Source organism: Caballeronia sordidicola (genome assembly GCF_000729995.1).
Taxonomy (GTDB): Bacteria; Pseudomonadota; Gammaproteobacteria; order Burkholderiales; family Burkholderiaceae; genus Caballeronia; species Caballeronia sordidicola_A.
The window spans coordinates 1-57,671 of the sequence record NZ_JNFG01000200.1 but is presented as its reverse complement, the minus strand read 5'-3'; the positions used below and the strand labels follow the sequence as shown (position 1 = coordinate 57,671).

At 59.4% G+C, this 57,671-nt stretch carries 53 protein-coding genes, 3 tRNA genes and 1 pseudogene (1 of these 57 running past the window's edge); 41 read left to right on the top strand and 16 right to left on the bottom strand.

Annotation, left to right across the window (positions count from 1 at the left end; translation table 11 throughout):
- Positions 1-638 carry the end of an alpha,alpha-trehalose-phosphate synthase (UDP-forming) gene (gene otsA / locus FH08_RS0138340; protein WP_031363419.1) on the top strand. It extends 742 nt beyond the left edge of the window, so 638 of the gene's 1,380 nt are visible here — the last part of the coding sequence; its start codon lies beyond the left edge, outside the window; its stop codon occupies positions 636-638.
- 56 nt (positions 639-694) lie between these two features.
- On the opposite strand, the gene FH08_RS0138335 is transcribed toward otsA, so the two are convergent.
- Complete coding sequence (locus FH08_RS0138335; RefSeq protein WP_051888863.1) at positions 695-2,533, bottom strand: ABC transporter ATP-binding protein; 1,839 nt, start codon at positions 2,531-2,533, stop codon at positions 695-697.
- 919 nt (positions 2,534-3,452) lie between these two features.
- Here FH08_RS0138335 and FH08_RS0138330 point away from each other — a divergent pair.
- The 12 genes from FH08_RS0138330 to FH08_RS0138275 all read left to right on the top strand — a co-directional run bounded on the left by FH08_RS0138330 (position 3,453) and on the right by FH08_RS0138275 (position 14,486).
- The gene (locus tag FH08_RS0138330) at positions 3,453-4,517 is read left to right on the top strand and encodes a glycosyltransferase family 4 protein (protein WP_031363417.1); all 1,065 of its coding nucleotides are present in this window, start codon (positions 3,453-3,455) and stop codon (positions 4,515-4,517) included.
- Between the two features lie 337 nt (positions 4,518-4,854).
- Entirely contained in the window at positions 4,855-5,685 is an 831-nt protein-coding gene (locus tag FH08_RS0138325) for a hypothetical protein (RefSeq protein ID WP_031363416.1), read from the top strand.
- Positions 5,686-5,971: 286 nt separating this feature from the next.
- Entirely contained in the window at positions 5,972-6,700 is a 729-nt protein-coding gene (locus FH08_RS0138320; RefSeq protein WP_031363415.1) for an IclR family transcriptional regulator, read from the top strand.
- 67 nt (positions 6,701-6,767) lie between these two features.
- A complete protein-coding gene (locus FH08_RS0138315) occupies positions 6,768-8,393 on the top strand; it encodes an OPT/YSL family transporter (protein ID WP_031363414.1) in 1,626 nt (541 codons plus the stop codon).
- Positions 8,394-8,432: 39 nt separating this feature from the next.
- Positions 8,433-9,617, top strand: coding sequence for an aminotransferase class V-fold PLP-dependent enzyme (locus FH08_RS0138310; protein ID WP_031363413.1), 1,185 nt, complete (start codon positions 8,433-8,435; stop codon positions 9,615-9,617).
- A gap of 34 nt (positions 9,618-9,651) precedes the next feature.
- Positions 9,652-10,407: a dipeptidase PepE gene (gene pepE / locus FH08_RS0138305; RefSeq protein ID WP_031363412.1), complete on the top strand. Its 756-nt coding sequence runs from the start codon at positions 9,652-9,654 to the stop codon at positions 10,405-10,407.
- 93 nt (positions 10,408-10,500) lie between these two features.
- Entirely contained in the window at positions 10,501-11,646 is a 1,146-nt protein-coding gene (locus FH08_RS0138300; RefSeq protein WP_031363411.1) for a porin, read from the top strand.
- Positions 11,647-11,716: 70 nt separating this feature from the next.
- On the top strand, positions 11,717-12,700 hold the full coding sequence (locus FH08_RS0138295) for a DUF1177 domain-containing protein (RefSeq protein WP_031363410.1): 984 nt from the start codon (positions 11,717-11,719) through the stop codon (positions 12,698-12,700).
- Positions 12,701-12,972: 272 nt separating this feature from the next.
- A complete protein-coding gene (locus FH08_RS0138290; protein WP_031363409.1) occupies positions 12,973-13,290 on the top strand; it encodes a type II toxin-antitoxin system RelB/DinJ family antitoxin in 318 nt (105 codons plus the stop codon).
- Entirely contained in the window at positions 13,229-13,531 is a 303-nt protein-coding gene (locus tag FH08_RS0138285) for a type II toxin-antitoxin system YafQ family toxin (protein ID WP_031363408.1), read from the top strand. The genes FH08_RS0138290 and FH08_RS0138285 overlap by 62 nt, the downstream gene beginning before the upstream one ends.
- Before the next feature lie 411 nt (positions 13,532-13,942).
- A complete protein-coding gene (locus FH08_RS54520; RefSeq protein ID WP_063177218.1) occupies positions 13,943-14,263 on the top strand; it encodes a type II toxin-antitoxin system Phd/YefM family antitoxin in 321 nt (106 codons plus the stop codon).
- Positions 14,214-14,486, top strand: coding sequence for a type II toxin-antitoxin system RelE family toxin (locus FH08_RS0138275; RefSeq protein ID WP_031363406.1), 273 nt, complete (start codon positions 14,214-14,216; stop codon positions 14,484-14,486). The genes FH08_RS54520 and FH08_RS0138275 overlap by 50 nt, the downstream gene beginning before the upstream one ends.
- Before the next feature lie 191 nt (positions 14,487-14,677).
- Here the strand turns inward: FH08_RS0138275 and FH08_RS0138270 are convergent.
- The 4 genes from FH08_RS0138270 to FH08_RS0138255 all read right to left on the bottom strand — a co-directional run bounded on the left by FH08_RS0138270 (position 14,678) and on the right by FH08_RS0138255 (position 16,904).
- Positions 14,678-14,752 (bottom strand) — tRNA-Val (locus FH08_RS0138270).
- Between the two features lie 99 nt (positions 14,753-14,851).
- Complete coding sequence (gene dnaQ, locus FH08_RS0138265; protein ID WP_031363405.1) at positions 14,852-15,589, bottom strand: DNA polymerase III subunit epsilon; 738 nt, start codon at positions 15,587-15,589, stop codon at positions 14,852-14,854.
- Between the two features lie 11 nt (positions 15,590-15,600).
- Complete coding sequence (rnhA, locus tag FH08_RS0138260; protein WP_031363404.1) at positions 15,601-16,059, bottom strand: ribonuclease HI; 459 nt, start codon at positions 16,057-16,059, stop codon at positions 15,601-15,603.
- Positions 16,059-16,904, bottom strand: coding sequence for a class I SAM-dependent methyltransferase (locus tag FH08_RS0138255; protein WP_031363403.1), 846 nt, complete (start codon positions 16,902-16,904; stop codon positions 16,059-16,061). Before FH08_RS0138255 ends, rnhA begins: the two co-directional genes overlap by 1 nt.
- A gap of 18 nt (positions 16,905-16,922) precedes the next feature.
- On the opposite strand from FH08_RS0138255, the gene gloB reads away from it, so the two are divergent.
- The 7 genes from gloB (at position 16,923) to FH08_RS0138220 (ending at position 26,849) form a co-directional block, all read left to right on the top strand.
- Complete coding sequence (gloB, locus tag FH08_RS0138250; protein WP_031363402.1) at positions 16,923-17,726, top strand: hydroxyacylglutathione hydrolase; 804 nt, start codon at positions 16,923-16,925, stop codon at positions 17,724-17,726.
- Positions 17,727-17,884: 158 nt separating this feature from the next.
- Positions 17,885-19,534, top strand: coding sequence for a transglycosylase SLT domain-containing protein (locus tag FH08_RS0138245; protein WP_031363401.1), 1,650 nt, complete (start codon positions 17,885-17,887; stop codon positions 19,532-19,534).
- Positions 19,535-19,638: 104 nt separating this feature from the next.
- On the top strand, positions 19,639-20,874 hold the full coding sequence (locus FH08_RS0138240; protein WP_031363400.1) for an MFS transporter: 1,236 nt from the start codon (positions 19,639-19,641) through the stop codon (positions 20,872-20,874).
- Between the two features lie 361 nt (positions 20,875-21,235).
- The gene (carA, locus tag FH08_RS0138235; RefSeq protein ID WP_031363399.1) at positions 21,236-22,375 is read left to right on the top strand and encodes a glutamine-hydrolyzing carbamoyl-phosphate synthase small subunit; all 1,140 of its coding nucleotides are present in this window, start codon (positions 21,236-21,238) and stop codon (positions 22,373-22,375) included.
- 68 nt (positions 22,376-22,443) lie between these two features.
- Positions 22,444-25,698: a carbamoyl-phosphate synthase large subunit gene (gene carB, locus FH08_RS0138230; RefSeq protein ID WP_031363398.1), complete on the top strand. Its 3,255-nt coding sequence runs from the start codon at positions 22,444-22,446 to the stop codon at positions 25,696-25,698.
- Between the two features lie 153 nt (positions 25,699-25,851).
- Positions 25,852-26,328 carry a transcription elongation factor GreA gene (greA, locus tag FH08_RS0138225; RefSeq protein ID WP_031363397.1) on the top strand — a complete coding sequence of 159 codons (477 nt, stop codon included), beginning with the start codon at positions 25,852-25,854 and terminating at the stop codon, positions 26,326-26,328.
- Positions 26,328-26,849, top strand: coding sequence for a DUF4149 domain-containing protein (locus FH08_RS0138220; protein ID WP_031363396.1), 522 nt, complete (start codon positions 26,328-26,330; stop codon positions 26,847-26,849). Before greA ends, FH08_RS0138220 begins: the two co-directional genes overlap by 1 nt.
- A gap of 69 nt (positions 26,850-26,918) precedes the next feature.
- On the opposite strand, the gene FH08_RS0138215 is transcribed toward FH08_RS0138220, so the two are convergent.
- Positions 26,919-27,476, bottom strand: coding sequence for a YhbY family RNA-binding protein (locus tag FH08_RS0138215; RefSeq protein WP_031363395.1), 558 nt, complete (start codon positions 27,474-27,476; stop codon positions 26,919-26,921).
- 420 nt (positions 27,477-27,896) lie between these two features.
- Between FH08_RS0138215 and FH08_RS0138210 the strand changes: the two genes are divergently transcribed.
- From FH08_RS0138210 to phoR, 11 genes are all read left to right on the top strand, one after another.
- A complete protein-coding gene (locus tag FH08_RS0138210) occupies positions 27,897-28,559 on the top strand; it encodes an RlmE family RNA methyltransferase (RefSeq protein ID WP_031363394.1) in 663 nt (220 codons plus the stop codon).
- Between the two features lie 197 nt (positions 28,560-28,756).
- Positions 28,757-30,652, top strand: a complete 1,896-nt coding sequence (gene ftsH / locus FH08_RS0138205; protein ID WP_031363393.1) for an ATP-dependent zinc metalloprotease FtsH — start codon at positions 28,757-28,759, stop codon at positions 30,650-30,652.
- Between the two features lie 338 nt (positions 30,653-30,990).
- The gene (folP, locus tag FH08_RS0138200) at positions 30,991-31,806 is read left to right on the top strand and encodes a dihydropteroate synthase (protein WP_031363392.1); all 816 of its coding nucleotides are present in this window, start codon (positions 30,991-30,993) and stop codon (positions 31,804-31,806) included.
- Positions 31,807-31,908: 102 nt separating this feature from the next.
- Complete coding sequence (gene glmM / locus FH08_RS0138195) at positions 31,909-33,267, top strand: phosphoglucosamine mutase (protein ID WP_031363391.1); 1,359 nt, start codon at positions 31,909-31,911, stop codon at positions 33,265-33,267.
- A gap of 364 nt (positions 33,268-33,631) precedes the next feature.
- Positions 33,632-34,663 carry a phosphate ABC transporter substrate-binding protein PstS gene (gene pstS / locus FH08_RS0138190; protein ID WP_031363390.1) on the top strand — a complete coding sequence of 344 codons (1,032 nt, stop codon included), beginning with the start codon at positions 33,632-33,634 and terminating at the stop codon, positions 34,661-34,663.
- 92 nt (positions 34,664-34,755) lie between these two features.
- Positions 34,756-35,739 carry a phosphate ABC transporter permease PstC gene (gene pstC / locus FH08_RS0138185; protein WP_031363389.1) on the top strand — a complete coding sequence of 328 codons (984 nt, stop codon included), beginning with the start codon at positions 34,756-34,758 and terminating at the stop codon, positions 35,737-35,739.
- A complete protein-coding gene (pstA, locus tag FH08_RS0138180; RefSeq protein WP_031363388.1) occupies positions 35,736-36,632 on the top strand; it encodes a phosphate ABC transporter permease PstA in 897 nt (298 codons plus the stop codon). Before pstC ends, pstA begins: the two co-directional genes overlap by 4 nt.
- Positions 36,633-36,788: 156 nt before the next feature.
- A complete protein-coding gene (gene pstB, locus FH08_RS0138175) occupies positions 36,789-37,544 on the top strand; it encodes a phosphate ABC transporter ATP-binding protein PstB (protein WP_031363387.1) in 756 nt (251 codons plus the stop codon).
- A 78-nt stretch (positions 37,545-37,622) separates the two neighbouring features.
- On the top strand, positions 37,623-38,327 hold the full coding sequence (gene phoU, locus FH08_RS0138170; protein ID WP_031363386.1) for a phosphate signaling complex protein PhoU: 705 nt from the start codon (positions 37,623-37,625) through the stop codon (positions 38,325-38,327).
- 60 nt (positions 38,328-38,387) lie between these two features.
- Positions 38,388-39,098 carry a phosphate regulon transcriptional regulator PhoB gene (gene phoB, locus FH08_RS0138165; protein ID WP_031363385.1) on the top strand — a complete coding sequence of 237 codons (711 nt, stop codon included), beginning with the start codon at positions 38,388-38,390 and terminating at the stop codon, positions 39,096-39,098.
- Positions 39,099-39,173: 75 nt separating this feature from the next.
- Entirely contained in the window at positions 39,174-40,487 is a 1,314-nt protein-coding gene (phoR, locus tag FH08_RS0138160; RefSeq protein WP_031363384.1) for a phosphate regulon sensor histidine kinase PhoR, read from the top strand.
- 45 nt (positions 40,488-40,532) lie between these two features.
- Here phoR and ppk1 read toward each other — a convergent pair whose 3' ends face one another.
- Entirely contained in the window at positions 40,533-42,596 is a 2,064-nt protein-coding gene (gene ppk1 / locus FH08_RS0138155) for a polyphosphate kinase 1 (protein ID WP_031363383.1), read from the bottom strand.
- A 334-nt stretch (positions 42,597-42,930) separates the two neighbouring features.
- On the opposite strand from ppk1, the gene ppx reads away from it, so the two are divergent.
- Complete coding sequence (gene ppx / locus FH08_RS0138150; RefSeq protein ID WP_031363382.1) at positions 42,931-44,448, top strand: exopolyphosphatase; 1,518 nt, start codon at positions 42,931-42,933, stop codon at positions 44,446-44,448.
- Between the two features lie 178 nt (positions 44,449-44,626).
- On the opposite strand, the gene FH08_RS0138145 is transcribed toward ppx, so the two are convergent.
- Together FH08_RS0138145 and sixA are read right to left on the bottom strand one after the other, a co-directional pair.
- Positions 44,627-45,460, bottom strand: coding sequence for a GNAT family N-acetyltransferase (locus tag FH08_RS0138145; RefSeq protein ID WP_081889715.1), 834 nt, complete (start codon positions 45,458-45,460; stop codon positions 44,627-44,629).
- A gap of 162 nt (positions 45,461-45,622) precedes the next feature.
- Positions 45,623-46,081, bottom strand: coding sequence for a phosphohistidine phosphatase SixA (gene sixA, locus FH08_RS0138140; RefSeq protein WP_031363380.1), 459 nt, complete (start codon positions 46,079-46,081; stop codon positions 45,623-45,625).
- Positions 46,082-46,230: 149 nt separating this feature from the next.
- Between sixA and FH08_RS0138135 the strand changes: the two genes are divergently transcribed.
- The 4 genes from FH08_RS0138135 (at position 46,231) to FH08_RS52250 (ending at position 47,946) form a co-directional block, all read left to right on the top strand.
- Positions 46,231-46,307 (top strand) — tRNA-Pro (locus FH08_RS0138135).
- Positions 46,308-46,491: 184 nt separating this feature from the next.
- The gene (locus FH08_RS53065) at positions 46,492-46,665 is read left to right on the top strand and encodes a hypothetical protein (RefSeq protein ID WP_200878853.1); all 174 of its coding nucleotides are present in this window, start codon (positions 46,492-46,494) and stop codon (positions 46,663-46,665) included.
- A gap of 56 nt (positions 46,666-46,721) precedes the next feature.
- Entirely contained in the window at positions 46,722-47,255 is a 534-nt protein-coding gene (locus tag FH08_RS0138125) for a Fur family transcriptional regulator (RefSeq protein ID WP_035568419.1), read from the top strand.
- A gap of 457 nt (positions 47,256-47,712) precedes the next feature.
- Complete coding sequence (locus tag FH08_RS52250) at positions 47,713-47,946, top strand: hypothetical protein (protein ID WP_152603027.1); 234 nt, start codon at positions 47,713-47,715, stop codon at positions 47,944-47,946.
- Here the strand turns inward: FH08_RS52250 and FH08_RS0138120 are convergent.
- The 3 genes from FH08_RS0138120 to FH08_RS0138110 all read right to left on the bottom strand — a co-directional run bounded on the left by FH08_RS0138120 (position 47,909) and on the right by FH08_RS0138110 (position 50,108).
- A complete protein-coding gene (locus FH08_RS0138120; RefSeq protein WP_152603030.1) occupies positions 47,909-48,193 on the bottom strand; it encodes a hypothetical protein in 285 nt (94 codons plus the stop codon). The two genes, FH08_RS52250 and FH08_RS0138120, sit on opposite strands and share 38 nt — an antisense overlap.
- 127 nt (positions 48,194-48,320) lie before the next feature.
- Complete coding sequence (locus FH08_RS0138115; protein ID WP_031363377.1) at positions 48,321-49,019, bottom strand: peptidoglycan DD-metalloendopeptidase family protein; 699 nt, start codon at positions 49,017-49,019, stop codon at positions 48,321-48,323.
- Positions 49,020-49,202: 183 nt separating this feature from the next.
- On the bottom strand, positions 49,203-50,108 hold the full coding sequence (locus FH08_RS0138110; RefSeq protein ID WP_031363376.1) for an aldose epimerase: 906 nt from the start codon (positions 50,106-50,108) through the stop codon (positions 49,203-49,205).
- Between the two features lie 578 nt (positions 50,109-50,686).
- On the opposite strand from FH08_RS0138110, the gene FH08_RS0138100 reads away from it, so the two are divergent.
- On the top strand, positions 50,687-51,517 hold the full coding sequence (locus FH08_RS0138100) for an undecaprenyl-diphosphate phosphatase (protein ID WP_031363375.1): 831 nt from the start codon (positions 50,687-50,689) through the stop codon (positions 51,515-51,517).
- An 87-nt stretch (positions 51,518-51,604) separates the two neighbouring features.
- Positions 51,605-51,681 (top strand) — tRNA-Arg (locus FH08_RS0138095).
- A gap of 85 nt (positions 51,682-51,766) precedes the next feature.
- Here the strand turns inward: FH08_RS0138095 and FH08_RS0138090 are convergent.
- Positions 51,767-52,753 carry a sulfonate ABC transporter substrate-binding protein gene (locus tag FH08_RS0138090; RefSeq protein ID WP_051888861.1) on the bottom strand — a complete coding sequence of 329 codons (987 nt, stop codon included), beginning with the start codon at positions 52,751-52,753 and terminating at the stop codon, positions 51,767-51,769.
- Positions 52,754-52,927: 174 nt separating this feature from the next.
- The gene (locus FH08_RS0138085; protein WP_031363373.1) at positions 52,928-53,212 is read right to left on the bottom strand and encodes a hypothetical protein; all 285 of its coding nucleotides are present in this window, start codon (positions 53,210-53,212) and stop codon (positions 52,928-52,930) included.
- A gap of 299 nt (positions 53,213-53,511) precedes the next feature.
- On the opposite strand from FH08_RS0138085, the gene FH08_RS0138080 reads away from it, so the two are divergent.
- Positions 53,512-53,919 (top strand): RT0821/Lpp0805 family surface protein, encoded by a 408-nt coding sequence (locus FH08_RS0138080; RefSeq protein WP_031363372.1) that lies wholly within the window; start codon positions 53,512-53,514, stop codon positions 53,917-53,919.
- A 62-nt stretch (positions 53,920-53,981) separates the two neighbouring features.
- Positions 53,982-54,434: an NUDIX domain-containing protein gene (locus FH08_RS0138075; RefSeq protein ID WP_031363371.1), complete on the top strand. Its 453-nt coding sequence runs from the start codon at positions 53,982-53,984 to the stop codon at positions 54,432-54,434.
- Positions 54,435-54,454: 20 nt separating this feature from the next.
- Here the strand turns inward: FH08_RS0138075 and FH08_RS0138070 are convergent, their stop codons facing one another.
- Positions 54,455-55,390, bottom strand: a complete 936-nt coding sequence (locus tag FH08_RS0138070; protein WP_075583436.1) for a transporter substrate-binding domain-containing protein — start codon at positions 55,388-55,390, stop codon at positions 54,455-54,457.
- A gap of 50 nt (positions 55,391-55,440) precedes the next feature.
- Positions 55,441-57,150: a glutamine--tRNA ligase/YqeY domain fusion protein gene (locus FH08_RS0138065; protein WP_031363369.1), complete on the bottom strand. Its 1,710-nt coding sequence runs from the start codon at positions 57,148-57,150 to the stop codon at positions 55,441-55,443.
- 398 nt (positions 57,151-57,548) lie between these two features.
- Here FH08_RS0138065 and FH08_RS54515 point away from each other — a divergent pair.
- Positions 57,549-57,671: pseudogene (locus FH08_RS54515) on the top strand (ornithine acetyltransferase); the annotation flags it as partial.

Sequence of the window (57,671 nt, the reverse complement as noted above, 5' to 3'; positions counted from 1 at the left end):
GACGCGAAGTGCAGACCGTCAAGACGACGCTGCACAACCGCAAGCTGATCATGAGCGTCGATCGGCTTGATTATTCGAAGGGTCTCGTCGAACGCTTTCGCGCGTTCGAAAAGCTGCTGGAACATCAGCCGGCGCAGCGCAACAACGTCTCGTTCATACAAATCGCGCCGCCTACTCGCGCCGATATGGACACGTATCGCGACATCCGCCTTGCATTGGAAGCGGAATCCGGGCGCATCAACGGGCGCTACGCGGAGCTTGACTGGACGCCGATCCGCTATATCCATCGGCAATATGAGCGGCCGGTGCTTGCCGCGTTGTTTCGCGCGTCGCATGTGGGGTTCGTCACGCCGTTGCGCGACGGCATGAACCTGGTCGCCAAGGAATACGTAGCGGCGCAGGATCCCGACGATCCCGGCGTGCTGGTCCTGTCGCAATTCGCGGGCGCGGCGCAGGAATTGAACGGCGCGCTGATCGTGAATCCACTCGATATCGACGGCATGGCGGACGCACTGGCTACGGCCCTCGCGATGCCGCTGAACGAGCGGCAGGCCCGCTACGCCGACATGTTCGCCCAGCTCCGCGAGAACAACGTCTCCGTCTGGCGCGACAACTTCATGCGCGATCTGCAAGCGTAAAAAAGCCGCTTCGGTCTGATGAATCCGAAGCGGCTTTTATCGATGGTGATGCAAACTCAGGTTGATTCAGCCTTCGCGGCCAGTTGTTGCGAGGGCATGGTCGCCGGCGGCAATTTGCCGTGCTGCTTGGACAGCAGTTCCCGATACAAGCCCGGCCGATTGCGCAATTGATCCGGCGAACCGTCGTCGATCACCTTGCCTGAACTCATCACGATAATCCGGTCGAAGCCTTGCAGCGTCGACAACCTGTGCGCAATCGCAATCACCGTACGGCCGACCATCAGCCGGTCGAGCGCCTGCTGAATCGCTTCTTCCGACGAACTATCGAGCGCCGACGTCGCTTCGTCCAACAGCAGGATGGGCGCGTTTTTCAGGATCGCGCGCGCGATGGCAATGCGCTGACGCTGTCCGCCCGACAACTTCACGCCGCGGTCGCCGACGATTGTGTCGAACCCTTCCGGCATTGCGTCGATGAAATCCGAACAGCGCGCCTCGCGGGCGGCGGCGAGCACTTCTTCGCGCGACGCGTCCGGGCGACCATACGCAATGTTCTCGTACACAGTTCGGTGGAACAGCGAAATGTCCTGCGGCACGAGCGCAATCGACATCCGCAGGCTGTCCTGCGTGATCAGCGAGATATCCTGTCCATCGACCTTGATGGCGCCGCCCTGCGGTTCGTAGAAGCGTTGCAACAGCGCTAGCACCGTGGATTTCCCGGCGCCCGATTTGCCGATCAGGCCAACACGCTGACCCGGCTCGATGTGCAGGTTGAATTTATCGAGGATCGGCCGGCGGCGCGGATACGCGAACGTGACCTCCTCAAAATCCACCCGCCCGCCTTGCGGCACGAGCTCCGTTGCGTCGGACCGGTCGGGCATGCCGTGCGGTTCCAGCAGCGTTTGCACCGCTTCCGCCAGACGCGCGACGTGCTGCGTCACATCCACGAGGGCGACCGCCAGATCGCGGGTGCCGTGGAGAATCGTGAAGCCGAGCGAGCTGACCAGCACGATATCGCCGGACGTGGCGCGCCCCTTCGACCACAGCCACAGCGCCCAGCCGAGCAATCCGGCCGAGAGAATCGCGGTCACGACGGCGTGGAACAGCCGCAGCTTCTCGAGGTACAGCAAGCTTTGCTGACGCGCGACCATTTCGGCCTTGACCGTCGAGCCGAAGCGCTTTTGCTCGCGAAACGTCATACCGAATGCACGCACGAGCGCCATGTTGCCGATCACGTCGACCAGCTCGCCGTCAACAGACGCCGCTTTCGTGGCAAACGTGTGATGCCTTGCGGAGCCGCGTCCGGCGAGCCGGTACAGCACAAACGCGAGAATGGCTGAAGCCAGCATCAGGCAGCAGGCCATGAGCGGATTCACCGCAACGATCATCACGATCGCACCGATCACCGCGATGCACGGCGGCAACACGTTCCACGCCATGGTGTTTTCGGCGGTATAGATTGCGTTCGACGTCGCCGTGATCCGGCTGGCGAGCATGCCGGGCTGTTTCTCGGAGAAGTAGGTGGGGGAATGGCCGCTGAGGTAGGAGAACAGGTCGCGCCGCAAGTCGCCCGTCACGACGACGAACGTATGCGCGCCGACCCAGCCGCCGACCCGCCACAGCATGTTGTCGGCGGCGATCAGGCCGACCAGGATCATGAAGGCGGACCAGAGCGGACCGGGATGGCCGCGGCCCTGGCCGAGTACGTCGATCAGATGTTTGATCGCGTATTGCGACGCGAGCGCGCAGCCGACCGCAGCCAGCACGCTGGAAAGCACGGTAGCGTGCGCGACCGGATGCCGGCGGATGTAACGGAACAGGAAGGCCAGCGGGCGATTTGCATAGCTCGCTAGCTTCGCGTTGTGCACGTTACGCTGAGAGACGGTGAGTTGGTCCAATGGTTGTTTTCGGTCGAGTAGAGCGGTTGAGCGCGATGCTTCGCCGTGGCCACATGTGCGGCGCGTCTGGCCAGCGAGGCAATGGCGTGCCAGTGGCGTGCAGCACCGATTGCTGAATTGTAGCGAGTGTAGCGAGCCAAATCGTCTCGCATAATGCTTTCCGTGGTGCGTATCCATCAGCCTAAGCTGATTTTCGGCAAAAGTGTGTCGCCTGAACCGGGCAATCAATGTCCATTGGCGATGCGTCCTGCACTTTTCACGGTCAGCCCGGTGCTGCTCGCGGTACCCCGACATGCGCTGGCTTGAATTGCAAATGACGCCCTTGGCAGGGTGAGAGCACGTCGCGGTCCCGCTACCTGAAGCGGCGCTAAATGGCAAATCCGGTGCCTGGCCGGTGCGTCGTGGCGTGGCCGGGATTTGAAGGACGTCGCAGCGTCTTGCCCTCTGGAGCGTGGCTGCGACGGGTTTGGTTCATGTCGTTCAGCGTAGAACAGCCTTGTTAAACAAGGGCTTGCAGAGTGTATCGACGATGTAACAACGTAAATAAGTTGAAATGTAAGATTGGAAACCTTGCAAAAACCGGGATACTTGCCTCCGGGTTTCCCCTTAGGTGTTTTGACAGGTTGTTGTAGGTTCCGGTCAACGGCTCCGCAGGTTGTGCGTTTATGGCTGGGTGCGTTGCTTTTACGAGATGGAATCGATCTTGCTCTGCCTGATCACGCTCTGAAACAGACGCCCGACACCCACAGCAGCAGCAACACCCAAGCAAACAGCGAAGCATCGCGATTTTTTCTCGTGCTATCGGCCATACCGCTGGAGACACCAGCACCGTGCCGAGTCCGGGTAGGGCGATTCGCTTGATTTAACGACCGATGCCAAGCGCATCAATTTTGCCTGACATTATTAGGAGTTTCCGAACATGCGAATCGCTCAAATCGCGCCTCTTCACGAAGCCGTTCCCCCCAAGTTCTATGGCGGCACGGAGCGCGTGGTGTCCTATCTGACCGAAGCGCTGGTTGAGGCCGGTCATGACGTCACGTTGTTCGCGAGCGGTGATTCGCAAACGTCGGCGAAGCTCGAAGCCTTCTGGCCGCAGGCGCTGCGCCTCGACCCGACCATCCGCGACACGATGGCGCCGCACATGCTGCTGCTCGAAGAAGTCCGCCGCCGCGCCGACGAGTTCGATGTTCTGCATTTTCACATCGACTACTATCCGTTCTCGCTGTTCTCGCGCCAACCGGTGCCGTTCCTGACGACCATGCACGGCCGTCTCGACCTGCCGGAATTGCAGCCCATTTTCAGCACGTTCAACGACGCGCCGGTCGTGTCGATCTCCGACAACCAACGTCAGCCGTTGCCGCAAGCCAACTGGCTCTCGACCGTGTATCACGGCCTGCCGGAAAACCTGCTCAAGCCGATCCCCAACGTGGAACCGGGCTACCTCGCGTTCCTCGGCCGTATTTCGCCGGAAAAGCGTGTCGACCGGGCCATCCGCATTGCAGGCGCAGCGGGCATGAAGATCAAGATCGCGGCGAAAATCGATAACGCCGATCGCGCGTATTACGAAGAGCAGATCAAGCCGTTGTTCGCGCTGCCGCATGTTGAGTACATCGGCGAGATCAACGAGCAGCAGAAGACCGAATTCCTCGGCAACGCGCACGCGCTGCTGTTCCCGATCGACTGGCCGGAGCCGTTTGGCCTGGTGATGATCGAAGCCATGGCTTGCGGCACGCCTGTCATCGCGTTCAACCGTGGATCGGTGCCGGAAGTGATCGAAAACGGCGTGTCGGGTTTTGTCGTGGAAGACGAACTGAGCGCGATCGCCGCCGTGAAGCGCCTTGACACGCTGCCGCGCGCCAAGGTGCGTCAAGCGTTCGAAACGCGTTTCTCGTCGAAGGTCATGGCCGCGCGTTATGTTCATACCTACGAAGAACTGCTGCGCGCCAAGCGCCGCACCGTTCTGCGCGAAGTTAATGCAGGCTGATTTTTACGTTCGATAGTGATCCTGGCCAACGCCGCCTGATCGCTGACTTGCCGCCCGCTTGCTGATTAAGCGGAAACAACGCCCCGTGCGCCGTCAGGCGCACGGGGCGTTGTTGTTTTGACACACTGCAGAGGCAAGCTTCACGCGTTATCGTCGGGTTGAGCATGCCGGGCCGCTGCCGTTTTCGACATTCTCCCTATAATATGCGGGCCTCGCGAAATGCAGCGCAGCATTAAATCGAACGTTTGAATAGGTGTGGAAGTCTCTTGAAAATCGCATCGGGCGACGGGAGGAACTTACCGCCCGAACAAGGAAAGTCGTGAACAGGAGCGAAGTTTTGGCGAGAACGAAGCAGAGTAGCGCGAGCCCGGCACCCGGTGCTGGCACTGTGTTCGCGCTGCGGGCGATCGGACTCGTGCTGGCCGCGCGCTGGTTGTTCTCGATGTCGCAAATGGGCTACCTCTCTTCAATGCGCGCGATGACTTCATCGCCGTGGGCCTGCGTCACGCTCGTGCTTTTGTTCTTGCTGCTGTTTCTTCCTGGAGCCCGGGCGCGCGCCGATCGGCCGCTGCATCCGTTGCCGCAGTGGCTGCGGCAAGCGTTGCGGCTGCTCGCGCTGCTGAGTTTTCTATTCGCGCTATGGTCGGTCGGGTTCTTTACGTGGACGGCGGGGTGGAAAAACGCCGCGCATGCCCTGGCTGAAACTAATGGCTGGCTGCTCGTTGCGCCTGCGCTTTATGGTGTGGTGCTGTGGATTTGCCGGCCGCGCGCGTTGTGGCGCACGAATATCGCGGCGCGCCGGTTTGCTATCGGCCGTTATGCCATCTCCATCGATACCACTACCCGCACCGCCGTCGTCTGGGCCGAAAGCCGCAAACTCGGTCAGTACGATGCGCGGGAGTTATCGGTGAAATGGCCTGAGGGGATGGGGGAGACTGTCAGTTCCTCCGGCTTGGATAGCACCGCTGTCGCTGCCGTCGTGCCCAAGAAGCGCGGTTTGTTCGGCCGCGATGCGCGTCCCAAGATGGAACTGCTGTGGGATTCGCCCGCTGCCGCCGGACACAATCGCAAAACTGTCTTCCGAGCGGCTCTGGCGAGCGAGGGCGACCGCAAGACGGCGCGGGCGCTCGACATGTCGTTGCGTCAGAGCGTAAGCATCGCGACTTGAACCTGGACGCGTAGGCCGAACACTTAGGAGCGCTTGCATACAAGGCCCTCAGGTATTTGCCTGCGGGCTTTTTTTATGGGCCTCGATCTCGCGTTCACCAGAGTCTGACACCAGCATTTTTCATCTTTACCCGCGCCATATTTAATCCGTATTCCTGACTATATTCAGCCTTCCACGCAACTAATGGGTATTTACCCTTCGTTGACACTGACGGCAGCCTCCGTTTATTCTGGTTTGCATACAGAGACACTGTCTCTCATAGAGAGACGCCTACAAAAGATACGACATGCTAAAGACATTGGATAGCGCGTTGGCGCTGCTGACTCGATTCACGCTTGAAGAGCCGACGTGGGGTGTGCGCGAACTGGCGAAAGAAACAGACGTCCACCATTCGATTGTTCATCGTGTGCTTGCGACGTTCGCGGCGAACGGCTTCTTGATTCAGGACAGCGCCGGACGTTATTCGCTTGGCCTGCGGCTTTTTGAACTCGGACAGATTGCGCACCGGACGTTTGCACCGTCGGAAATCGTGCAACCCGCTCTGGATGCCCTCGCGCATGACAGCGGCGAAACGGTCTTTTTGTCGTTGCTCGACGGCATGCAGGGCGTGTGCACCGACATCGCCCAGAGCCAGCAGCAACTGCGCTTTTCAATCGAAGTGGGACAGCGCTTCCGGCTCATCGCCGGCGCTCACGCCAAGGCCATCCTTGCATTCCAGCCGGACGAATTTCGCGCGGCGGTGTATCAGGAAGCGCATCTCTCCGATGGTTCCGCGATTGATGCGCGCCTCGATCAAGTCCGCGCCGATGGCTGGAGCCACACCCGCGAAGAAGCGGCTGCCACGGTCGCCGGGCTGGCCGTGCCGCTGTGGTCGCGCGATCGGCGTCGCGTGATCGGCTCGTTATCGATTGCAGGGCCGGTCCAGCGGCTAGATGGCGAAGCGGTGCCACGGCTCATCGAAGCGCTGAAGAAGACGCGCGAAACGATCGAACCCGTTGTCGGCCTTCTTCGCTGAACGCTACTACCGCCGTCCACTCACAAAAACCCGCCGGGCTTCGTTAAGCCGGCAGAGATCCGACCTCATGAAAGCATCGATCGACGCGCCTGACGCCCAGGCAGTGCCCCTGGATCAGGACGCCACCTCTCGTCCACGCGTCTCCTTTTTCGAGCCAGTCCTGCTGCTGGTATCAATTTGCCTGTCCGTGCTTGGCGCGATCATCGGCATGCAATTGATCGTGACACTTGGCATCTCCGCCAATACGTCGATCATCGGTGCGCTGATGGCCATCGTATTCTCGCGGATTCCGTTGGCCGTGACGCGGCGTTTTCGCGTTCTTGAGCGCCAGAATCTTATGCAGACGGCGATTTCATCGGCAACATTCGGTGCGGCCAATTCGCTCATGATCCCGCTCGGCGTCCCGTTCGCGATGGGCATGCCCGAGCTCGTCACGCCGATGCTCATTGGCGCCATTGCCGCGATGCTGGTCGATGGCGCCATGCTCTACAACCTCTTCGGCAGCCGGATATTTCCGGCGACCGGCTCGTGGCCGGCTGGTGTCGCCACGGCGGAAGCCATTTGGGCAGGCGACCGCGGTGGCCGCAAAGCAGCATTTCTCGGGTTGGGCGTGGCGGCCGGCATTGGCGGCGCGCTGATGGGCGTGCCCATGTCCGCGTTCGGCGCGGCCTTTCTCGGCAACCTGGCGGCGTTGACCATGTTCGGCATCGGCTTACTGGTGCGCGGTTACTCCATCCCGGTGTTTCACGTCGATATTGCCGCCGCCTACATTCCGCATGGCTTGATGATCGGCGCCGGAATCGTCGCGCTGTTCCAGGTTGCTCGCGAGATTCATCGCTCGCGGGCCGGCGCCGCCACCGATCCCCGCAATCTCGAGATGACGAGCGCTCGGGCCAAGCGAGTGTTATCGGGCGGATTCGTGGCCTACATGCTCGTCGCGTTGCTGATCTCCGTGCTGGCCGGCCATATCACCGAACTGTCGCCGGCCATGCTGATCGGCTTTGTCCTCTATGCCGCGTTCGCGGCCTACGCCCACGAGTTGATCGTCGGCATCGCGGCCATGCATTCAGGCTGGTTCCCGGCGTTCGCCGTCGCGCTCATCACCTTGACGATCGGCATCGTGATCGGCTTCCCGCCGTCCGCGCTGGCCGTGCTCGCCGGTTTCTCAGCCGCAACCGGACCCGCGTTCGCGGACATGGGTTACGACCTGAAAACCGGCTATCTGCTGCGAGGCGAGGGCCGCGACATGGCAGCCGAACTGGCTGGCCGTCGCCAGCAGCTGTTCGCGGGCATGGCAGGTTTCGTAGTCGCGGCGATTGTCGTCATCATCTTCCACGATCACTTCTTTTCGCGCGGCATGCTGCCACCGGTCGACCGCGTTTATGCCGCTTCGATCAAAGCGGGGTCATCGATGGAAATTACCCGCAACCTCGCCATCTGGGCCATTCCCGGCGCGTTGCTCCAATGGCTTGGCGGGTCGAAACGTCAACTTGGCATCCTGCTTTCAACCGGGATGCTGATCGCGTCGCCGCTCGCGGGATGGGCCGTGCTTGCCGGACTCGCTATCCGCTTTGTCGTGACAAAGTTGCGAGGCGATCGCCATACCGCAGAAATGAGTGCCTTCGCGGGCGGCGTGATCGCCGGGGATGCACTGTTCAGCTTCACAAGTTCCGTCACGCGCCTGCATAAGTGATTGACCTTTTCCCCCGCTTACCCGATTAGAGACGCAACCATGGATATGCAAGCCATCCGCGCAGCCACTCCGCTGACCGCGACCACTGTTTATATGGACACGGCCGCCGCGTCGATTCCGCCTGATGTCGTATTGGAGGAGGCACGCCGCTATCTTCTCGATACCGGTCATATCGGCATCTACTTGCCGTCGTTTCGCAAGGAGACGTACGCACGGGTTGAAGGCGTGCGTGCGCAGCTTGCCGCTTTCCTCGGCGCACAACCGCACGAGATTGCTTTTACGAAGAACGGCACGGAAGCGATCTCGCTGGTTGCACGGGGTATCGACTGGAAGGCCGGCGATGAAATCCTCGTCGCCGATACGGAAATGCTCAGCAATTTGTTGCCGTGGCGCAGGCTGGAGCAGACTCATCAGGTAATCGTGAAAATGATCGCGGCGGATGCGGCCGGCGTTCTTTCCCCGGACGCGTTCGCGGCCGCCATCACCGCGCGTACGCGGCTCGCCACGTTCTCGCACGTGCCCAATTCAACCGGTGCTGTTCAGCCCGCCGCACAGATCTGCAAGGTCGCGCGCGAGCGCGGTGTCTTGTCCCTGGTCAACGCGGCGCAGAGTGTCGGTATGTTGCGGGTGGACGTGGAGGAGCTCGGCTGTGATTTCCTGGCAGGCTGCGGCCGCAAGGCGCTGCGCGCAACTGAAGGGTCAGGCTTCTTGTATGTGCGCGAGACGCATATCGACACGCTCGAACCCGCGCTTGCCGGTTGGTGGAACGGTGTGTTCGATCGCGCTACCGGAGCCCTGTCGTTCGTGCCGGGCGCGCGACGCTTCGAGGCGGGTTGCCCGATCGTGCCAGCCATTCTTGCGCTCGGCGCAGCGATTAGTTATGCAGAACAGATCGGGATTGAGGCGATTGCCAATCGGGTACGCGAGCTGACTGCGTATGCTGTGAAGCAATTTTCTTCGCTGCCTGGATTCGAGCTGTATGGGCCGCATGAGATCACGCAGCGCATCGGTATCGTGCCGTTCAACTTGCGCGGTGTCGATCCAGCCATGCTCGTCTCGGCGCTTGAAGCGCAACAGTGCATTATTGAAGCTGGCAGTTTCATGGCGGACGCTATTCTCGCGCGATACGGCGTGAGCACGATGGCGCGCGTGTCCCTGCATTATTTCAATACTCACGAGGAGATCGACCGCGTCGCGCGCATCATTCGCACGACTGTGGCTTGAATCCAGTTTTATCGACTACCAAGAGGGTTATGCCATGACACAACGCATTCTTTTGATGAGCAGTTCACGCAAGGATCAACTCGGTTATCTCGAACATGCAGGCGAGCAGATTCACGCGCTGTTGAAACACGAGCCACGCAAGGTGTTGTTCGTGCCATTCGCGGCCGTCACTTTCAGTTTCGATAGTTACGAAGATCTGGTCAAACCCGTATTCGATCGCCTTGGGTATCCGCTCGAATCGATTCATCGAAGCGAGAACCCGCTCGCGGCGATAGAGCAGGCGGACGCTATCGCAATCGGAGGCGGCAACACTTTTGCGCTTCTCAAGCGGATGTATGACGCCGGTATTGTCGATGCGATTCGCGCGAAAGTCCTGGCCGGAACGCCGTACGTGGGATGGAGCGCGGGTAGCAACGTAGCGTGCCCGACGATCCGTACCACTAACGACATGCCTGTCGTCCAGCCGCCGACGCTGCGCGCGCTCGGGCTCGTTCCGTTCCAGGTCAATCCGCACTTCATCAGCGGTAAACCTGTCGGCCATAACGGCGAAAGCCGGGAAGAGCGCCTTGCGGAGTTTCTCGCAATCAATGCGCCGGAACAGGTCTTCGCGTTGCCTGAAGGATCGGCTCTGTATTCGGACGGTACGCACGGCACAGTCCTTGGCGAGCGTCATGCTCTGCATTTCCTCGGTGATGGGCGAATCGAGACCTTGCGTGAAAACGAGACCTTTGCGTTGTCCCGCATAACCGGTCCCGCCGATATAAACAATTGGCCCGAATTCATCCGCTAACCGCCTAAGTTCCATCCGCCACCTCTTCACGCCTGTGCGCTTGCGCGCAGGCGTTGGTGACGCTCGTCCCACGTTTCCAGAGACCGCTGAATCATGACGTCTTATCGCTGGCTGCCAGCATTGGCACTTACTTTTCCCTGCGCCGTGTGGGCGCAATCCAGCGTCACGCTATACGGCATTATCGATGCCGCGCTGACCTATCAGACGCATGCGAATTCCGCAGGGAACAGCGTCGTCGGACTTCAACAAGGCAACGAAGGTTTCATATCCGGCAGCCGTTTCGGCTTGCGAGGCAGTGAGGATCTGGGTGGCGGTGCGAAAGCAGGCTTCACGCTTGAAAACGGCTTCCTTGCCAACAGCGGCCGTCTCGACCAGCAAGGCCAGTTGTTCGGCCGCCAGGCGTTTGTGAAGATCGGCAACCAGTACGGTGACCTCGCGTTGGGGCGTCAATACACGACGGCGAACACAATGTTGTATTACGTCGATCCGCTCGGCATTGGCGCGGCCCCGTCGAATTCCTGGATGGTATTTCTCACCGGCCAGCGGTACGACAATTCGGTCAGCTACACCGGCAACTTCGGCCCCGTCACGGCGATGGCGCAATACGCGCTTGGCGGCACGCCCGGCAGCACTCTGTCGATGTCGTCCACCTCGCTCGGCCTGAAATATTCGAGCAATGCGATCACGCTAATCGGCGATGCACAAACTACTCACGACAGCGCCAGCCGCGCCGCGCGTATCTATATCGCAGGCGTGAAGGCATCCGTAGGTCCCGCCAAGCTGTTCGCAAACTATATCTACAGTCGTCGCGATGCCGGTTTCGACTCCTCGCAGGGCGGCACCGATACCGCCTCGATCACGAGCATGACGACCGCTGCCACGCCGTTGAATTCCGCCGCGATCGGTTCTGTTTTCTCCTCCACGCGCCGCGACGATTTCTTTACCGTCGGCGCGAGTTACCTCGCGACGCCTGCGCTTACGCTCACCGCCAGCGCGATGCTTGACCGCACGCGTGCGGACGGTTTCAACGGCACTCGCGCGACCACCTATGGCGTAGCCGATTACGCGTTCAGCAAACGCACCGATGTATACGTTGCGCTCGCGTACGACTGGGTCCATGGCGACTGGTCAGGTCTCTTTGGCAACAGCACGACCAGTTACACGGGCGGGAGCGACAAGCCGCTGAACGGCCGCAACAACCAGACCACGGCAATGTTGGGACTGCGGCACGCATTTTGATTTGTTGTTTTCGTTTTGTACTCCAAAGCGAAATTTTGTTATTGTTTTTTGCATCATGGAGCATCTCAGCATGTCATTGCAGACCACGCTTGTTGCGTATGAAGCGCTCGATAGCGCAACCGTCAATGGGCAGAGCATCGTCAAGATGTTTGCGCCGTTTTCCGAGTTCAATGTCACCGTGAAGGTGACAACCGTTAATAATGAGCCGCCGGAAGATCCCACCAAAACCGTTGACTTCGTGTCGATCCTGATTCCAGGGACGAAAGGTAAATCCATCGGTGGGACTGCGCGGACGTTGGGCGTGATCGGCCGCAACGGGGCTATCGGCGCGCGACCGGTTCGGATCGGCATGGTGTCGGACGCGGATGGTCCGATCGGTGCGATCGCGACCGCGCTCAAGCTCGCGCACATGAAGCGCGCAGGCGACCATCTTCCGGGTGACGTGATTGTCACCACGCATATCGCGACGAATGTATCGATGAGCTTCAACGACGGCGTGGCCTTCATGGGCATGCCGGTGTCGTCGGAGACCATGAACACCTATGAAGTGTCGGACGCGATGGACGCGATTCTTTCGATCGATGCGTCCAAGGGAAACAGCATCATCAAGCAACGCGGGTTCGCCCTCACGCCGACGGCCATGCAGGGCCACATCCTGCGGATGTCGCCGGATCTGGTCAAGGTCATGGAGTCCACGACGGGCAGGGCGGCTGTCACGCTGCCGATCAGCCAGCAGGACATCACGCCTTACGACAATGGGCTTTATCACTTCAACAGCATCATGCAGCCGCATATTGCGACTGAGGCGCCGGTTGTAGGGGTTGCGGTGACGGCGCAGTCGGTGGTGGGCGGCAGCGATTCAAGCGCCAACCATGAGGTCGATATTGCGGAGGTCGTGCGTTTTTGTGTCGAGGTCGCCAAGCGGTTCACGGTTGCATCGACGGATCAGCCGTGCGAGTTCTACAACGCGGCGGAGTGGTCGAAGATTCGGGGGATGTACCCGGATTTGTCCGTGTTTCAGACATCAGGCGGGGTGGCCGGCGGGCGTGTCTAAAGCGTACCTTTGGGTTACTGAGCCGATGCAACGGCGGTTCGAGCAGGCAACCGCTTCGTGGCTCGCACGATTCGGATGAACCGCGTCTTAGGGTAAAGCCGCCGTTCGGTGCAGAGTCCGGGCAACTCGATTTGCGGCGTGTTTGCTCTGTAGCGTCATTGTAGCTACAATGACGCTACGACGCCCGATATCCAAATGAGGACCTTACTCTCCGTGCGTCATGGACGTTGCCGCGTTGAGCGTCCATAACTAACGCTACGAGGTTCAAGCCAATGGCACCTGTCACCCTAAAATCTGCTGATGTGCGTACGCGCATCGAGCCTGAATTGAAAAAAAGCGCCGAAACGGTGTTGGCCGAAAATGGGCTGACCATATCTGACGCCATTCGTATGTTCCTTCGCCAGGTGGTTGTCTATGGCGGCTTGCCGTTTGACGTCCGCATCTCCAACGAAACCACTTTGCAGGCGCTTCACGAGTCACGGTCGATGAAGGGAAAAGCGCGCTTCGACTCCCCAGCGGACCTATTTAATGAACTCGAAGCAAAAAAGGGCAAAGCTGCCCCGAAAAAGCGATCGCACGAAGCAGTTTGAGAAGGATTGGGTGAGTCTCTCGCATTCGGGTCGATACGACATGCGAGCGCTCAAGAACACGATGCAGTTGCTGACCGCCAACGATGAACCGCTGCCGCCCGAGTACAAGGATCATGAGCTAAACGGTGACTGGGCTGATCATCGCGAATGCCACGTTGGGGGAGATTTCTTGTTGATCTACCGCGCCGACGACAAGGAGGTCGTTTTTGTTCGCGCCGGGACGCATTCGGAACTGTTCTAAGAGAAAGATGATCAGAATACAGAGCTCGGGTAGCCAGTGTGAACCATGCCGTCAGTCACCCACCGCAATCAACCAAATCAAAGGTTTTATTTGTCGGGCGTGATGGTGTCCTGGCGTGCCGCTCCTGGGGAAGGCCACGGCCTTTTCCAGTGAGGCTATGCGGGCAGCTCGCGTACATTTGGTCCGCAGTTGGAAAAAAAGGCCAAAATGATCACTTTGAGCTATTTTGTCTACGGTGGTACACTTTGGTCGCTTCGGTGGGTGTTAGTGCTTGTCGCTCAAAGCCTCACACGCTCAAAATCGCAAGCTTAAACTCTGACTCCAAGCTATCCACTGAACCCGTGAACCTTTAGATCCAAGAATCCATAAATTCAAGCTCAGCAAACGCAAATTCAAAAAGGAAGGTATGAAATGCCGCAAACCCTCACATTTAGTGCGAGGGACGCGAAGACTCGATTTGGCGAGGTTTTGGACGAAGCGCTCGGTCAGCCAGTGGCTATCACTAGGCATGACCGGCTTACAGCGTATGTGGTGTCGAAGCGTGATTTCGAGGCACTCACTAACAAGGTTCAAGAACTTGAAGATCAGCTTTGGTTGGCTAAGGCTGACGCTGCTCGCAACGAAGGTTTTGCGAGCTCCAAAGAGGTCGACGCGCTCCTAGCAGAACATAGGAACGTTGGTGATGAACTTAGCAATGACAAAGCAGGCCCTAAAGGCCGCAAAAAAGCTTGATGCCAAGCAGTTCCGTCAGGTGGTAACTGCCGTTCTGAATCTCTTGGATGACCCCGAGCCTCACGACAGTCAGCTTTTGAAGGGGGCGAGTCGTGGCGAGCGAAGGATAGATGTTGGGGAGTACCGGGTGATCTATGCGGTGGGCGACGACCTTGTGGAAGTGCTGGTCATTGGTCAAAGGAACGACGATGACGTGTACAAAATCTGGGAACGGATGAAGTAGCAGCACGAGCCCGCTTAGGCGGGCTTTTCTTTGGCCAAAAGTGTCGGGCGGCCGCTGCGCGCTGGGGAGCCGCCCGTTCTCTCGACCAAGACCGGGCGCGCCACGTCCCTCATCTTTCCGTACGCAGGCCGCCAGTAAAGAAAAAGGCTCACGTCATTAGACGCAAGCCTTTAATTTGCCGCTCAATAATCTGGTGGGTGGTACAGGGATTGAACCTGTGACCCCTGCCGTGTGAAGGCAGTGCTCTACCGCTGAGCTAACCACCCGAAGAGCTTTGGATTATGTCAGAGCTTGGCCGTTTCGTAAAGCGAATCTTTGAGCACTTCAATAATCGCGTTGCCTGGATCAACCCGGATCGACCCCGATCAGGAACCCGCCGCTACCTCAACCGCGACAACCGTTTCGATCCGCCACACGCTCGTCCCCTTGACCGCTTTGTCGAGATCATCGAGCACGGCGAGATGCGCGCTCAATTCTTCTTCCGATGCCACCAGCACCGGCAACTGCAGGTCATCGAGCGAGATACGTGGCGCGTGACCTTCGCCCGTTGCCGGCATCTCGCCGAGCATATCGATCACCAGGCTTTCCTGGCCACGCGTCATTGCCAGATAAACTTCTGCCAGCAATTCCGAGTCGAGCAGGGCGCCATGCAACGTCCGGTGTGCGTTGCTAATACCAAACCGGTCACACAAGGCATCAAGCGAATTGCGCTTGCCGGGGAACATCTGCTTCGCCTGCACGAGCGTGTCGATCACCCCACCGCACACTTCCTTCACACCAGACATGCCGACTAAACCGAACTCCACGTCCATGAAACCGACGTCGAACGGCGCGTTGTGAATGATCAACTCCGCGCCTGCGACGAAGTCGCGCAACTCGGCGGCGATATCGGCGAACTTGGGTTTGTCGCTGAGAAATTCCGTGGTCAGGCCGTGCACCGCGAGCGCGCCCGGATCGCTGTCGCGTCCCGGATTCACGTAGAAGTGCAGGTTGTTGCCGGTGAGCCGTCGATTCACAAGCTCGACGCAGCCAATTTCAATAATACGGTCGCCCGTGCGGGCGTTGAGGCCGGTGGTTTCGGTATCGAGTACGAGTTGGCGCATAGAGATAAGAATTAACCTTCGGCGAGTGAAGTGACGCCGCGATTCGCGAGCGCGTCGGCGCGTTCGTTTTCCGGATGGCCCGAATGGCCTTTCACCCAGCGCCATTCAATTTGATGCTGGACCACCAGCGCATCGAGCCGCTTCCAGAGATCCGCGTTCTTGACGGGCGTTTTCGCCGCCGTTATCCAGTTCTTCTTTTTCCAGCCATGAATCCACTCGCTGATGCCCTTTTGCACATATTGCGAGTCGGTGTGAATGACCACGCGACACGGCCGCTTCAGCGCCTCGAGCGCCGAAATCACGCCCATGAGCTCCATGCGGTTGTTGGTCGTCGGCGTTTCGCCGCCGAACAATTCCTTTTCCTGATCGCCGAAACGCAGGAGTGCGCCCCAGCCGCCGGGGCCAGGATTGCCTTTGCAGGCGCCGTCGGTATAAATGTCGATTACTTTGTCTGTGGTATCTAAGGTCATCAATGCTCGTTGCGTGTATGCGGCGTGGCGACTGGTGCGAGGCCCGGTGCGAGGGCAGGTTTCTTAAGCTTGCGCGGCCCGATCAAACGCATGCCGCGCACGCGTTTGATGGCCGTAATCATGTAGGCGGCGCCGAAAATGGGCCACCACCGGTCGCCGGCGGCTTCCATGAACTGATAGCGCGCCAGCCACTGTTCGGTCAGGAGAGGCGGACGATAGCAGCCGAAGCGCCCGCGTTCAAGGTCGAATCCGAGCAGCTTGATCCAGTCCTTGATCCGCGTGAACGCGATCATTTCGTGTGCGGACGGGACAAACGGCTTGCCCGCAACCTTGCCAAGCGATTGCCGCGCGCCCCACAGGCTGAGTGAATTGAAGCCCAGGATGATCAACTGTCCTTCAGGCACCAGCACGCGCTCGGCTTCTCTGAGCAACCGATGCGGGTCGCTGGTGAATTCCAGCGTATGCGGCATGACCAGCAGGTCGACGCTCTGCGCCTCGAACGGCAAATCGAGCAAGTCGCACCACACGGCACTGCGTCCTTCCGGCGCGTACAGGCCGCGGCTGGCTGACGGCAGCGACGTCACGCCCGGCCGCACGTCGGCTGAAATTGACGGGGGCAGCGTGAAAGGCGCGCTGGCGGCGCTGGCGGTATCGAGCACGAGTCCACGATACGGCATGCGGTTCTCGCGCAACGCGTCGAGCCCGGGCAGGCCGAGTTGCAGCGCGTGATAGCCGAAAATATCCGACACCACGCGGTCGAGCTGCGCCTGTTCCCATTCGAGCACATAGCGGCCGGGCGCAGAAAGTGTCCAGGCGGGCCAGTCTATAATTGTTCGCTCTGACATGTTCGGGTGAGTCGCCTTATGAAAACGCTTGAGTACGTGCCGGTTCCGGCGTTCGAAGACAACTACATCTGGTTGGTGTCGGACGGTCACAATGCCGTCGTGGTCGATCCCGGCGACGCCGCGCCCGTTGAAGCCTATTTGACGAAACGTGGTTGGCGGCTAACCGCTATTTTACTCACGCACCACCATCACGACCACGTCGGCGGCGTCGCAAAACTGCTCGTTAGCCAATCGGCCGATGGAGAAATTCCGGTGATCGGCCCGGCTGGCGAGGCTATCGAGCATTTGACGCGGCGCGTGAAACAGGGCGATCACGTCAGTATCGCGAGTCCGGCAATGGAATGCTCGGTTATCGACGTACCCGGACATACTGCCGGACACATAGCCTACTTCCAGCCGGGCGACCCGCAAGGGACACCGCATCTCTTCTGCGGCGACACCTTATTCGCAAGCGGCTGCGGCCGTCTGTTCGAAGGTACGCCGCAACAAATGCTGAACTCACTCGACGCGCTCGCGGCGCTCCCCGACGCCACGCTGGTTCACTGCGCCCACGAATATACGCTGTCAAATATCCGTTTCGCCCTCGCGGCTGAGCCGGACAACGCGGCGCTGGCCGAATGGCAGAGGGAAGCGGAGGGCTTGCGCGCACGCAACCAGCCGACCATTCCGACCACGCTCCTGCACGAACGAAACGCAAACCCTTTCTTGCGTGTCGGCGAAAAAAACGTGCAAGCCACCCTTGCCACCCAGTTCGAGCGCCCGGTGCGCGACCGGCTTGACGCGTTCACACTGATGCGCGGCTGGAAGGACAAATTTCGCTAACCCGTTGCCGCCTGCGGTTATCTTCATCTGAAACGTGGAAAACCATTGCAGGCCTCGGATTTTGCTGTGTTTTTTGCATTTATATTGACGTGGTGAGTGCGCTTCCGTACTATCGGGCCAAATTTCCAAGCACATTTTTTTTGGAATCCGAGACGTTCATGCGATTGATTTTAAGCGCGCTCCTCGTCCTGACATTGGCTGCTTGTGCCAGCCAGGGACCGACAGCGACCAACTCCCTTTCTTCACTACCTTCCGCTCAGAATCAGCAAGCCGTAGCAGACGCCATCCGCAAGACCGCGGCCGCCAAGGAAACGATCAACGTCGACAAGACGTCCCTCGATTCGCTTAGCGGACCTGACGGTGATTTGTGGGGCCGTATCCGCCGTGGTTTTCAGATTCCCGATTTGCAAAGCGACCTCGTCGACATGCAGGTCAACTGGTACGCGCAGCGCCCGGATTACGTCGAGCGCATGACGGGCCGCTCGCAAAAATACCTGTATCACATCGTCGAGGAACTCGAGCAGCGGCATATGCCGACCGAACTCGCGTTGCTGCCGTTTATCGAATCGGCCTATAACCCGCAGGCGCTGTCGGTTGCGAAGGCCGCGGGCATGTGGCAGTTCGTGCCGGGCACGGGCCGCGACTACAACTTGAAGCAGAACATGTTTCAGGATGAGCGGCGCGACGTGCTGGCGTCGACCAGCGCGGCGCTCGACTATCTTTCGCGCCTCCACGATATGTTCGGCGACTGGAATCTGGCGCTCGCCGCATACAACTGGGGCGAGGGCAATGTGCAGAAGGCGATCGCGAAAAACGAGGCGATGGGCCTGCCGACGGACTATCAAAGTCTGCGGATGCCGAACGAGACCCGCAACTACGTGCCGAAGCTGCAGGCGGTGAAGAACATCGTCGCCAATCCGCAAATGTATGGGCTCACGCTTCCGGACATTCCAAATCACCCGTATTTCGTGACGGTCACCACGTCGCGCGACATGGACGTAACGATGGCCGCCAAGTTGGCGGGCATGACGGTGGAGGAGTTCCGCTCGCTCAATCCGTCGTTTGCGAAGCCGGTGATTCTCGGTGCAACGAGTCCGCAGATTTTGCTTCCCTTCGATAACGCCAGCGCTTTCCAAAAGAATCTGAAGTCGTATTCGGGCCAGTTGTCGTCGTGGACGACTTACACGGTGAGCGAACGGGCAACACCTGCGGTCATTGCGATGAAAATTGGCGTGGACGCGGATACGCTGATGTCGGTGAACCGCATTCCCGCAGGCATGCGGCTGAAAGCGGGCTCGACCATCGTGGTGCCGCGTAACGATGACGACGACGAAGACATCAGCGCCGATGTCGCCGAAAGCGCCATGCTGGCCGTCGAGCCGGACGTTCCCGATACGCGCAAGATGTTGATCCGCGTTCGCCGTGCGCAATCCATGTCGACGTTCGCCGATCGCTACAACGTGTCGATCTCGCAGGTTAAAAGCTGGAACCGTACTCACCGCGATTCCGTTATGCCCGGTCAGTTGATCGTGTTGCACGTGCCGGTCGGGCGTGCTGTTCCGGCCGAACCGGGTCCGGTGCGCGTGGAAACGGTGGCTGTGTCGAGCCGTAACAGGGGCGGCGTGACGAAAATCGGCACGCACGTGCCTGAATCGAAGAGCACGGCACGTGGCGGCAAAGCAAGCGCTCCGGCCAAGGTGACGCGCGTATCTGAAAAATTCAATGCGCCGTCCAAAGCGGTCAAATTGGAGACGGTTTCCAAAACCGCGAAATCGACCAAGACGACAGATAAAAAGAAGAAGCAATAACCTGTCTGTGCGGTCAAGAATCCACGCCGTCACCAAGGTGACGGCGTTTTCAATGGCACGTGCGCGTTAAACTGCCGCTTCATATCAAAACCCCTGCGCTGCACATGACGTCTTCCGTTCGGCTTCGCGTCTTTTTTCTGTTTTCCGCCGGATATTTCGTCTCGTACGTATTCCGCGGGGTGAATCTCGGCTTCGCGCCCTATATCACGCACGACCTGGGTTTATCGGGGGCGGATCTCGGTCTGCTCACGTCGCTGTATTTCCTTGGTTTTGCGGCAGCACAAATTCCCGTGGGCATGTTGCTCGATCGCTTTGGTCCGCGCCGGGTCACCGCGGGCATGCTGTTGTTCGCGGCGCTCGGGATCGGCGTGTTCGGTGAGGCGCACGGCATTGGCGCCATGATGCTGGGGCGGCTGCTGATTGGCGTGGGCGTGTCCGTCTGCATGAGCGCGGCTTTCAAGGCGCTCGCGCAGATCCTGCCCGTGGCACAGCTTCCGATGGTCAACGGCCTCGTGATGGCGGTGGGCGGCCTCGGCGGCGTGGTGGTCGGTTCGCCGCTCGCTATCCTGCTCGGCGTGACCGACTGGCGCAACGTCTGTTTCGGTCTCATGGCAATGACCCTTGCGGTCGCGGCAGCTATCTTTCTGTTTGCGCCGGAACATCGCGATGGCGTGCATCGAAAAGCCGACATGCTCACTCAGTTCAAGGGCACGTGGCACATCCTGGGTAGTGGCGTGTTCTGGAAGATCGCGTCGTTTTCCGTCGTCACGCAAGGCGTTTTCTACGCAATGCAGTCACTATGGATCAGGCCCTATCTCCTCGATGTCATGGGCCTGAGCGCTCAATATGCCGCGGTGCTGGTATCGGTGCTCGGCATCGCGATGATGATTGGCTGCGTTGGTTTCGGCGTGGCGGCGCGGGGCCTGCAAAAACGCGGCGTCACCGTGTATGCGTTCTGCGGCTTTGGCATGGGGCTGTTCGTGCTTGTGCAGGTGGCAATGCTTGTGCGTGCGCCCATAGCGCCGGCGCTGCTGATTGCGTGTTATGGCGTGTTCGGTGGAACCGGCATCCTGAGCTATGCGGTCATGGCCGAGTATTTCCCGACCCACATGATTGGCCGCGCGCATAGCACACTGACGCTTGTCCTGTTCATCCTGATCTTCGCTTTGCAGGTGGGCATAGGCGCAATGCTGTCCCGCTGGCCGGCTCAAAGCGGCCACTATCCCGTGGCGGCGCATCTGAGTGTTTGGGGCGTGCTAATCGCACTGCAAATTGCCAGCGCAATCTGGTATGTCCTGCCGAGCAGTGTTCTCGAAAAGCGCCGCGGCGTCGCGTCATGATCGCCGCACGCCCGCTGGATAAGGCCCGCAGCGACTAACCTGGAACGCGTCTTGCGTGTGATACGTCTCAATTTGGAGAGAAGGGCGTTTTCGGGCTATAATTCGAAGGTTTGAGCAAATCAACCTACACCCTAGCGCCTACCTCCCACTCACCGTTCATCCGCCGCGCCTTGCAACACGCGCGCATTCCGCCAAACGCCTGATACGCGCGTCCAGTCATTGGAGCCCAATCGGCAAAAACCGGCGAGTTTTGCGCCCGACGCAATCGAACGCGATGCGGTCTGCGCGCGCCACTTTGGCCGCGCGCGACCCCACGGTCGGATGACAGGTCGGCAAACAGGGTGTTCCAAAGGAGCCTCCCGTGTTGCCGTCATTCTCTCCCGCAATCCTCGCACTCGCCGACGGCACGGTCTTTCGTGGTCACTCGATCGGCGCGTCCGGTCACACGATCGGCGAAGTGGTGTTCAACACCGCTATCACCGGTTATCAGGAAATCCTGACGGACCCAAGCTACGCCCAGCAAATTGTCACCCTGACGTATCCGCACATCGGCAATGTCGGTGTGAACGCTGAAGACGTCGAATCCACCAAAGTCCATGCCGCCGGCCTGATCATTCGAGATCTGCCGGTACTCGCCTCGAATTTTCGCTCCGAACAATCCCTTGCCGACTATCTGAAAGCGGAAAACGTCGTCGCTATTTCGAACATCGATACACGCAAACTCACGCGAATCCTGCGCGACAAGGGTGCGCAAAACGGCTGCATTCTCGCTGGCGACGATGAAGCCAAAGCTCTGGAACTCGCGCGCTCATTTCCGGGTTTGTCGGGGATGGATCTCGCCAAGGTCGTATCGACCAAAGAAAAGTACGAATGGACGCAATCCGAATGGCGTCTGGAAAGCGGCTACGGCGAGCAGAAGGCGCCGCAGTATCGCGTGGTCGCGTTCGACTATGGCGTGAAGTACAACATCCTGCGAATGCTGGCCGAGCGCGGTTGCCACGTCACGGTGTTGCCGGCTGAGTCCACCGCCGCCGACGCCCTCGCGCTGAACCCCGACGGCATCTTCCTCTCGAACGGCCCCGGCGATCCGGAGCCGTGCGACTACGCGATCCGTGCGACGCGTGAGTTCATCGAACGCGGCATTCCGACGTTCGGGATTTGCCTCGGTCACCAGATCATGGGTCTGGCCGTAGGAGCCAAGACCATGAAGATGAAAACGGGCCATCACGGCGCGAATCATCCGGTGAAGGATCTCGAGAATGGCCGCGTGGTGATCACGTCGCAGAACCACGGTTTCGCCGTCGATGCCGCCACGCTGCCCGCCAACGCAAAGATCACGCATACGTCGCTGTTCGACGGCACGCTGCAAGGCTTTGCGCTCACCGACAAACCCGCGTTCTGCTTCCAGGGACACCCTGAAGCGTCACCGGGACCGAACGATATTGCGTACTTGTTCGATCGATTTGTCGGGCTGATGGAAGCGCAAAGGGTCGCAGCTTAGTCGCAGCTTAAATAGACACGCCAGACACGCAAAGACCGAACACAGCAACACAATCATTGAGAGCAGTTATGCCGAAGCGGACAGACATCAAGAGCATCCTCATCATCGGCGCGGGACCGATCATCATCGGTCAGGCGTGCGAGTTCGATTATTCGGGCGCGCAGGCGTGCAAGGCGCTGCGCGAGGAAGGCTACAAGGTCATTCTCGTCAACAGCAATCCGGCGACGATCATGACCGACCCGAACACGGCCGACGTCACGTACATCGAGCCGATCACGTGGGAAGTCGTCGAGCGGATCATCGATAAAGAACGCCCCGACGCCATCCTGCCGACCATGGGCGGACAGACCGCGCTGAACTGCGCGCTGGATTTGTTCCATCACGGCGTGCTGGAAAAGTACAAGGTCGAGTTGATCGGCGCGTCGCCGGAAGCCATCGATAAAGCCGAAGACCGCCAGAAGTTCAAGGAAGCGATGACGAAGATAGGCCTCGGTTCGGCCAAGTCGGGCATCGCGCATTCCATGGAAGAAGCGCTGCAGGTGCAGGCGGAGATCGCCGCGCTGACGGGCAGCGGCGGGTATCCGACCGTCATTCGTCCTTCGTTCACGCTGGGCGGATCGGGCGGCGGGATTGCGTACAACAAGGAAGAATTCGAAGAGATTTGCAAGCGCGGACTGGATTTGTCGCCAACGCGCGAATTGCTGATCGAAGAGTCGTTGCTTGGCTGGAAAGAGTTCGAGATGGAAGTGGTCCGCGATACCAAGGACAACTGCATCATCGTCTGCTCGATCGAGAACCTGGACCCGATGGGCGTGCATACCGGCGACTCCATCACGGTCGCGCCGGCTCAAACGCTCACTGACAAGGAATACCAGATCCTGCGTAACGCGTCGCTCGCGGTGCTGCGCGAGATTGGCGTGGATACGGGCGGCTCGAACGTTCAGTTCGCGATCAACCCGAAGGACGGCCGCATGGTCGTCATCGAGATGAATCCGCGTGTGTCGCGTTCGTCGGCGCTGGCGTCGAAGGCGACGGGTTTCCCGATCGCCAAGGTCGCTGCAAAACTGGCCGTCGGCTACACGCTCGATGAGTTGAAGAACGAGATCACCGGTGGTCAGACGCCGGCTTCGTTCGAACCGACCATCGACTATGTGGTCACGAAGATTCCGCGCTTTGCGTTCGAAAAATTCCGCGAAGCCGATGCACGCCTGACGACGCAAATGAAGTCGGTCGGCGAAGTGATGGCCATTGGCCGGACGTTCCAGGAATCATTCCAGAAGGCGTTGCGCGGACTGGAAGTCGGTGTCGATGGTCTCGATGAAAAGACCACCAGCCGCGACGAAGTGATTCGCGAAATCGGCGAGCCGGGCCCGGACCGTATCTGGTTCCTCGGCGACGCGTTCCGCCTCGGCCTGACCGCGGAAGAAATCTTCGAAGAAACGGCGATTGACCCGTGGTTCCTCGCGCAGATCGAACAGATCATCCAGAAGGAAAAGGCGCTCAGCGGCCGTACGATCGAGAGCCTGACCAAAGAGGAAATGCTGTATCTGAAGCAGAGCGGTTTCTCGGATCGACGCCTCGCGAAGTTGCTCGGCTCGGATCAAACGGCTGTGCGCAAGCATCGTCACGCATTGAAGGTTCGTCCGGTTTATAAGCGCGTGGACACGTGCGCGGCTGAATTCGCAACGAAGACTGCGTACATGTACTCGACCTACGAGGAAGAGTGCGAAGCAAATCCGACCGATAAAAAGAAGATCATGGTGCTGGGCGGCGGCCCGAACCGGATCGGGCAAGGCATCGAGTTCGACTATTGCTGCGTGCACGCAGCGCTCGCGATGCGCGAAGACGGCTATGAAACCATCATGGTCAACTGCAACCCCGAGACCGTTTCCACCGACTACGACACGTCTGACCGTCTGTACTTCGAATCGGTGACTTTGGAGGACGTGCTCGAGATCGTCGATCTGGAAAAGCCGGTTGGCGTGATCGTGCAGTATGGTGGTCAGACACCGTTGAAGCTTGCGCTGGACCTGGAGGCGAACGGCGTGCCGATCGTCGGAACGTCACCGGACATGATCGATGCCGCAGAAGACCGCGAGCGTTTCCAGAAGCTGTTGCAGGACCTGGACCTGCGTCAACCGCCGAACCGCACGGCGCGCGCCGAAGACGAAGCGCTGCGTTTAGCCGAAGAGATCGGTTATCCGCTGGTTGTGCGTCCGTCGTACGTGCTGGGTGGCCGCGCGATGGAAATCGTCCACGAACCGCGCGATCTCGAACGCTACATGCGCGAAGCGGTGAAGGTGTCGCACGATTCGCCGGTCCTGCTCGACCGCTTCCTGAACGACGCAATCGAATGCGATGTGGATTGTATTTCGGATGGCGAGGCGGTGTTTATCGGCGGCGTGATGGAGCACATCGAACAAGCGGGCGTGCATTCCGGCGACTCCGCCTGTTCGTTGCCGCCGTATTCGCTGTCGCAGGAAACCATCGACGAACTCAAGCGCCAGACCGGCGCCATGGCGCGCGCGCTGAACGTGATCGGCTTGATGAACGTGCAGTTCGCGATCCAGCAAGCGGTCCAGGAAGACGGGTCGAGGAAGGATGTGATCTACGTTCTCGAAGTCAATCCGCGTGCTTCGCGGACGGTGCCGTATGTATCGAAGGCGACGAGTTTGCCTTTGGCCAAGATCGCCGCCCGCGCAATGGTCGGCCAGAAGTTGGCCGATCAAGGCATCACGGAGGAAGTGATCCCGCCGTATTTCAGCGTCAAGGAAGCGGTGTTCCCGTTCGTGAAATTCCCGGCTGTCGATCCGGTGCTCGGACCTGAAATGCGCTCGACCGGCGAAGTGATGGGCGTGGGCCGCACGTTCGGCGAAGCGCTGTTCAAATCGCAACTCGCGGCCGGTTCGCGCTTGCCGGAAAGCGGTACGGTTCTCCTCACCGTGATGGACGCGGACAAGCCGAAGGCCGTGGAAGTCGCGACCATGCTGCACGAGCTTGGCTACCCGATCGTGGCGACCAAAGGCACGGCGTCGGCCATCCAGGCCGCAGGCGTGCCGGTGAAGGTTGTCAACAAGGTGAAGGACGGCCGGCCGCATATTGTGGACATGATCAAGAACGGCGAAATCGCGCTGGTTTTCACCACTGTCGACGAAACCCGCGCCGCGATTGCCGATTCCCGCTCGATCCGCATGAGCGCGCAAGCCAACAAGGTCACGTATTACACGACCATGTCGGGTGCCCGCGCAGCGGTCGAAGGGCTGCGATATCTGAAGGACCTGGAAGTCTATGATTTACAAGGACTCCATGCTCGCCTAAACTAAGGCTTCTGATTCGAGTCTCAGCAGTATCAGCAGTCTCCTAACGAAGTCTAAGTTTCAAGGGCCGCGGTTAAGCGGCGTCTCCCATTTTTACCGGGAGATGCACTTAACCGCGGTAATTTTTTTACGTCTGCATTTTTGCGTAATGAGTTGTTTATGAGCACAGTTCCTTTGACTAAACGCGGCGCAGCGTTGCTGCGCGACGAATTGCAACGCCTCAAATCCGTGGAGCGTCCGGCGGTCGTGAATTCGATCTCGGAGGCCCGCGCGCAGGGCGACCTCTCGGAAAACTCCGAATACGACGCGGCCAAGGAGAAGCAGGGCTTTATCGAAGGCCGGATTGCCGAGATCGAGTCGAAGCTGGCCGGCGCGCAAGTGATTGATCCGACTACCGTGGAGGCCGACGGCCGCGTGATCTTCGGTGCAACGGTCGAGCTGGAAGAGACGGCCACGGGCCACACGGTGACTTACCAGATCGTCGGCGACGACGAAGCGGATATCGACCATGGACTCGTGTCCATCAGCTCGCCCATCGCCCGTGCGCTGATCGGCAAGAGCGAGGGTGACGTGGCGTCGGTGCAGGCTCCGAGCGGCGCGCGCGAGTACGAAGTCATCGCGGTCAAGTACGTCTGATGGCCCATCGATTCTTTCGAATCATCGCCATGATCTGGGTCGGCAGCGTGCTGACGCTCGGATACGTGGCGGCGCCGGTGCTGTTCAATATGCTTGACCGGACATCGGCGGGATCGGTGGCGGCGCAACTGTTTCGCATCGAGGGATTCCTCGGCGTGGTCTGCGCGCTGCTGCTGCTGGTATTGGCTAACCGGCTCGTGCGAACGGGTTTCGCCGAATACAAGCGGACCCGCTGGGTCATCGTGGGCATGCTGCTGTGTGTGCTGATCGGCTATTTCGCGCTGCAGCCGTTCATGAGCGCGCTGCGGGTCGCAGCCCAGGAAGGCGGAATGGAACTCGCGCAGTCGCCCTATGCAAGCCGATTCGGCATGCTGCACGGGGTGTCGAGCGCGTTTTACCTAGTGGAGAGCGTGCTGGGACTGGTGTTGTTCTGGCGCCTGCCGCCTGGACGGTTTCCGACGCAATCGGTCATTCCGAAGGGAAAGACGGCCAGCGTCGCGGCACGTCGCGCGCGCGGTTAAAAAAGCCGGCCATGCCCGAGCGTATCGGGCGTGGCCGGCTTTCTGCTTTCCGGATGAGCCCGGAAAAGCTTATTTCGACGATTGATGGTGACGCTTGGCGCTGGGCAGACGTTTCTTTGCGCGCTTGACGTTGCCGCCAGCGGTCACCCGTTCGTTGCCGCGAACCAACAGCTTTTGCTTCTTCGGCTTGCGGACCACTGGCGCGTCACGCGTAATCTTGACGACCTTGACCACGCGCGGCGCACGTCCCTTCGACGAAGTTTCGGCAGCGGCTTCGCCGGCGCTCGGCGGTGCTATGCGGTTCGCGCCGCGGACACCGGCAGCACGCGAAGGCCTGGCAGCTGCTTCGTCGCTTTCCGGCCGCCACACCACCAGCAACTTGCCGATTTGCTGGATGGGAGCCGCGTCCAGCCGGTCGCAGATGTCGGCGTAGGCTGCTACGCGGGCTTCGCGGTCGTCACCGAACACGCGGATCTTGATGAGCTGGTGTGCAGCAAGGTGCACCTCGATCTCGGCCAGCACGGCCTCGGTCAGCCCTTCGCCGCCAACGAGTACGACGGGCTTGAGCGCGTGAGCCTGGGAGCGCAGGTCGGCGCGTTGGGCGGGAGAAAGTTTGAGAGCTGGCATGAGAAGTAACGGACTCGACTAAAATGAGAGGCGCCGTAGCGTAAAAGCGGCTAAACGGTCGCAATTTGCAAAACAAAGACGGGCAGGGCGGAACGCCTTGCTCAAGAAAACGACGGACGGCGCGAGGCGGTGCGGCGAGCAACGGGCTTGATTTTAACGAATCTTTAATCGCCGTAGCTCGGACGCCGCCCCTTGCCAGATAAACCCGAAGCACAGTACCAGCCTCGGGCCTCCGGCAAACGTCGCTGGCAAGCAACGCTGGCAAGCACAGGGCGCAACGGCACCGGAATTGGCTGTCCACATCGACGAAGGCTGCTTCGTAAGCAGGCAAGCAAGTTGCCCAGCAAATGAGCAGCAGCCCGAATTTGACGCGTATTATCCGCTAAAAGCACAGCTTCACGCAGCAAGAGTTCATTCTTAATGGCAAAAAACCGCTTCAATTACTCGTGGCTGCACGACCACATCAACGACCCATACGTGAAACTCGCGCAGCGCGAGGGTTATCGGGCGCGCGCGGCATACAAGCTGAAGGAGATCGACGAGCAGGACAAGTTGATCAAACCGGGCCAGATCATTGTCGACCTGGGCTCGACTCCAGGGAGCTGGAGCCAGTACGCGCGTAACCAGTTGGCTAAAGGGTCCAAGCGCGGTGAAACGCGCGAAGGCGGCATTGATGGCAAGATCATCGCGCTCGACCTGCTCCCCATGGAGCCGATTGCCGACGTGATCTTCATTCAGGGCGACTTCCGAGAAGACTCGGTACTGGACCAACTGAAGGAAATCGTCGGGGATCATCAAGTTGATCTTGTAATTTCCGACATGGCCCCCAACCTCTCAGGAGTTGCCAGCGCTGATGCAGCGCGAATGGAACATCTGTGCGATCTGGCGCTCGACTTCTCGCAGAACCATCTGAAGCCGGAAGGCGCCTTATTGGTCAAATGTTTTCATGGCAGCGGCTATAGTCAAATAGTGGAGAAGTTCAAGCAGCAATTTAAAATCGTCGCGCCGCGCAAGCCGAAGGCGTCGCGCGATAAATCGTCCGAAACGTTTATTTTGGGCAGGCAACTCAAGCGTCGGGATTGAGAGTTGCGGGTGGAAACGGCGCCGGGGACCGGGTGTCTCGGCAGGCGTTCTACCGGATATGTCCAAACAATCGGGTCCTGACCGCTATCTTCGCGCTAGTTAATGGCTATAGCAGGGGTTTGCGGTCTGGATTAGAATGCTTTGGTGGTGCCGCAAGGCGAATGTAGGCGCCCGTCTATGAGTGAAGGAGTGGTGCTTTGAACAACAATATGTTCTCTAAGGCAGCGGTGTGGCTGGTTATCGCACTGGTGCTGTTCACGGTGTTCAAGCAGTTCGACAAGCCCCGCGTCCAGGAAGGTGTTTCGTATTCGCAATTCATGGACGACGCGAAGACCGGTAAGGTCAAGACAGTTACCGTTCAGGGTCGTAATCTCACCGTTACTCCCGCAGACGGTCAGAAATATCAAATCGTGTCGCCTGGCGATATCTGGATGGTCGGCGACTTGATGAAGTACGGCGTGCAGGTCAGCGGCAAGGCCGACGACGAACCGAACGCGCTTGTTTCCGCGCTGTATTACCTCGGACCGACGATCCTGATCATCGGTTTCTGGTTCTTCATGATGCGGCAAATGCAGGGCGGCGGGAAAGGCGGAGCATTTTCGTTCGGCAAGTCGCGAGCGCGGCTGATCGACGAGAACAACAACGCGATCAATTTTACCGATGTGGCTGGTTGTGACGAAGCGAAGGAGGAGGTTTCCGAGCTAGTCGACTTCCTGCGTGATCCGCAGAAATTCCAGAAGCTGGGCGGACGCATTCCCCGCGGCGTGCTGTTGGTAGGCCCTCCGGGTACGGGTAAGACGTTGCTGGCGCGGGCCATTGCCGGCGAAGCGAAAGTACCGTTCTTCAGCATCTCGGGTTCGGACTTCGTTGAAATGTTCGTAGGTGTGGGCGCGGCTCGGGTGCGCGACATGTTCGAGCAGGCCAAGAAGCACGCGCCGTGTATCGTGTTTATCGATGAAATCGATGCTGTGGGCCGTCATCGCGGCGCCGGCATGGGCGGCGGTAACGACGAACGCGAACAGACGTTGAATCAGATGCTCGTGGAAATGGACGGCTTCGAGGCGAACTCCGGCGTGATCGTGATCGCCGCGACCAACCGCTCCGACGTGCTGGACAAAGCGTTGCTGCGTCCGGGCCGTTTCGACCGCCAGGTGTACGTGGGCTTGCCGGATATCCGCGGTCGCGAACACATCATGAAGGTCCACCTGCGAAAGGTGCCTATTTCGAACGACGTCGACGCTTCGGTGATCGCACGCGGTACGCCGGGCTTTTCCGGTGCTGACCTCGCGAACCTTGTGAACGAAGCTGCGCTGTTCGCAGCCCGTCGCGGCAAGCGGATCGTCGAGATGGCGGACTTCGAAGACGCGAAAGACAAGATCTTCATGGGTCCGGAACGCAAGTCAGCCGTGATGCGGGAAGAAGAACGTCGGAACACGGCTTATCATGAGTCGGGTCATGCGGTAGTGGCCAAGTTGCTGCCTCACGCAGATCCGGTTCACAAAGTCTCCATCATGCCGCGTGGCTGGGCGCTGGGCATCACGTGGCAGTTGCCGGAGCATGATCGCGTGAATCTGTATCGCGACAAGATGCTTGAGGAAATAGCCATCCTGTTCGGCGGCCGCGCAGCGGAGGAAGTGTTCCTGAACTCCATGTCAACGGGTGCTTCGAACGACTTCGAGCGTGCGACAAAGATGGCACGTGACATGGTGACGCGTTACGGTATGTCGGATGTGCTCGGCACGATGGTGTATGTCGATACCGAGCAGGACGGCATGTTTGGCAAGATGGCGTCGAAAACGGTATCCGAAGCCACGCAGCAAAAGGTTGATGCTGAAATTCGCCGGATTCTCGACGATCAATATGGCCTCGCCCGCAAGTTGCTGGAAGACAACCGCGACAAGGTCGAAGCCATGACGAAGGCGCTGCTGGAGTGGGAAACCATCGACGCAGAGCAGATCAGCGACATCATGGGCGGTCGCCCGCCGCGTCCGCCGAAGAATCTGCCGCCGCCGTCAAGTGATCCGTCGTCGGGTGGTGGAAACGCCGGCGCGGAAGTCAAACCGGGTAACGCCACGGCTCCTGCTTCAGCCTGACGCGATCCTGAGGCAAATCAGAAGGGGCTGGTGTGACTCACACCAGCCCCTTTTCCGTTGGAGCCCACTTTTTTGAGATCGCTCTAAGCAGGGTGATTGGTTCGGGGTGATGGGTTACCCGCTGTGACGGCTGCCCAATACCAAGCCGAGTTACCCGCCCCACCGCATGCGCTTCGAATGGCGGACCGATCAGCGTCTACAAATCGTCAAACGTTGCTAACCCATCATCGCCTGGCTGGACCACTATCTTGTCTTCACCTCTTCCGAACAGGCCTCAGGTTGTTGCTCAACCGCTTCAATGCGGCCGGTTCACGCTGACCTTTGAGCGCCCGTTGATCATGGGCATTCTCAATGTCACGCCGGATTCGTTTTCAGATGGCGGCCGTTTCGTCGCGCGCGACGCGGCGCTCGTACAGGCCGCCGACATGATTCGCGACGGTGCCGACATGATCGATATTGGCGGTGAGTCGACCCGCCCGGGCGCGCCGCCCGTCCCCCTCGACGAAGAGCTCGAGCGCGTGATCCCGGTCATCGAAGCGTTGCGGTCGGTGGGTGTGCCGCTTTCCATCGACACCTACAAACCTGCGGTCATGCGCGCTGCGCTGAACGCTGGCGCGGATATGGTCAACGACATCTGGGGCTTGCGTCGCGAAGGCGCGCTCGATGCGGTCAGGGGCAGCACGTGCGGACTCTGCGTCATGCACATGCTTGGCGAGCCGCAAACCATGCAGATGCATGAGCCTGTGTACCGCGATGTCGTGGCGGAGGTGCGGCAGTTTTTCGAGGAACGGCTCCGTACGCTGACGGCGGAGGGAATTAGCGCGGAGCGGATTTGCCTCGATCCCGGGTTTGGGTTCGGCAAGTCCGTGATCGATCATAATTACGCTTTGCTGGCGCATTTCGCCGCGACACGGCCCGCGAATTCGCGAGTCCCGTTACTGGCTGGAATGTCGCGCAAGTCGATGCTTGGCGCGGTGACCGGGCGAACGCAACCGGTCGAGCGCGTGGCGGCGAGCGTCGCGGCCGCGGTGTGCGCGGCCGAGCGGGGCGCGGCCATTGTGCGCGTGCACGATGTCGCGGCGACTGCCGATGCATTGAAGGTATGGCAGGCGGTGCGTGCTGCCGGTAACACGACTCAACGCACGACTCAATGAGCGAATGAGCGACGTTTTGACGGCATAGGCATTGCGGGTGTGTCGAGAGTATTGGAATTCACGGTTCGCGCTTAATTTTTGCGCAAGGATAGAAACGAAACAATGGCACGTCGATATTTTGGAACAGATGGTATTCGCGGCAAGGTCGGCGAGGCTCCGATCACGCCTGATTTCGTGCTGCGGCTGGGCTATGCAGCCGGGAAAGTGCTGGCCGGAGCGGATCGATGGGCGCAGCGCGGTAACCGCCCAACCGTACTGATCGGCAAGGACACACGGGTCTCCGGGTACATGCTGGAAGCGGCGCTGGAGTCGGGTTTTTCGGCGGCGGGCGTCGATGTCATGCTGGCCGGCCCGATACCGACCCCAGGCGTCGCCTACCTGACGCGGGCCCTGCGCCTGGCGGCGGGCGTGGTGATCAGCGCATCGCATAACCCGTATTACGACAACGGCATCAAGTTTTTCTCCGCCGATGGCAACAAGCTCCCGGACGAAGTCGAGTTGCAGATCGAGGCGCAACTTGAACAACCCATGTCCTGTGCGCCGTCCGAACTGCTGGGCAAGGCTCGCCGGCTGGACGACGCTCGCGGCCGCTACATCGAATTCTGCAAGAGTACGTTCCCGGCCAGCTTCGACCTGCATGGTTTCAAACTGGTGGTCGACTGCGCCCATGGCGCGGCATACGACGTCGCGCCGCAGGTATTCCACGAGCTTGGCGCGGAAGTGGTGACGATCGGCGTGTCGCCGAACGGCTTCAATATCAACGACGGCGTTGGCGCCACTGCTCCCGACGCGTTGGTGCGCGCGGTGAAAGAGCATCGTGCGGATATCGGCATTGCGCTGGATGGTGATGCGGATCGCCTGCAGGTTGTCGACGCTGCAGGCCGGCTCTACAACGGCGACGAATTGCTGTACGTGCTGGTGAAGGATCGCATTACGACGGATGGGCATGTGGATGGCGCTGTCGGCACGTTGATGACGAACATGGCCGTAGAAGTTGCGCTGAAGCAGGCGGGCGTGCAGTTCGTGCGCGCGGCTGTGGGCGACCGCTACGTGCTCGAGAAGCTGCGTGAGAACAACTGGATGCTGGGCGCGGAAGGGTCGGGGCATATCCTGTCGCTTGACCGGCATTCCACGGGCGACGGCATTGTCTCGGCGCTGCTCGTGCTGGCGGCAATAAAACGTGGCGACAAACCCTTGGCCGACCTGCTCGATGGCATCACGCTGTTCCCACAGAAGCTGATCAACGTGCGCATGAGTCCGGACGCCGACTGGAAGAGCAGCGACGCCATCAAGCAGGCGATCGCAGGCGCCGAGCGCGCGCTGGAATCACATGGCCGGGTGCTGATTCGCGCGTCGGGAACGGAGCCTGTGCTGCGCGTGATGGTGGAAGCCGCGTCGGAAGCGGATGCGATCGGGCATGCCGAGCGTATTGCGAAAGTCGTGAAGGACGCGACGACTTGAACGTAGCGAAAGCTTCGGGACTAAAAACGCCACGGTATGCGCCGTGGCGTTTTCACATGAGCGCCACAGCAGCCGTCAATTAAAAGTATTGAAGTATTTAAAACGAGTGGTTATTCCAAAAAATCGATTCATCTGGATCGTGACATTAGATGGCATTACCCAGCCACGGAAATGATTGAAAGGAACATCGCCGGATCGCCTCAATCGCTGTGCCATCAAGCATCAGACCGCAAACCCCTGCATCATAAACTTTCGTAATCGTAAGCCCGCTGTCACGCTGTCTTCATCATTCGTCATCGGACTGTCACATTGAGCCCCTATCCTTCGCGGTGTCGAGCCACTTGCTCACAACCCTGGAGATCACATGAAATTGATGCACACCGCGCTCGCAGGCATCGTCGGCGCAATGTTTGCGATGTCGGCTCAAGCTGCGGACATCACCGGCGCGGGCAGTACCTTTGCTGCACCGATTTACACGAAATGGGCCGATACGTACCAGAAGTCGGGCGGCGGCAAGGTTAACTACCAAGGTATCGGCTCCTCGGGCGGCATCAAGCAAATCATCGCGAAGACGGTGGATTTCGCTGGCTCGGACGCACCCCTGAAAGACGACGAACTGGCCAAGCAGGGGCTTTTCCAGTTTCCGACAGTGGTTGGCGGCGTGGTTCCGGCGATCAACGTGCCGGGCGTCAAGGCGGGCGAGATGACGCTGTCGGGTGAAGTTCTCGGCGACATCTACCTCGGCAAGATCAAGAAGTGGAATGACCCGGCTATCGTCGCGCTGAATCCGAAGCTGAAGCTGCCGGATGACGACATTGCTGTCGTGCGCCGCGCAGACGGATCGGGCACGAGCTTCATCTGGACGAACTACCTGTCCAAGGTGAACGCCGAGTGGAAAGCCAAGGTGGGTGAAGGTTCGACGGTCAATTGGCCGACGGGCACAGGCGGCAAGGGCAACGACGGCGTCGCCGCGTTCGTTCAGCGTCTGCCGGGTGCTATCGGTTACGTGGAATGGGCGTACGCTAAACAAAACAAGATGACCTACGTCGACCTGAAAAATTCGTCGGGCAACGTGGTCGAGCCGAAGACGGAAACGTTCAAGGCAGCGGCAGCGGGCGCAGACTGGTCGAAGTCGTTCTACCAGATCCTGACGAACGAGCCTGGCAAGGACGCATGGCCGATCGTGGGCGCCACCTTCGTGCTGTTGCACACGACGCAGGACAAGGAAGCGCAAGGAGCGGAAACGCTGAAGTTCTTCGGCTGGGCGTTCAAGAACGGTACGCAAGCAGCAAACGACCTTGACTACATTGCGTTGCCTGATTCGGTAGTCGCCGAAATCGAAACGCAATGGAAAGCGAAGGTGAAGGACGCGGCGGGCAAGGCAGTCGCGCAATAAGCCGCATTTTTTAAGCGGTAAGCAACAAGCTTCTGGCTTTTTTGTCCGTATTACCGCGCGGCATCCGCCGCGCGGCCCTTCCGAAGGTTCCCATGTCGGACATCAACCTCTCATCGGCTCCACCCGCCAGCCGCGCTCAACGCGCTCCGGGCCGGCTCGGTGATATCGTTTTCGGTGGGCTGACGCGGCTTTCCGCCGTCATCACGCTGCTGCTGCTGGGCGGCATTATTGTGTCGCTGGTGGTGGCCTCGCTGCCTACGCTTCAAAAATTTGGTCTCAGTTTTCTCTGGCGCTCCGATTGGGATCCACAGACCGATAGTTTCGGCGCGCTCGTGCCTATCTACGGCACGATTGCCACGTCCATCATTGCGCTCATCATCGCCGTTCCGGTGAGCTTCGGCATTGCGCTGTTCCTGACTGAGCTTGCGCCCGCGTGGCTGCGCCGGCCGCTTGGTGTGGCCATCGAACTGCTCGCGGCAATCCCGTCGATCGTGTACGGCATGTGGGGCCTGCTGGTGTTCTCACCCATTTTCGCGACGTACTTCGAAAAACCGCTGGGCCACTTGCTCGGCAATGTCTGGTTTATCGGCCGCTTTTTCCAGGGGCCGCCTATCGGCATCGGCATTCTGTGCGCCGGCGTGATCCTGGCGATCATGATTATTCCGTACATCGCGGCCGTGATGCGCGACGTGTTCGAAGTCACCCCGGTACTGTTGAAGGAATCGGCGTACGGCATTGGCTGCACCACGTGGGAAGTGATGTGGAAAATCGTGCTGCCTTTTACGCGAACCGGTGTCATTGGCGGCGTGATGCTCGGCCTCGGCCGCGCGCTCGGTGAAACGATGGCGGTGACGTTCGTGATCGGCAATACGAATCTGCTCGACAACGTCTCGCTGTTTTCTCCAGGCAACAGCATTACCTCGGCGCTCGCCAACGAATTCGCTGAAGCGAGTCCTGGCCTGCACACGTCGGCGCTGATGGAGCTTGGTTTGATCCTGTTCCTGATTACATTCATCGTGCTTTCGCTGTCCAAATTGATGCTGCTTCGCCTCGAAAAAGGGGAGGGTGGCAAGTGAACCGGACCACTACTCAATTCCCCGGCTCCGGCAATCCGGAGCGGGAAGAAGCCACGCGCATCAAGTTGCAGCGGCGTCGCCGCGGCAAGAATGTGGTCGCGCTGGTGTTGTCGCTGGCTGCCATGGGCTTCGGCTTGTTGTGGCTCGTGTGGATTTTGTTCACGACGGTCAAGCTGGGCATTGGCGGTTTGTCGATCGAGCTGTTCACGCAGAACACGCCCCCGCCTAATACCGATGGCGGTGGCTTGCTGAACGCGATTGTCGGAAGCTTGATGCTCGTGATCCTCGCCACGTTCGTCGGCACGCCGCTCGGGATTCTCGCGGGCGTGTATCTCGCCGAATATGGCGACAAGCGCTGGCTCGCCAGCGTGACGCGTTTTATCAACGACATCCTGTTGTCGGCGCCGTCGATTGTGATCGGCTTGTTCGTGTATGCGCTGGTGGTCGCGCAAATGGGTCGCTTCAGCGGCTGGGCCGGCGTGATCGCGCTCGCTTTGCTGCAGATCCCCATCGTGATCCGCACGACCGAGAACATGCTGCGACTGGTGCCGAACGCGCTGCGTGAAGCGGCCTTCGCACTCGGCACGCCGAAGTGGAAGATGATTTGCTCGATCACGCTGAAGGCGTCGGTCAGCGGCATCGTGACGGGCGTCCTGCTTGCTGTTGCACGCATCACCGGCGAAACCGCGCCGCTGCTCTTCACGGCGCTGTCCAACCAGTTCTTCTCGTGGGACATGAATCAACCGGTGGCGAACCTGCCCGTCACGATCTACAAGTTCGCGATGAGCCCGTTCCCCCAATGGCAAGCGCTCGCGTGGGCCGGCGTGTTCCTGATCACGCTCGGCGTGCTCGGTCTGAACATCCTGGCACGCACGATCTTCTCGAAAAAATAAGGCGGAAATCATTCCATGAACACAGTCGCAAGCGATGTGAGCGCCCGGAACGCAAATCCGGCCGCCGGCGGTGACAATTCCAGCACGGCCCCGGTTGAGCGCGGTGCAGCGCCCGGCAGCTTCAAGCCGGCCCATCACGCACCGCCGGTCGGATCGATGAAACCGAAGATCGAGGTGAACAACCTCAACTTCTTCTACAACAAGTTTCATGCGTTGAAGAACATTAACCTGCGGATTCCTGAACATAAGGTGACGGCGTTCATCGGTCCGTCGGGATGCGGCAAGTCCACGCTGCTGCGCACGTTCAACAAGATGTACGCGCTTTATCCGGAGCAGCGCGCGGAAGGCGAGATCCTGATGGACGGCAACAACCTGCTCGACACCAGTCGCGATATCTCGCTGCTGCGTGCACGGGTCGGCATGGTGTTCCAGAAGCCGACGCCGTTTCCCATGTCGATCTACGACAACATCGCGTTCGGCGTAAAGATGTTCGAGCAACTGTCGCGCTCGGAGATGGACGACCGCGTTGAATGGGCGCTGACGAAAGCGGCGCTCTGGAACGAAGTGAAGGACAAGCTGCAGCAAAGCGGTTATGGCCTGTCGGGCGGACAACAGCAGCGCCTGTGTATTGCACGCGGCATTGCGATTCGCCCGGAAGTGCTGTTGCTCGACGAACCGTGTTCCGCGCTCGACCCTATTTCCACGGGCCGCATTGAAGAATTGATCGCCGAACTCAAGGATGATTACACGGTGGTGATCGTCACGCACAACATGCAGCAGGCGGCGCGTTGTTCGGACTACACTGCTTATATGTATCTGGGCGAATTGATTGAATTCGGCGATACGGAAAAGATCTTCATCAAGCCGTCCCGTAAGGAAACGGAAGACTACATCACTGGCCGGTTTGGTTGAGTGGCGCGGCTGAAGTTGTGGCTAACTCGTCGCCAAGTCAAAGTCATAACGGGCTAAAAAAGGACTTCAGGAGCACATATGTCCGATAAACATTTGTCGAGCCAGTTCGACGCCGATCTGAATGCGGTGTCATCGAAGGTGCTGGAAATGGGTGGTCTGGTCGAGTCCCAGATCATCAACGCCATGCAGGCGCTCAATACGTTCGACATGGAAATTGTCGAAGCGGTAGTGCTCGCCGAACAGCGCCTGAACACCATGGAAGTCGAGATCGACGAGGAGTGCAGCAACATCATCGCGCGTCGTCAGCCGGCTGCGCGTGATCTGCGTCTGTTGATGGCAATTTCGAAAACGATTACGAATCTCGAGCGCGCCGGCGACGAAGCCGAAAAGATCGCCAAGCGCGTGAGGCGCATTAACGAAGACGGCATGGGGCGTAACGTCAATATCGCGGAGATCAAGTTGTCCGGCGAAATGGCGGTCTCCATCCTGCGCCGTGCGCTAGATGCATTCGCGCGCCTGGATACGGTCGCAGCCGCTCAAATTGTTCGCGACGACAAAGCCATTGACGAAGAATTCCGCGCGTTCGTGCGCAAGCTGGTGACGTACATGATGGAAGACCCGCGCATGATTTCCGCGGGTCTCGATTATCTGTTCATCGCGAAAGCGGTCGAACGGATTGGCGATCATGCAAAGAACATTGCGGAGTTCATTATTTACATTGTGAAGGGAACGGATGTCCGCCATGTGTCGCGCGATCAACTCGAACGCGAAGCACTGAGCTGATTCTTTTCTGATCCGCATGTTTGTTGTTTAACTTACGCGAAGAAGGTTACAGAGGTGCCGATGCCCAGCAGCATTCTCGTTATAGAAGACGAACCCGCGATTTCCGAATTGATTTCGGTCAATCTGCAACACGCGGGCCATTGCCCCATTCGTGCTTACAACGCGGAACAGGCGCAAAACCTGATCAGCGACGTCTTGCCCGACCTGGTACTTCTCGACTGGATGCTGCCGGGTAAATCCGGCATCGCCTTTGCGCGGGAATTGCGGGGCAACGAACGCACGAAGCATATTCCGATCATCATGCTCACCGCCCGCGGCGATGAGCAGGACAAGGTGCTCGGACTTGAAATCGGGGCGGACGATTATGTGACCAAGCCGTTCTCGCCGAAAGAATTGATGGCGCGGATCAAGGCGGTATTGCGCCGGCGCGCGCCGCAATTGACGGAGGACATGGTCGCAATCAACGGCTTGCGTCTCGATCCAGCGACGCATCGCGTGGCAGCGCATTCGAACGGTCAGGGCAGCGACGATATCAAGCTCGATCTCGGACCGACCGAGTTCCGCTTGCTGCATTTCTTCATGACGCATCCTGAGCGCGTGCATAGCCGCACGCAATTGCTGGATCAGGTGTGGGGCGATCACGTATTCGTGGAAGAGCGGACGGTGGACGTGCATATCAAGCGTCTGCGCGCAGCCTTAAAGCCCGCTGGTTGCGATGCTATGATTGAAACGGTTCGTGGCAGTGGTTACAGACTGGCCAAGAGTGCTTGATAGGGTAAATGAGAAGAGTGAATGAAGCCCGCGACCAATTGTGGTCGCGTGGCAATAATCTCGATCCGCTAATTCATGAATATCATCTGGACACGTTCCCTCGTGTCCCTCGCGTTGCTCGCGGTATTGAGCGGGATCGTTGGCGTGCTGTTCGGAGTGCGCGCCGCGCTCTGTTTCGCGCTCGTCATGCTGGTTCTGCAAACCCTCTTCACCACCTTTCATACTCAGCGCTTGTGGCGTTTGCTCGATGCGCCCGTGTACGGCGAAGTGCCGAGCGCGCCGGGCGTGTGGGGCGAAATTTATTATCGATTGCATAAGCTTGCGAAGCGCTGGCACGCGCAAGTGCGCCAGGTCGAGCAGCAGCATTCACGGTTTATCCAGGGTATCCAGGCATCGCCCAATGGCGTGGCCATGCTCGACGACAGCGACCAGATAGAGTGGTGCAACGCGATTGCTGAAACCCATTTCGGGCTCGACGCTAAACGCGATCTGCGCCAGCACATCACGCATCTCGTGCGTCAACCGGACTTCGTTCGTTATCTCGCTTCGCAGCATTATGAGTCGGTGCTGGTGATGCGCGGGATGGGGCTGAACCGGCAGCATGTGTTGTCGGTGCAAATCTTTCCCTACGGGGAAAACCGCAAACTGATTCTGACCCAGGACATTACGGAACTGGAAAGAACCGATTCCATGCGGCGCGATTTTGTCGCGAACGTTTCCCATGAGTTGAAGACGCCGTTGACGGTATTGTCCGGCTTCCTCGAAACCATGCGCGAGTTGCCGCTGGATGAATCCGATCGGGCACGTTATCTGGAGATGATGGAGCAGCAGTCGTCGCGGATGCAGAACATTGTGCGCGATCTGCTCGTGCTCGCGAATCTGGAAGGCGATGTCAAACCGCCAGGCGACCATGTTCTCGATATGCGCGCAGTGCTGCGCCACCTTGAAGAGGACGCCGATAATCTTTCGAATGGCCGGCATCGCATTACCTTCGATGCTGATGAAGCGTTGACGGTGTCTGGTTCCGAAACGGAGATTGTCAGTGCGCTCGCGAATCTGGTCACGAATGCGATTCGCTATACGCCGGATGGTGGAACCATCGATGTATCGTGGCAGCGCATTCGCGACCGCGCGGTGTTTTCAGTGCGCGATAGCGGGCTCGGTATTCCGGCCGAACATATTCCGCGTCTGACCGAGCGGTTCTATCGTGTGGATAGAAGCCGCTCGCGCGATACCGGCGGTACGGGCCTGGGACTCGCCATCGTGAAGCATGTATTGCAACGCCATCTGGCCGACCTCGAAGTGAAGAGCGAAGAAGGGCGGGGAAGCACCTTTTCGGTCAAGTTTTCGGCCGCGCGCACGTCGATGAGAAAATCGATCGCGGCTTGAAGTGCTTGGCAGCAGCGCACGGCACACAAGCCGTCAGTCAGTGCATCAAGGGCAGAACTTCGCAAGCAAACCCAATTGCGCATTGCGCATCGACTTGCCGGGGCGTCGCCGCTTGTAATGCCCGTCGCTTTGCATGAGCCATGCCGCCTGGTTGTCGCCGAGAAACACGGACAGTCCTTCGGCAATCACGCGCCGTTTCAGGCGCCGGTCGTTCACGGGAAATGCCACTTCCACGCGACGGAAGAGGTTGCGGTCCATCCAGTCCGCGCTCGACAAATACACCTTCTCTTCTCCGCCCGCGTAAAAGTAAAAGATGCGGTGATGTTCGAGGAAACGTCCGACGATGGAGCGCACCGTAATGTTCTCGGACAGGTCTTCCACCCCGGGTTTCAACGCGCAGACGCCACGCACGATCAGGTCGATCTTCACGCCAGCCTGAGACGCCTCATACAACTCGATAATCACCGTCGGTTCAAGCAGCGCATTCATCTTGGCGACAATTCGCGCTTTCTTACCCGCACGCGCGTTATCGGCTTCAGCACGAATGGCCTGGATCAGATTCGGGCACAGTGTAAAAGGCGCTTGCCAGAGTTGATGCAGGTGCAATTCGCCGCCAATGCCGGTGAGTTGCTGAAACACGTGATGCACGTCTTCGCAGACTTGCTGATCCGAGGTCATCACGGCGAAATCGGTATAAAGACGTGCGGTACGCGGGTGATAGTTACCCGTACCCAGGTGCACATAACGCCTGAGCACCATCTTGCCGCCCTGTGCAACGCGCCGCACGATCAGCATCATTTTCGCGTGGCATTTGTGGCCGACGACGCCGTACACCACGTGCGCGCCCACGGCTTCAAGCTGCGACGCCCAGTTCATATTCGTTTCTTCGTCGAAGCGCGCAAGCAGTTCCACCACCACGGTGACTTCCTTGCCGTTTCGCGCGGCTTGCATCAGCGCATCCATCAGCGGCGAGTCGGTGCCGGTCCGATAGATTGTTTGCTTGATCGCCACCACCTGCGGGTCCTTGGCCGCCTGCAGCAGCAACTCGAGCACGGGCTGAAAGCTCTCGTACGGATGGTGCAGGAGGATGTCGCCCTGATCGATGGCATCGAACATGTTCGATGCTGCCGCGATAGCCTTCGGCACCGCCGGAATATGCGGCACGAACTTCAGGTCCGGCCGGTCGACCATCTCGGGCAACTGCATCAGGCGTACGAGATTGACCGGCCCGTTCACGCGATAACAATCGCGGTCGTTCAGTTCGCTCTCGTCTAGCAGTCGCCGGATCATGTGCGGCGGCGTTTCAGCCGACACTTCCAGACGCACCGCGTTGCCCAGGTGCCGCGCGGGAAGTTCGCCCTGCAGCGCCACGCGCAAGTTGGTGATTTCGTCTTCATCGACGAACAATTCGCTGTTGCGGGTGATGCGGAACTGGTTGCAACTGCGCACGATCAGGTGGGGAAACAGCGCGTCGACAAAATGCTGCATCAGTGAGCTCAGCAGCACGAACCCGTGCGGGTAGCCCGACAGCGCCTCGGGCATGCGCACGAGCCGTGGCAGCGCGCGCGGCGCCTGCACGATGCCCATCATCGCCTGGCGGCCGAACGCGTCCTTGCCCTCCAGTTCGACCACGAAGTTCAGGCTCTTGTTCAGCACGCGCGGAAACGGATGCGCGGGGTCCAGGCCGATCGGCGTCAGCACCGGCAGCAACTCGTTCTGAAAATAATCGCGCGCCCAGTCGGTCTGCGCTTCGCTCCATGACTCAACGCCGTGAAAGTAGATTCCCTCACTTTCCAGCGCGGGAAACACGGTCTTCTGAAGCATCACGTATTGCTGATGGACCAGCCGATGCGCGCGTTCGACCACGAGGTCGTACACATGCTGCAGCGACATGCCGTCCGGCGAGAGCGAGCCCGGGTTGTCGCGCATCTGTTCCTGCATGCCCGCCATGCGGACTTCAAAGAATTCGTCCAGGTTGCTGCTGGTAATACAGATGAAGCGGAGTCGTTCGAGCAGTGGAACGGCGGTATCGGCGGCTTGCGACAATACACGTTCGTTAAAACCCAGAATGCCCAGTTCGCGATTAAGAAGGGGATAGCGTAAGGACATCGATAGTATTGGCAGTCAAAAAAAGCGGAATGTGCAAGGATCGCTCGGAATGCACCACAGTATGATGACGTTTTTGTGAAATCGTCGTGTCATAAATCTAACGCACGTCTCCGGTAAGGTTGATTCTGGCGAGGTTTGCCCTGTTGAGTCTGATAATCGAAATCGATTCGTTGGCGCAATTTGCCGCGCTGGATTATTCGCCAGACCAGCACAGTGGTCCGCTTGGACTTAAAATTGGCGCGCTGTTGCGGCCCCGGCGTGTTCAAATGCTGTCCGCACCGCTTGGGAGCTGCAAGGCGCTCGCGGGCACAACCCTACGGAACCTGGAAAATCGATGGTCAACCCCCCTCATCTTTTGGCAGCCGTAGATCTCGGATCGAACAGCTTCAGGCTGATCGTCGGACGCGTCGAGGAGACGCCCTCTGGCAGCCCGATCTATCAGGTCGACGCGCTACGCGAACCTGTGCGGCTTGCGGCGGGCCTGTCGCGCGACAAGTACCTGGACCGCGCCTCGCAACTGCGGGGCTGGGACGCGCTGAAACGCTTTGGGGAACGGCTGCGGGACTTCCATCCCGATCACGTGCGCGCAGTCGCAACCAACACGCTGCGCGTCGCCAAGAACGCCGACGAATTCCTGGCCGAAGCGCAAAACGCGCTCGGATTCCCGATTGAAGTGATTGCCGGCCGTGAAGAGGCGCGCCTGATTTATGCGGGCGCTGCGCACTCGGTGCCGGCGAGCGCGGGCAAGCGGCTGGTGGTGGATATCGGCGGCGGATCGACGGAATTTATTATCGGCTCGCACTATACCCCCATTCACATGGAGAGCCTGTATATAGGCTGCGTGAGTCATAGCCGGCAGTTTTTCGCAGCCGGTAATGTCGATGAATATTCAATGCGGCAAGCCGAACTCGCCGCCAAGCGCGAAATCGAGATTATCTCGAGTGAATACAAACAGACGGGCTGGGATCAGGCAATTGGATCGTCGGGTACGGCGCGCGCGCTGGCCGAGTTGATCGAAGCGAATGGTTTCAACGATCCCGGCATCACCCACGGCATTTCACGCGGCGGGCTGGAGCGGCTGAAGAGGGCGCTGATCAAGGCCGAGAATGTGAACCGGCTGAAGTTGATCGCGTTGAAGGCTGACCGGATTCCGGTGCTCGCGGGCGGTTTGTCGATCATGCTCGGCGTGTTCGAGGAACTGGGGATTGAATACGTCGATACCACTGATGGCGCGCTGCGGCTCGGCGTGCTGTATGACCTGCTGGGGCGTACGCAGCATCAGGACATGCGCACGGTGACGGTGGAAGGGTTCAAGCGGCGCTATGCGGTGGATGGCGAGCAGTCGGACCGTATTGCCGAGCTGGCGATCAGTTTCTACGAACAGCTCGAAGCCGTCGATATGGATCCGGAACGGCGGACGGAAAATCGCATGTTCCTGGGATGGGCGGCGGCCTTGCACGAAATCGGGCTTTCCATCTCGCATAGCGCTTATCACAAGCATTCTGCGTATATCGCGAGTCATGCGGATATGCCCGGGTTTTCGAGGACCGATCAGGCGAGGTTAGCCGGCCTGGTGCTTGGGCATGTGGGCAAGTTGGGCAAGCTTTCGCAGGCCCGCGATGTCGACTGGACCTTGCTGTTTTGTCTGCGGCTGGCGGCGCTGCTTTGCCGGCGGCGGGCGGATGTCGGGTTTCCCGCCATTCAGGTCTCGCTGGCCAACGGCGGGTTCGATGTACGCCTGCCCAACGATTGGGTCGCGCTCAATCCGCTCACCGACTACAGCCTCGTTCAGGAAGCGGCTGAGTGGGAGAAGATCGGCAAGCCGTATCGGGTGGTTTATACGGGTGTTTGATGGGCGAGTGTGGGGGCTGCTTGTGGCCCCCACGTGTCTCGTCGATTATCTCGCCGTGCGTAAATAGTACGGACTTCGAATCTATTCTTGCGTGTGAATAAAATTCCCGCCGCGCGTGGTGAGTGCGTCGCGCCAGCGGGTTGATCTGATCGTTATTGCTGGCGCGCTTTTCTTGTTGTCAGTCAGCCATGAAGTGACGCGCGTAGCGGTCCCCTATCTCCGATATACGCAGCAAGGTCAAAAAGTCCGCTGTATTGAAATCGGGGTCCCACGCCGGCGCGCCGCAGATTTTCGCACCCAGGCGCAAATAGCCCTTCAGCAAAGGCGGCGGCGCTACCGTCGCGCCCGTGCGCAGTTCCTGCACCGGCAACGGCGTATGCGCAAACGCCCGGTATTCCGGCGATGTCAGCGCTTCTTTTTCCAACCCCTCGTAAAGGTCGGCGGCGTAGTGGCCACCGTCCGCCATCGCGACGCTCGCGCAACCTAACATGGTCTCGTAGCCGTTCTGCTTCATGTACGCGGCCAGGCCACCCCACAAAGACATGATCACTCCACCGCTGCGGTAGTCCGCATGCACGCACGAGCGGCCGAGTTCCACCAGCTTCGGGCGCAAGTGCGCGAGGCGGGACACATCGAATTCGCTCTCGGCATACAGGCGTCCGGCCCGCGCCGCCTGATGCGGGGGCAATACCCGGTACGTTCCTACTACCTTCAACGTGTTCAGGTCGCGCACCAGCAAGTGGTCGCAAAAGGCATCGAACGCGTCTACGTCCAGGCCCGCCGGACCCTTGAGTTGCGCGCCCATTTCGTCGGCGAACACGCGGTACCGCAGGCGCTGCGCTTCGCGCAATTCAGCTTCGGAATGCGCCCACGATACCCGCAGCCGATGTTGTCCCGTTACCGTCTCCGCCGCATTCGGCAGGCGCCGACGAAGTTCGGTCACGTTCGAGCCACCAGACCCGCTCAGTCCATTCGATGTGCTCAATAAAGCGAGTGTCGTCGATTTCTGCATTGGCAACCCCCAAGTGGATTTGGCTGACGTAATAATGTCAGCCAATGTAAGTATTCCGAATGACGCTCGCATGGCGCGACCATGACGATTCAATGAAGCGTCACCGCGAAGCCACAGTTTTGCCGCCTTGGGGGCGTTTTTGTCGCTGGTTGCAGTCTTTTGCTACAGCAGATCAGGACTTGTTACCGCGCGCAGCACGACCTGATCGTCGCCCGCGCGGGAGCGTTGCTGGAACCACCAGATGCCGCCTTTCTTCAGGGTCCATTCGGCTTCGTGGCCGGTCATCAGCGAAGCCGCGACGCGCCCGAGCGTCGGCTGATGTCCGACTACAACAACAGTTTCCGCGACGCCGCGCGGCCACTCTGCGGCATCGAGCACGGCTTGAGCGCTGGCGCCTGGCGCCAGTTCCTTCACCACGCTATACCGGTCGCCGAACGCTTCCATCGTCTGGATCGTGCGCGTGGCCGGACTGACGAGGAACAGCGCATCGTCGTCTAACCGGCTTTTCAGCCACTTCGCCGCGGCTTGCGCCTGTTTTACGCCGCGCGGCGTCAGCTGGCGCACGAAATCGCTCGCGGCCTGGTCTTCTGCTTCGGCGTGGCGCCAGAGAATGAGGTTCATCGAAGGTCTCCTTTGGGTGCTTGATTCGGTGCTTGAGTCTCAATTTCGACCGGTAGAGGCGGCAAACGTGCTGCGGCTTCGGGTTTGACACGGCATCTAACAGTTTTGATTGCGTCGATATCCGTAAAACGCTATCATCTCGTTCTTGTCGGAGCGTAGCGCAGCCTGGTAGCGCATCTGATTTGGGATCAGAGGGTCGAAGGTTCGAATCCTTTCGCTCCGACCACGTATCAAATGAAGGGGTCACGAGTTTAACTCGTGACCCCTTTGCCGTTTGCGGCGCCGTTCCATTGATAAGGCGCTGGTCGCCCAGCGTGTCCGTTCTCTCGCCAATCCCCGATATCGTTTAATCTTCTGCGTTCACCCGTCGTATTCGTATTCAACCTTCCTGAACTCCATCCGGGCCGTCCATGCCGCGTTTCGCCGCTTTGCTTGTTTGCTCCCTGCTCCTGTCCGCCTGTGCCGACGCCACCGTGCCTCACCACACGCCGCCGCAAGATCCGCCCGATTACAAAGGCGTGCCCACCGACACCACGCCGCCAATCATGATCATCGCGCCGGCCACGTCCGACCAGCCGCAATAAAGCCGGGACGCCGCGCGCCCGAAGTCTGCCCTCATGCCGCAGCGTATAATCCGCCTATGAACACGCCCGCCAACGACACCCAGTCTCACGCCCACTCGTCCGCCGACGCGCTCCAGGCGGCGGTCACGATGGCCGACGATTATTGTCGCGAGCGTGGTCAGAAACTCACGCCCATTCGCCGCACCGTGCTCGAGTTGCTGCTGGCCTCGGGCCGCGCGACCAAAGCCTATACGCTGCTCGACGAAATGCGGGCGATGCATCCGAACGCATCGCCGCCGACGGTGTATCGGGCGCTGGATTTCCTGCTCTCGGCGGGGCTGATTCATCGGATCGAATCGATCAACGCGTTCACCGTCTGCCACGATCTCACGCATTGCCAGCATGGCGTGCTGATCGTTTGCCAGCAATGTGGCCGCGTGACCGAGTTGCCGCAGCAAAAACAGTTGCGCCAGAGCCTGATGTCGCAGGTCGAGGCGAGCGGGTATCGGCTGGCCGGCGACGACATCGAGTTAAAGGGCATTTGTCCGGCATGTCAGGCAGCCGAGGACCCCAGCGCGCATCAGCACGATCACGACCACGCGTCGCATTGATCTCCACGCGCATTGCATAAAGCGCGGCGCGCGTAAAAAGGCCGTTTTCGACGTCAGTCGGAAACGGCCTTTTGTATTCCATGGATGGCTTCGAACACCGCTCGGAGCGTCCCGCAATCTCCTGAGCAAAACCCCGAGCAGGGCGCTGACGCCCAAACTGACCACTCAAATGCAGCGAAGCCCCGATGCGGGCACACCGGGGCTTCTGACCCGCAAGGACTGTTCGCGCAGAGAATCGCGGGCTGATCGTATTCTAGAGTGCATCAATCGGGCTGATTGTGATCACTTGTATCAACGCGTAACCCAATGTGCGCAGGCGTTTCCAAGGATTAAGCCTGTCTGGTCAACGAAGGCCGCTGCACGTAATTACTACGATAGAAGTGCAGACTTGACGGCGTGTTAGGCGAATTTCTTGCCGCAAAGGTATTATCGGATTTCCTGTTATCGATTCCCGATCATGATCTCGTTGTGGATTTTCCTCGCCGTTTGTCCGATCGCGCTGGGTTCGCTGCTCGTGTTCGCTTCGCATATCGACCCGTTGTCCGGTCGGTGGCGCGGCGCGCAACTGCTGGGTTCACTGGGCCCGCGAGCAGACCAGATGGTGGGTGAACACGTTGAGCGCCTTGGCCGCTCGATCAAGAAACACGCGAGCGCTATTGCTTGCAGCGAATCACCATCGATCGGTTCTTGACGTTCGCGCCGAAAATCCCGGCCACCGTCCCGCCCGATGTCGCCCCGTTGTCGACATCCTTCGACACCACGTCGTACCCGTATGAACCGCACATCTCGCCCGCCTTTTTGTAGCATTCCGCCCAGCTTGTACTCGCGTCGCCACCGCTGCAATTGATCGCAAAACCTGTGTCACCGGACGGCAGATAGGTCCTCTTCGCCGAGTCGGCGCAGCCAGCGAGTGCCAACGCAGTCAGCGCAGCCGCCATTACCGCAGCCGTCGCGGCACCCTTTCCAAGCGTCGTGGCGCAAACTAGTAATTTCATCGATTCTTCCCTGTGTTTGATTGGCACGCCCGCCTTCATTGAGCGTGCCTGTCTTCAATTGACCGGCGCGTTACCGTGCCGGCAGATAGCGCGATGGATCGATCGAACTACCCTTGTAGCGCAATTCAAAATGCAGCATCACGCGATTCGTGTCGGTGTCACCCATTTCCGCGATGGGTTGACCCTGCGTGATGCTCTGGCCCTCCTTCACGAGCAGCGCGCGGTTATGCGCGTAGGCGGTCAGGTAGTCGGCGTTGTGCTTGATGATCAGCAAGTTGCCGTAACCGCGCAGGCCGTTGCCTGCATAGACCACCGTTCCGGCGGCTGCCGCCACGATCTGCGTCCCGGACGCGCCGCCAATGTCGATACCCTTTGAACTCTTGCCATCGAAACCGCGGATCACGCTGCCTTGCGTCGGCCAGATAAGCGAAATGGTGGTGGCCGGCGTGACCAATGCAGACGACGATGGCGCCGAGTCCGATGGTTCCGCGCCGCCTGCGCGTGCCGGCGGTGCTGATGACCCCGCCGGTGTCACGCTTCCCGCTGGCGGCGCCACGCGCAGCACCTGGCCGACCTCGATAGCATTCGGGTCGGTGAGGTTGTTCCAGCGCGCGATGTTCTGCACCGATGTCCGGTTCGCCCGCGCCACCTTTGACACCGTGTCGCCCCGTTCAACTCGATAAAACCCTGGTCCGACCGGCGCAGAGCCGCACGCGGCGAGCACTGCGATCAATGACGCGCAGGTCAGCCGTCGAATTATTTTTACCAAACTCAAAACCTCGCAAAGCGCCGCACAAACCCGAAAACGCTGCGGCAAACAAACCAGGACGCGCATCGGCGAAATGTCCGATTTTACCGTCCCGGCGTCGCTGCCCTCAGAAGCGGCCTACCTGGCCCATGGTTGCCGCTCGTTATCCCGCGTGTTCTTTCCTTCCGTGTCCTTCCGTATTTTTCACGCAGCCGGTGAAACGCTCAGCCGCAGTGCTGCCGTTTCGGTCTTTCCCGGCGCGAGCCAGCGCAGTCCTTGGCCGTTGTGAATGGCATCGGGAAGTCCGACCCAAGGCTCGATACAGTAGAAATCCGATGTGGGCTCGAGAGTCCAGGTCGTCACGGCGTACCAGGGTACTGAGTCGGGCCGCTGCAGGTCGAAATGCACCGCGCGTTTCAAACCGGGCGTGACGAGGCGGACGGGGTTGTCGGCGGGGCCGGTAAAGCAATGAAAACGGTCCAGGATGTTGACGTCGTCCAGCGCGTAGCGCGCTGCGCCCGCTTCTGGGTCGGTGATCGAGCCGTCATCGAGTTGCCGGCGGGTTTCAGTGCGTGGCAGTTCCAGGCTGCTGATGCCGCGCTGGTCGTGCGGCAGGGCGAAGTAGAAATGATGGCCCGAGTAGTAGGGCAGCGGCACTTCACCGGGGTTTGACGTGGTCAGCTCGACATCGAGCGTCACTGCATCGACGAGCCTGTATGCCGCCTCGAAACGAAACGCGAACGGATAACCCTGGCGCGTGAAATCATCGTCCACGAGCGTCATTCGCACGCCATGGCCATCCGCGTCCTTGCGATATTCGAACGGCAGGTTGCGCGCGAAACCGTGCATGGGGAGTTCGTGCACGACGCCTTCCTGATCTCGCCATTTGCCGATCTCGCCATCAACGAAATGGCGGCCGAGAAACGGAAACAACAACGGATTGCCGCCGCGAATCTTGACGAAGTTGGACCAGTCGGGCGCGTCCGGCCAGAAAATAACGGGCTCGCCACCGACGCGCCACGTCATCAACCGTCCGCCCGCGCGCGGCGCGATGTCGAGAGCGGCGTCATCGAACGTGATTTCCAGGATGTCTTCAGGCTGGGGGAACATGTCGGTGGTCTCCTTGAGTAAGGGTTCGAACTGCGGGTGCGGGTTCAAACAAGTGTTCGAACGGGCAATGAGCAAACGGTTTGGTGCAGATGGCATGAGGCAACGGGCGGCTCAATTCTACGGGGAAACCCTTTTGGGGAAATTGCGACTGACACAGCTGGTTTCATTGGCTCGATAATGCAAGCACGATGTAACGCGGATGAAACATCTTTCGACCTTGGCGATCTCTCACAGATCAACGGGTCCTGCCCGAACGACGAGGATGATATGGATCTGGCGATGATGTTTGGAGTGTTCATTTTTGGCACGTTTGGCGCCGGCACGCTGCTGTTTTTGTACAAGCTGCGACCGTGACGCCGGTGTGACGCAATCACAAAAAAGCCCGTTCTTACAACGGGCTTTTTTTATTATTACTTTTATATTCGATTATCCAAACAATTAGCTTTCGATAACGAAAGGCATTGCGCAAAGGCTTGGCGCTGCTTTTAGTGAGCGGCATAATCGGCCCGGTTTGCTTGGCCATATGCTGCACCGCCGCGGCTATGTGCCTGTCGCTAATAACGAAAGAGGATCGACGCGTGACTTTGTGGTTTCTGATTTTTCTGAGCGTACTCCAGGGTGTGACTGAATTGTTCCCGGTCAGCAGTCTTGGACATACGCTTTTGGTGCCCGGCCTGATCGGGATGCACATCGATAAACACGCGCCGCAGTTGTTGCCGTTCCTGGTCGCGTTGCATCTGGGTACGGCGCTCGCGCTGCTGTGGTACTTCCGCAAGCGCTGGATTGCGCTGATCAAGGGGTTTATTGGATCGATCAGCGGCCGCAAAAACGCTGATGGCCACATGATGTGGGCGCTGATCATCGGCACGATTCCGACGGGCATCGTCGGGCTGGTGCTTGAAAAGCGGCTCGAAGCGCTGTTCCACGATCTTCGGATCGTCGCGGCTGCGCTAATGGTGAACGGGGTACTGCTGTGGCTTGGCGACCGGCTGACGCGCGCGCGTGCCGAGCGTGCGCCCGAAGACCTCACGTTCAAGCAAGCGTTCCTCGTGGGCCTCGCTCAGATCGGCGCGCTGATTCCAGGCTTTTCGCGCAGCGGGCTGACGATTATCGCGGGCGTCGGCGCCGGGATGAGTTCGGAGAAAGCGGCGGAGTTTTCGTTCTTGCTGGGCACGCCCATCATCTTCGCGGCTGGCGTGCTTGAATTGCCGAAGCTGTTCCACGCACCGGATCAACTCTTCGATGCTCTTCTCGGCGGCGTGCTGACGGGAATTGCGGCGTACTTGAGCGTGCGTTTCCTGATGCGTTACTTCGAAGGCCGCGGCCGGCTGGCGGCATTCGGCTTGTATTGCGTGGTCGCGGGCGCGTTCTGTCTTGGCTGGTTCATGCTGCATCCTCAACCGGTTTAAGGGATTTGGACTGCATTCGGATGGGCGAGGTCTCGGAATGAGGCCTCGCATCCTTTCGATGAGGTAAAATCCCGGATCATCTGCAACGCGGCAGTAGCTCAGCTGGATAGAGCATCGGCCTTCTAAGCCGAGGGGCGGGGGTTCGAGTCCCTCCTGCCGTACCAGAACCTCGGGTTCATCTCAACGCTTGAGCGTGCGAAACCTGAGCATGATGCTGAGCAGGGATACGCACGCGATCAAACGTTATCTCTAGCGCGCTGTCAGCGCATCCTGGTCCCGCCACACGTTGTCCTTCACCGTCACCGCCTTCGGAATCAGCTTCGCGCGATAGAACAGATCGGCAACGTTTTGTTGGGTCGTGACAATCTTCTCGTCGATCGGTGTAGCGCCATACGGCACCCGGCGTACCCACGTTTCCACAAGCCCAGCATCAAGCCCGATTTTCGGCGCAAGCAACGCCGCCGTGTCCGCGGGGTGCTGCGTGACCCACGCGCCGGTTGTCCGCAACTGATCGATCACGGCACGCACCGCTTGTGGGTTTTGGGTGGCGAAACTGCGCGTGGCCTCATAGAAATTGAACGGCTTCGGCAACCCTGTGTAGTCCGCTAGCGTGCGCACCGTCAGCGCCTTCTGCGCGGCGGCGTAATACGGGTCCCAGACGATCCATGCATCGACATCGCCGTTTTCGAAGGCCGCGCGGGCGTCCGCGGGCGCGAGATAAACCGGTTGGATATCGTCGAGTTTCAAGCCTGCTTTCTGCAGCACCGCAAGCAGCAGGAAGTTCGAACTTGATCCCTTTTGCAACGCGATGCGCCGGCCTTTTAACTCGGCCAGCGAATGAATTGGCGAATTGGGTTTGACGAACAGCGCCTCGTTGGTTTCCCCTCCCGGCTCGGCGCCGACATACACGAAATTCACGCCGGCAGCCTGCGCGAAAATGGGAGGCGGTGCGCCGGTATAACCGAAATCGATGTTGCTTGTATTGAGCGCCTCGAGCAGTTGCGGCCCGGCGGGAAACTCATACCAGCTGACCGTGTAGCCGAGCGGCTTGAGCTTCTGTTCGAGCGAACCCTGAGCCTTGAGCACGGCAAGCAAACCGGCCTTCTGAAAACCGATCCGCAATTGCTTCGCGGGCGCACTCGCCGCATCTTGTGCCGAAGCCGACAGCGGCAACAAAGCGAACGCAGCAGCAAACCACAACCCTGATAACGACAACGACAAGCCCAGTTTTTTCATGACGATTTCCGCGCGAGAAGAGATAGTGCTGACCATAGCGGCGATGGGTTTGCGCGTCGAATAATCGATGCTTCGAAGCTAATGACGGAATACGCGAAACGGACATCCTGAAATATTCGACGATAAAAAAGGGCAGCCGAAGCTGCCCTTGGTTCATGCCGGGTTGCGACAAGTTTATGGCGCGAGTTGCCGGCATAAAAACACCAGCGTGAGCAACGCGCCGATCCAGAACGCGCCGCCTATGGCGGTCATCACGCGCGGCCAGATTGACGGCTGCGTGGCGCCGCGCGGGTCGGGAACATAGGAGCAGGCCGACCATTCGGACCGCTCAGGCCGTCTGGCCAGCATCCGGTCCATCGCTATGAGTCCTTTGGGCATCGTGACCGCACACGCGATAATGGCGATGCACAGCCACTCGGAAAACGTGGGCGCCTGGGCGGCAGCGAGAAGGGTGTCCATGATCGGAATCGAAGCGTAGTCGACAAGCTTTCGATCTTAGTTTTCCGTCTCCAATGCCTCTATCGGACACTTCTGAGATAGTCCTGGATTGCGCTGAAAATCAGAGCACATGGCCGTTCGGCGGACGTGGGACGCTTGCAAAGTCCTTATGTCCTCATGCTATCCTCGACGCCAAATGATCGTGATTTATCCGCTGATCCTGAGCGTTTCTGACTTTTTTGAAACGCGATGATGGCAATGGTCGAAATTCAATATCCAATATCAATACCAACGTCAATACCAACGAGGGAGAAAGTTTCATGTCATACCCATATCGCGCGCTCAAGCGCGTCTCCGTGCGACTCGCGGTGCAACTGATAGCAGGTTGTGTTGTGCTTGCCAGCGGCGCGGCACACGCGGCCAACCTCGGGTTTCTCAATAACACGCCGATTACCTACATGAAGCAGCGTGACTTGCAGGCGCTCAACCAGGCGGCGCACTCGGCGCTCGACACCAAGCAGGACGGCGAGTCGCTCGACTGGAACAACGAAGGCGCGGGGAATTCGGTTGCCATCAACGGCACGATCACGCCCTCGGATACGAAAAAGGACGCCGACCGTACGTGCCGCAAGCTCACCATGGTGGCTCACGCCAAGGGCCAGACGCAGACCTGGGCTCCCATCGTCTGCAAGCCGGACGGCGGTAAATGGGCATTGTTGAAACAGTGACCTGTTTTAGCCAGCCTGAAGTTTCCCGTCACGCGGTATCGCGAATCCGGAAGGCCGCTTAAATGGCTGACCGGACGGTTTCGTGCGGTGTCGTGATCCTTAACACGAAAGGGGAGGTGTTGTTATGTCACGCGACCGAGACGTCGCACTGGGATATCCCGAAAGGCCAGGGTGAAGCGGACGAACAACCCGTGGAAGCGGCGTTGCGGGAACTTGTGGAAGAGACGGGGATAGTGCTGAAAGCGGAGCGGTTGAAGGATCTGGGTCGGTTTGTATATCGCCGCGACAAGGACCTGCATCTGTTCGCGGTGCGAGTGACCGTCAACGAAGTGAAGCTTGAAGAGTGCGTCTGCGAATCGTATTTTCCGCGTCGCCGGGACGGTACGATGATTCCCGAAATGGATGCGTACAGGTGGGTGACACCGGCCGATGTCGATCAGTTCGCAAGCCGCAGCCTCGCGCGCTTGTTTCAGACCACGCTGTCGCTGACTGAACTGCACCAGACGCTCGCCTGAGCCGGAAGGCTTGGCTGCTGCTAGTTATCGGAGCCTTGATCGTTCGGATTGGCGAACAGCGCTTTCATTTCCGGCGACAAAGGGAATCGCAAGTTGATGTTGTCGGGGGGAATGGCCTGCATGAACCACCGGTTGTAGAGACTTTCGGCTTCGCCTGAGCGCTGCATGCCGGCAATCACGTCATCGGCCAGTTTCTTGAAGACCGGGTCACCCTTGCGCATGATGCATGCGTAGGGCTCGCGCGCGAGCGATTCGCCGGTGACCATGTACTCGTTTTGAGCCGGACCTTCTTGAGCTATCTTTCCGTATAGCAACGGATCATCCATCACGAAGGCCACGGCGCGGCCGGTTTTCACTGCATCGAAAGCTTCTGCATGGTCTTTCGCGCTGATGATTCGCAGATTCAGTTTCCGGTTCAGCGACAGTTCCCGCAGTAGCTGTTCATCGGAGGTTCCCGCTGTAGTCGATACCGTCTTGCCGGCGAGGTCGGCGTAGTTGCGGATGCCGGACTTACGCTTCACCACCATCCGGACGCCGTAAACAAAGAAGCTGTTCGAGAACGAGACCCATTGCTCGCGGTCACGAATATGAGAGGTCGACCCGCACTCCAGGTCGATTTGGTGATTCACCAAATACGACAACCGGGTCGACGATGTGACGACCACCGTGCTCACGGCAAGCCGGGGTGTTTGCAAACGGAGCCGGACTTCATCGACTATCTTGAGCGCAATGGCCTGTGAATAGCCGATGGGCTGCCCGTTCGCGTCGAGATAGGAGAAGGGGACCGACGACTCACGCACGCCGAGGATAATGGTGTTGTTCTCGGCGATCTTCCGTAACGTAGGCGAGGACAGGTCGACCGTGCTTGCGAAAGCCGCTTGCGCCGCGAACAGCGGCGCAAGCGCGCACGACACGTGCAACGCGCGGACGAACGGCCTTGGCAAGGTGCGTTGCAAAGCATCCCCCACAACAATGTGCGAGCGTCCGTCGGGACGCGCCGATGGTTTTAAGCCGGCTTGGACCAGCTATCGCGCAGGCTGACGATGCGATTGAACACCGGCATGCCGGGTTTCGAATCGATACGGTCGGCGACGAAATAGCCGTGGCGTTCGAACTGGTAACGATCTTCGGCGTTTGCCTGGCGTGCGCCCGGTTCGAGATAAGCGCGCACGATGCGCTTCGAGTCCGGGTTTAGTGCATCGAGGAATTCCGCGCCGCCGGCTCCCGGCTGCGGTTCTTTGAACAGGCGGTCGTAGATCCGTACTTCGGCTTCATACGCACCTTCTGCGCTGACCCAGTGAATGGTGCCCTTGACCTTATAGCCGTTTGCGCCTTCAGTGCCGGACTTGCTGTCGGGGAGATAGGTGCAATGCACGGCCGTGATGTTGCCGTGCTCGTCCTTGTCCGCGCCCGTGCATTCCACGACGAAGCCGTACTTCAGTCGCACCTTGTTGCCGGGGAACAAACGGAAATAGCCTTTCTTCGGTACTTCCTGGAAGTCTTCGCGCTCGATCCACAATTCCCGCGAAAACGGAAATTCGCGGGTGCCGCGCTCTGGATGATGCGGATGAACCGGCGCGCTGCACGTTTCGCTCGTGCCTTCCGGATAGTTGTCGATGATCAGTTTCAGCGGGTCCAGCACCGCGATTGCACGCGGCGCCTTTTCGTCGAGATCATCGCGCAATGCACCTTCCAGCACGCTCATGTCGATCCACGAATCCACCTTCGTCACTGCCACGCGGTCGCACATGAGCCGGATGCTTTCCGGCGTGAAACCCCGGCGCCGTACACCGACGATAGTCGGCATGCGCGGGTCGTCCCAGCCGTCGACGTGATTTTCCGTTACCAGTTGCAGCAGCTTGCGCTTGCTGGTGATGGCGTAGGTCAGGTTTAGGCGGGAGAACTCGATTTGCTGCGGCAGCGGACGGGTGAACTTGCCGTCATCGGCGAGTTGATTCAGGAACCAGTCGTACAGCGGACGGTGATCTTCAAACTCGAGCGTACACAGCGAATGCGTGATGTTTTCCAGCGCGTCCGATACACAGTGCGTGTAGTCGTACATGGGGTAGACGCACCATGTGTCGCCGGTCCGGTAATGATGTGCAAAACGAATCCGGTAGATGACAGGATCGCGCATGTTGAAATTTGGCGACGCCATGTCGATCTTCGCGCGCAGCACGTGCTCGCCTTCCTTGAACTCGCCCGCTTTCATGCGGCGGAACAGGTCCAGGTTCTCTTCCGGCGAGCGGTCGCGGAACGGTGAATTCGTGCCGGGCTCCTGGGCCGAGCCGCGTGTCGCGCGCATCTCTTCGGCCGACTGGCTATCGACATAAGCCTGGCCGCGTTCGATCAGCAGCTCGGCGAATTCGTAGAGTTTGTCGTAGTAGTCGCTGGCGAAGTACAGGTGTTCGGTGCCATCCTTGTTCCATTCGAAGCCGAGCCACTTGACGGCGTCGATGATGGAATCGACGTATTCGACGCTTTCCTTTTCCGGATTCGTGTCGTCGAAACGAAGGTGGCAGACGCCGCCGTAATCCCGCGCGATGCCGAAATTGACGCAAATGCTCTTCGCATGACCGATGTGCAGATAGCCGTTCGGCTCGGGTGGAAAACGAGTTTCGACCCGCTGCGACCATTTGTCGTTGCGATTGTCTTCGTCAATGATATTGCGGATGAAATTGTTTACCGCCGGGGCGTCGTTGCGATCGGTGTTCATGCGAGAAAGAGAGAGCGGACGAGGGCGCTAGCGTTGAAGACCTGCGGCTTGCGTTCGGTAAGACTTGTCTGGTCTTTCGATTCTACCTTAGCGAGAGGGGGAGGACAGCGCGGGCCGGGATTTCGCCGCGATGTGCGGCGCGCCCGCGACATCCGGGAGCCTCGGGCGGCCGTTGCTCGGTTGTTACCAGGCCACGGCGTTTTGCGTGCGGGTTGTATCCAGCGTAACGGGACGTAAATCGCATTGTCGGCCTTGTTGGGAGGATTTTAAGATAGCCTCGCGTTTCGAAATAATGAAATTGAAAGGTTCGGGGCGTGGGTGGTATCGACGATAAAAAGGACAATTTCATCATGAACAAGATCACGCGAATTGCTTTTCGGGTTGCACGGGTGGCGGCAATGGGTGTGTTTATCGCATCGCTTTCGGCGTGTGCGATGAACCGTACGCAGGCGCATGCGGGTATTGGCGCCGCGGCCGGCGGGGCTTTGGGTTATGTGCTGACCGGCGGTCCGCTCGGGACG

Coding starts and splice junctions, on each gene's coding strand:
- FH08_RS0138330 (WP_031363417.1), top strand. CDS start 3,453: ATGCGAATCGCTCAAATCGCGCCTCTTCACGAAGCCGTTCCCCCCAAG.
- FH08_RS0138320 (WP_031363415.1), top strand. CDS start 5,972: ATGCTAAAGACATTGGATAGCGCGTTGGCGCTGCTGACTCGATTCACG.
- FH08_RS0138315 (WP_031363414.1), top strand. CDS start 6,768: ATGAAAGCATCGATCGACGCGCCTGACGCCCAGGCAGTGCCCCTGGAT.
- FH08_RS0138310 (WP_031363413.1), top strand. CDS start 8,433: ATGGATATGCAAGCCATCCGCGCAGCCACTCCGCTGACCGCGACCACT.
- pepE (WP_031363412.1), top strand. CDS start 9,652: ATGACACAACGCATTCTTTTGATGAGCAGTTCACGCAAGGATCAACTC.
- FH08_RS0138300 (WP_031363411.1), top strand. CDS start 10,501: ATGACGTCTTATCGCTGGCTGCCAGCATTGGCACTTACTTTTCCCTGC.
- FH08_RS0138295 (WP_031363410.1), top strand. CDS start 11,717: ATGTCATTGCAGACCACGCTTGTTGCGTATGAAGCGCTCGATAGCGCA.
- FH08_RS0138290 (WP_031363409.1), top strand. CDS start 12,973: ATGGCACCTGTCACCCTAAAATCTGCTGATGTGCGTACGCGCATCGAG.
- FH08_RS0138285 (WP_031363408.1), top strand. CDS start 13,229: ATGAACTCGAAGCAAAAAAGGGCAAAGCTGCCCCGAAAAAGCGATCGC.
- FH08_RS54520 (WP_063177218.1), top strand. CDS start 13,943: ATGCCGCAAACCCTCACATTTAGTGCGAGGGACGCGAAGACTCGATTT.
- FH08_RS0138275 (WP_031363406.1), top strand. CDS start 14,214: ATGAACTTAGCAATGACAAAGCAGGCCCTAAAGGCCGCAAAAAAGCTT.
- dnaQ (WP_031363405.1), bottom strand. CDS start 15,589: ATGCGCCAACTCGTACTCGATACCGAAACCACCGGCCTCAACGCCCGC.
- rnhA (WP_031363404.1), bottom strand. CDS start 16,059: ATGACCTTAGATACCACAGACAAAGTAATCGACATTTATACCGACGGC.
- FH08_RS0138255 (WP_031363403.1), bottom strand. CDS start 16,904: ATGTCAGAGCGAACAATTATAGACTGGCCCGCCTGGACACTTTCTGCG.
- gloB (WP_031363402.1), top strand. CDS start 16,923: ATGAAAACGCTTGAGTACGTGCCGGTTCCGGCGTTCGAAGACAACTAC.
- FH08_RS0138245 (WP_031363401.1), top strand. CDS start 17,885: ATGCGATTGATTTTAAGCGCGCTCCTCGTCCTGACATTGGCTGCTTGT.
- FH08_RS0138240 (WP_031363400.1), top strand. CDS start 19,639: ATGACGTCTTCCGTTCGGCTTCGCGTCTTTTTTCTGTTTTCCGCCGGA.
- carB (WP_031363398.1), top strand. CDS start 22,444: ATGCCGAAGCGGACAGACATCAAGAGCATCCTCATCATCGGCGCGGGA.
- greA (WP_031363397.1), top strand. CDS start 25,852: ATGAGCACAGTTCCTTTGACTAAACGCGGCGCAGCGTTGCTGCGCGAC.
- FH08_RS0138220 (WP_031363396.1), top strand. CDS start 26,328: ATGGCCCATCGATTCTTTCGAATCATCGCCATGATCTGGGTCGGCAGC.
- FH08_RS0138215 (WP_031363395.1), bottom strand. CDS start 27,476: ATGCCAGCTCTCAAACTTTCTCCCGCCCAACGCGCCGACCTGCGCTCC.
- FH08_RS0138210 (WP_031363394.1), top strand. CDS start 27,897: ATGGCAAAAAACCGCTTCAATTACTCGTGGCTGCACGACCACATCAAC.
- folP (WP_031363392.1), top strand. CDS start 30,991: ATGGGCATTCTCAATGTCACGCCGGATTCGTTTTCAGATGGCGGCCGT.
- glmM (WP_031363391.1), top strand. CDS start 31,909: ATGGCACGTCGATATTTTGGAACAGATGGTATTCGCGGCAAGGTCGGC.
- pstS (WP_031363390.1), top strand. CDS start 33,632: ATGAAATTGATGCACACCGCGCTCGCAGGCATCGTCGGCGCAATGTTT.
- pstC (WP_031363389.1), top strand. CDS start 34,756: ATGTCGGACATCAACCTCTCATCGGCTCCACCCGCCAGCCGCGCTCAA.
- pstB (WP_031363387.1), top strand. CDS start 36,789: ATGAAACCGAAGATCGAGGTGAACAACCTCAACTTCTTCTACAACAAG.
- phoU (WP_031363386.1), top strand. CDS start 37,623: ATGTCCGATAAACATTTGTCGAGCCAGTTCGACGCCGATCTGAATGCG.
- phoB (WP_031363385.1), top strand. CDS start 38,388: ATGCCCAGCAGCATTCTCGTTATAGAAGACGAACCCGCGATTTCCGAA.
- phoR (WP_031363384.1), top strand. CDS start 39,174: ATGAATATCATCTGGACACGTTCCCTCGTGTCCCTCGCGTTGCTCGCG.
- ppk1 (WP_031363383.1), bottom strand. CDS start 42,596: ATGTCCTTACGCTATCCCCTTCTTAATCGCGAACTGGGCATTCTGGGT.
- ppx (WP_031363382.1), top strand. CDS start 42,931: ATGGTCAACCCCCCTCATCTTTTGGCAGCCGTAGATCTCGGATCGAAC.
- FH08_RS0138145 (WP_081889715.1), bottom strand. CDS start 45,460: ATGCAGAAATCGACGACACTCGCTTTATTGAGCACATCGAATGGACTG.
- sixA (WP_031363380.1), bottom strand. CDS start 46,081: ATGAACCTCATTCTCTGGCGCCACGCCGAAGCAGAAGACCAGGCCGCG.
- FH08_RS53065 (WP_200878853.1), top strand. CDS start 46,492: ATGCCGCGTTTCGCCGCTTTGCTTGTTTGCTCCCTGCTCCTGTCCGCC.
- FH08_RS0138125 (WP_035568419.1), top strand. CDS start 46,722: ATGAACACGCCCGCCAACGACACCCAGTCTCACGCCCACTCGTCCGCC.
- FH08_RS52250 (WP_152603027.1), top strand. CDS start 47,713: ATGATCTCGTTGTGGATTTTCCTCGCCGTTTGTCCGATCGCGCTGGGT.
- FH08_RS0138120 (WP_152603030.1), bottom strand. CDS start 48,193: ATGGCGGCTGCGCTGACTGCGTTGGCACTCGCTGGCTGCGCCGACTCG.
- FH08_RS0138110 (WP_031363376.1), bottom strand. CDS start 50,108: ATGTTCCCCCAGCCTGAAGACATCCTGGAAATCACGTTCGATGACGCC.
- FH08_RS0138090 (WP_051888861.1), bottom strand. CDS start 52,753: ATGAAAAAACTGGGCTTGTCGTTGTCGTTATCAGGGTTGTGGTTTGCT.
- FH08_RS0138085 (WP_031363373.1), bottom strand. CDS start 53,212: ATGGACACCCTTCTCGCTGCCGCCCAGGCGCCCACGTTTTCCGAGTGG.
- FH08_RS0138080 (WP_031363372.1), top strand. CDS start 53,512: ATGTCATACCCATATCGCGCGCTCAAGCGCGTCTCCGTGCGACTCGCG.
- FH08_RS0138075 (WP_031363371.1), top strand. CDS start 53,982: ATGGCTGACCGGACGGTTTCGTGCGGTGTCGTGATCCTTAACACGAAA.
- FH08_RS0138065 (WP_031363369.1), bottom strand. CDS start 57,150: ATGAACACCGATCGCAACGACGCCCCGGCGGTAAACAATTTCATCCGC.